This is a genomic window from Cupriavidus sp. 01L415 (assembly GCF_056400065.1).
This window is the reverse complement of record NZ_JBFTSP010000029.1, coordinates 1-57,671: the sequence shown is the minus strand read 5'-3', so window position 1 is coordinate 57,671 and position 57,671 is coordinate 1. Positions and strand designations below refer to the sequence as shown.

General features: G+C 63.9%; 47 protein-coding genes, 1 pseudogene and 1 riboswitch (1 of these 49 running past the window's edge). Of the genes and pseudogenes, 24 read left to right on the top strand and 24 right to left on the bottom strand.

What is annotated here, in order from left to right; genetic code table 11:
* The 3 genes from AC1DOX_RS26210 to AC1DOX_RS26200 form a co-directional block, all read left to right on the top strand.
* Nucleotides 1-74, top strand: the end of a protein-coding gene (locus AC1DOX_RS26210) for a nuclear transport factor 2 family protein (RefSeq protein ID WP_477101569.1). The gene continues 364 nt to the left of window position 1, outside the view; 74 of the gene's 438 nt are visible here — the last part of the coding sequence; the start codon falls outside the window, past its left edge; the stop codon is at nucleotides 72-74.
* A 280-nt stretch (nucleotides 75-354) separates the two neighbouring features.
* Nucleotides 355-1,242: a LysR family transcriptional regulator gene (locus tag AC1DOX_RS26205; RefSeq protein WP_441622598.1), complete on the top strand. Its 888-nt coding sequence runs from the start codon at nucleotides 355-357 to the stop codon at nucleotides 1,240-1,242.
* 74 nt (nucleotides 1,243-1,316) lie between these two features.
* A complete protein-coding gene (locus tag AC1DOX_RS26200; protein ID WP_441622596.1) occupies nucleotides 1,317-2,405 on the top strand; it encodes an NAD(P)H-dependent flavin oxidoreductase in 1,089 nt (362 codons plus the stop codon).
* Nucleotides 2,406-2,540: 135 nt separating this feature from the next.
* Here the strand turns inward: AC1DOX_RS26200 and AC1DOX_RS26195 are convergent, their stop codons facing one another.
* On the bottom strand, nucleotides 2,541-3,002 hold the full coding sequence (locus tag AC1DOX_RS26195) for a carboxymuconolactone decarboxylase family protein (RefSeq protein ID WP_441622594.1): 462 nt from the start codon (nucleotides 3,000-3,002) through the stop codon (nucleotides 2,541-2,543).
* 360 nt (nucleotides 3,003-3,362) lie between these two features.
* Between AC1DOX_RS26195 and AC1DOX_RS26190 the strand changes: the two genes are divergently transcribed.
* Together AC1DOX_RS26190 and AC1DOX_RS26185 are read left to right on the top strand one after the other, a co-directional pair.
* Nucleotides 3,363-4,229, top strand: a complete 867-nt coding sequence (locus AC1DOX_RS26190) for an RNA polymerase sigma-70 factor (RefSeq protein WP_441622592.1) — start codon at nucleotides 3,363-3,365, stop codon at nucleotides 4,227-4,229.
* 99 nt (nucleotides 4,230-4,328) lie between these two features.
* Entirely contained in the window at nucleotides 4,329-4,934 is a 606-nt protein-coding gene (locus AC1DOX_RS26185) for a flavodoxin family protein (RefSeq protein ID WP_441622590.1), read from the top strand.
* A gap of 105 nt (nucleotides 4,935-5,039) precedes the next feature.
* On the opposite strand, the gene AC1DOX_RS26180 is transcribed toward AC1DOX_RS26185, so the two are convergent.
* Nucleotides 5,040-5,720: an alternative oxidase gene (locus AC1DOX_RS26180; protein WP_441622588.1), complete on the bottom strand. Its 681-nt coding sequence runs from the start codon at nucleotides 5,718-5,720 to the stop codon at nucleotides 5,040-5,042.
* 268 nt (nucleotides 5,721-5,988) lie between these two features.
* On the opposite strand from AC1DOX_RS26180, the pseudogene AC1DOX_RS26175 reads away from it, so the two are divergent.
* A pseudogene (locus tag AC1DOX_RS26175) lies at nucleotides 5,989-6,782 on the top strand (DUF899 domain-containing protein).
* Nucleotides 6,783-6,856: 74 nt separating this feature from the next.
* Here AC1DOX_RS26175 and AC1DOX_RS26170 read toward each other — a convergent pair.
* Entirely contained in the window at nucleotides 6,857-7,780 is a 924-nt protein-coding gene (locus AC1DOX_RS26170) for a LysR family transcriptional regulator (RefSeq protein ID WP_441622586.1), read from the bottom strand.
* Between the two features lie 113 nt (nucleotides 7,781-7,893).
* Here AC1DOX_RS26170 and AC1DOX_RS26165 point away from each other — a divergent pair, with 113 nt between their 5' ends.
* From AC1DOX_RS26165 to AC1DOX_RS26140, 6 genes are all read left to right on the top strand, one after another.
* On the top strand, nucleotides 7,894-8,982 hold the full coding sequence (locus AC1DOX_RS26165) for a tartrate dehydrogenase (RefSeq protein ID WP_441622584.1): 1,089 nt from the start codon (nucleotides 7,894-7,896) through the stop codon (nucleotides 8,980-8,982).
* A 145-nt stretch (nucleotides 8,983-9,127) separates the two neighbouring features.
* Nucleotides 9,128-10,483 (top strand): dicarboxylate/amino acid:cation symporter, encoded by a 1,356-nt coding sequence (locus AC1DOX_RS26160; RefSeq protein ID WP_441622582.1) that lies wholly within the window; start codon nucleotides 9,128-9,130, stop codon nucleotides 10,481-10,483.
* A 17-nt stretch (nucleotides 10,484-10,500) separates the two neighbouring features.
* Nucleotides 10,501-11,769, top strand: a complete 1,269-nt coding sequence (locus AC1DOX_RS26155) for a glycerate kinase type-2 family protein (RefSeq protein WP_441622580.1) — start codon at nucleotides 10,501-10,503, stop codon at nucleotides 11,767-11,769.
* Nucleotides 11,770-11,783: 14 nt separating this feature from the next.
* Entirely contained in the window at nucleotides 11,784-13,202 is a 1,419-nt protein-coding gene (pyk, locus tag AC1DOX_RS26150; RefSeq protein WP_441622578.1) for a pyruvate kinase, read from the top strand.
* A 9-nt stretch (nucleotides 13,203-13,211) separates the two neighbouring features.
* A complete protein-coding gene (eno, locus tag AC1DOX_RS26145; RefSeq protein WP_441622576.1) occupies nucleotides 13,212-14,498 on the top strand; it encodes a phosphopyruvate hydratase in 1,287 nt (428 codons plus the stop codon).
* A 98-nt stretch (nucleotides 14,499-14,596) separates the two neighbouring features.
* Nucleotides 14,597-15,583: a Bug family tripartite tricarboxylate transporter substrate binding protein gene (locus AC1DOX_RS26140; RefSeq protein WP_441622574.1), complete on the top strand. Its 987-nt coding sequence runs from the start codon at nucleotides 14,597-14,599 to the stop codon at nucleotides 15,581-15,583.
* Between the two features lie 51 nt (nucleotides 15,584-15,634).
* On the opposite strand, the gene AC1DOX_RS26135 is transcribed toward AC1DOX_RS26140, so the two are convergent.
* The gene (locus AC1DOX_RS26135) at nucleotides 15,635-16,045 is read right to left on the bottom strand and encodes a VOC family protein (protein ID WP_092136752.1); all 411 of its coding nucleotides are present in this window, start codon (nucleotides 16,043-16,045) and stop codon (nucleotides 15,635-15,637) included.
* A 75-nt stretch (nucleotides 16,046-16,120) separates the two neighbouring features.
* The gene (locus AC1DOX_RS26130; protein WP_441622571.1) at nucleotides 16,121-16,561 is read right to left on the bottom strand and encodes a helix-turn-helix transcriptional regulator; all 441 of its coding nucleotides are present in this window, start codon (nucleotides 16,559-16,561) and stop codon (nucleotides 16,121-16,123) included.
* Nucleotides 16,562-16,792: 231 nt separating this feature from the next.
* On the opposite strand from AC1DOX_RS26130, the gene AC1DOX_RS26125 reads away from it, so the two are divergent.
* A complete protein-coding gene (locus tag AC1DOX_RS26125; RefSeq protein WP_441622569.1) occupies nucleotides 16,793-17,542 on the top strand; it encodes an oxygen-binding di-iron domain-containing protein in 750 nt (249 codons plus the stop codon).
* A 34-nt stretch (nucleotides 17,543-17,576) separates the two neighbouring features.
* Here AC1DOX_RS26125 and AC1DOX_RS26120 read toward each other — a convergent pair whose 3' ends face one another.
* Complete coding sequence (locus AC1DOX_RS26120; RefSeq protein ID WP_441622567.1) at nucleotides 17,577-18,467, bottom strand: LysR substrate-binding domain-containing protein; 891 nt, start codon at nucleotides 18,465-18,467, stop codon at nucleotides 17,577-17,579.
* Between the two features lie 164 nt (nucleotides 18,468-18,631).
* On the opposite strand from AC1DOX_RS26120, the gene argH reads away from it, so the two are divergent.
* From argH to AC1DOX_RS26105, 3 genes are all read left to right on the top strand, one after another.
* Nucleotides 18,632-20,152, top strand: a complete 1,521-nt coding sequence (gene argH, locus AC1DOX_RS26115; RefSeq protein WP_441622565.1) for an argininosuccinate lyase — start codon at nucleotides 18,632-18,634, stop codon at nucleotides 20,150-20,152.
* Nucleotides 20,153-20,171: 19 nt separating this feature from the next.
* The gene (locus tag AC1DOX_RS26110; protein ID WP_441622563.1) at nucleotides 20,172-21,134 is read left to right on the top strand and encodes a Bug family tripartite tricarboxylate transporter substrate binding protein; all 963 of its coding nucleotides are present in this window, start codon (nucleotides 20,172-20,174) and stop codon (nucleotides 21,132-21,134) included.
* A gap of 202 nt (nucleotides 21,135-21,336) precedes the next feature.
* Nucleotides 21,337-21,732: a hypothetical protein gene (locus AC1DOX_RS26105; protein WP_441622561.1), complete on the top strand. Its 396-nt coding sequence runs from the start codon at nucleotides 21,337-21,339 to the stop codon at nucleotides 21,730-21,732.
* A 20-nt stretch (nucleotides 21,733-21,752) separates the two neighbouring features.
* Here the strand turns inward: AC1DOX_RS26105 and AC1DOX_RS26100 are convergent, their stop codons facing one another.
* Nucleotides 21,753-27,293: a trifunctional serine/threonine-protein kinase/ATP-binding protein/sensor histidine kinase gene (locus AC1DOX_RS26100; RefSeq protein WP_441622559.1), complete on the bottom strand. Its 5,541-nt coding sequence runs from the start codon at nucleotides 27,291-27,293 to the stop codon at nucleotides 21,753-21,755.
* 225 nt (nucleotides 27,294-27,518) lie between these two features.
* Nucleotides 27,519-27,929, bottom strand: coding sequence for a winged helix-turn-helix transcriptional regulator (locus AC1DOX_RS26095; protein ID WP_441622557.1), 411 nt, complete (start codon nucleotides 27,927-27,929; stop codon nucleotides 27,519-27,521).
* Between the two features lie 194 nt (nucleotides 27,930-28,123).
* On the opposite strand from AC1DOX_RS26095, the gene AC1DOX_RS26090 reads away from it, so the two are divergent.
* The gene (locus AC1DOX_RS26090) at nucleotides 28,124-29,131 is read left to right on the top strand and encodes a zinc-dependent alcohol dehydrogenase family protein (RefSeq protein WP_441622555.1); all 1,008 of its coding nucleotides are present in this window, start codon (nucleotides 28,124-28,126) and stop codon (nucleotides 29,129-29,131) included.
* A 31-nt stretch (nucleotides 29,132-29,162) separates the two neighbouring features.
* Here AC1DOX_RS26090 and AC1DOX_RS26085 read toward each other — a convergent pair whose 3' ends face one another.
* On the bottom strand, nucleotides 29,163-29,387 hold the full coding sequence (locus AC1DOX_RS26085) for a hypothetical protein (RefSeq protein ID WP_441622553.1): 225 nt from the start codon (nucleotides 29,385-29,387) through the stop codon (nucleotides 29,163-29,165).
* Between the two features lie 511 nt (nucleotides 29,388-29,898).
* Between AC1DOX_RS26085 and AC1DOX_RS26080 the strand changes: the two genes are divergently transcribed.
* Entirely contained in the window at nucleotides 29,899-30,960 is a 1,062-nt protein-coding gene (locus tag AC1DOX_RS26080) for an HAD family hydrolase (protein WP_441622606.1), read from the top strand.
* A 119-nt stretch (nucleotides 30,961-31,079) separates the two neighbouring features.
* Here the strand turns inward: AC1DOX_RS26080 and AC1DOX_RS26075 are convergent, their stop codons facing one another.
* Together AC1DOX_RS26075 and AC1DOX_RS26070 are read right to left on the bottom strand one after the other, a co-directional pair.
* On the bottom strand, nucleotides 31,080-32,078 hold the full coding sequence (locus tag AC1DOX_RS26075; protein ID WP_441622551.1) for a Bug family tripartite tricarboxylate transporter substrate binding protein: 999 nt from the start codon (nucleotides 32,076-32,078) through the stop codon (nucleotides 31,080-31,082).
* Between the two features lie 89 nt (nucleotides 32,079-32,167).
* Complete coding sequence (locus AC1DOX_RS26070; protein ID WP_441622549.1) at nucleotides 32,168-33,220, bottom strand: lactonase family protein; 1,053 nt, start codon at nucleotides 33,218-33,220, stop codon at nucleotides 32,168-32,170.
* Nucleotides 33,221-33,471: 251 nt separating this feature from the next.
* Between AC1DOX_RS26070 and acnA the strand changes: the two genes are divergently transcribed.
* Genes acnA through AC1DOX_RS26055 form a run of 3 tightly spaced genes read left to right on the top strand, consistent with a single transcriptional unit; the run spans nucleotide 33,472 to nucleotide 37,789 of the window.
* Nucleotides 33,472-36,108, top strand: coding sequence for an aconitate hydratase AcnA (acnA, locus tag AC1DOX_RS26065; protein WP_441622547.1), 2,637 nt, complete (start codon nucleotides 33,472-33,474; stop codon nucleotides 36,106-36,108).
* A 28-nt stretch (nucleotides 36,109-36,136) separates the two neighbouring features.
* Entirely contained in the window at nucleotides 36,137-37,033 is an 897-nt protein-coding gene (locus tag AC1DOX_RS26060; protein WP_441622545.1) for a GntR family transcriptional regulator, read from the top strand.
* Between the two features lie 18 nt (nucleotides 37,034-37,051).
* Nucleotides 37,052-37,789 carry an ABC transporter substrate-binding protein gene (locus AC1DOX_RS26055; RefSeq protein ID WP_441622543.1) on the top strand — a complete coding sequence of 246 codons (738 nt, stop codon included), beginning with the start codon at nucleotides 37,052-37,054 and terminating at the stop codon, nucleotides 37,787-37,789.
* A 60-nt stretch (nucleotides 37,790-37,849) separates the two neighbouring features.
* Here the strand turns inward: AC1DOX_RS26055 and AC1DOX_RS26050 are convergent, their stop codons facing one another.
* Genes AC1DOX_RS26050 through AC1DOX_RS26035 form a run of 4 tightly spaced genes read right to left on the bottom strand, consistent with a single transcriptional unit; the run spans nucleotide 37,850 to nucleotide 41,794 of the window.
* Nucleotides 37,850-38,263, bottom strand: a complete 414-nt coding sequence (locus AC1DOX_RS26050) for a DUF1801 domain-containing protein (RefSeq protein WP_441622541.1) — start codon at nucleotides 38,261-38,263, stop codon at nucleotides 37,850-37,852.
* Nucleotides 38,264-38,314: 51 nt separating this feature from the next.
* Nucleotides 38,315-39,574 (bottom strand): MFS transporter, encoded by a 1,260-nt coding sequence (locus AC1DOX_RS26045; RefSeq protein ID WP_441622604.1) that lies wholly within the window; start codon nucleotides 39,572-39,574, stop codon nucleotides 38,315-38,317.
* Nucleotides 39,575-39,601: 27 nt separating this feature from the next.
* Nucleotides 39,602-40,807, bottom strand: coding sequence for a chromate transporter (locus AC1DOX_RS26040; protein WP_477101572.1), 1,206 nt, complete (start codon nucleotides 40,805-40,807; stop codon nucleotides 39,602-39,604).
* Nucleotides 40,808-40,831: 24 nt separating this feature from the next.
* On the bottom strand, nucleotides 40,832-41,794 hold the full coding sequence (locus tag AC1DOX_RS26035; RefSeq protein WP_441622537.1) for a chromate resistance protein ChrB domain-containing protein: 963 nt from the start codon (nucleotides 41,792-41,794) through the stop codon (nucleotides 40,832-40,834).
* Nucleotides 41,795-42,005: 211 nt separating this feature from the next.
* Between AC1DOX_RS26035 and AC1DOX_RS26030 the strand changes: the two genes are divergently transcribed.
* Together AC1DOX_RS26030 and AC1DOX_RS26025 are read left to right on the top strand one after the other, a co-directional pair.
* Complete coding sequence (locus tag AC1DOX_RS26030; RefSeq protein WP_441622535.1) at nucleotides 42,006-42,461, top strand: universal stress protein; 456 nt, start codon at nucleotides 42,006-42,008, stop codon at nucleotides 42,459-42,461.
* 255 nt (nucleotides 42,462-42,716) lie between these two features.
* Nucleotides 42,717-42,965, top strand: a complete 249-nt coding sequence (locus AC1DOX_RS26025; RefSeq protein ID WP_441622533.1) for a hypothetical protein — start codon at nucleotides 42,717-42,719, stop codon at nucleotides 42,963-42,965.
* On the opposite strand, the gene yddG is transcribed toward AC1DOX_RS26025, so the two are convergent.
* The 7 genes from yddG to AC1DOX_RS25990 form a co-directional block, all read right to left on the bottom strand.
* Nucleotides 42,962-43,885 (bottom strand): aromatic amino acid DMT transporter YddG, encoded by a 924-nt coding sequence (yddG, locus tag AC1DOX_RS26020; protein WP_441622531.1) that lies wholly within the window; start codon nucleotides 43,883-43,885, stop codon nucleotides 42,962-42,964. The genes AC1DOX_RS26025 and yddG overlap by 4 nt on opposite strands.
* 8 nt (nucleotides 43,886-43,893) lie before the next feature.
* Nucleotides 43,894-44,133, bottom strand: a complete 240-nt coding sequence (locus tag AC1DOX_RS26015; protein WP_441622529.1) for an aldehyde dehydrogenase family protein — start codon at nucleotides 44,131-44,133, stop codon at nucleotides 43,894-43,896.
* Nucleotides 44,134-44,250: 117 nt separating this feature from the next.
* A complete protein-coding gene (locus AC1DOX_RS26010) occupies nucleotides 44,251-46,380 on the bottom strand; it encodes a TonB-dependent receptor family protein (RefSeq protein ID WP_441622527.1) in 2,130 nt (709 codons plus the stop codon).
* A 132-nt stretch (nucleotides 46,381-46,512) separates the two neighbouring features.
* Entirely contained in the window at nucleotides 46,513-47,430 is a 918-nt protein-coding gene (mmsB, locus tag AC1DOX_RS26005) for a 3-hydroxyisobutyrate dehydrogenase (RefSeq protein ID WP_477101573.1), read from the bottom strand.
* Between the two features lie 14 nt (nucleotides 47,431-47,444).
* Nucleotides 47,445-48,584, bottom strand: a complete 1,140-nt coding sequence (locus AC1DOX_RS26000) for an enoyl-CoA hydratase/isomerase family protein (protein WP_441622523.1) — start codon at nucleotides 48,582-48,584, stop codon at nucleotides 47,445-47,447.
* Nucleotides 48,581-49,741 (bottom strand): acyl-CoA dehydrogenase family protein, encoded by a 1,161-nt coding sequence (locus AC1DOX_RS25995; RefSeq protein WP_477101574.1) that lies wholly within the window; start codon nucleotides 49,739-49,741, stop codon nucleotides 48,581-48,583. The genes AC1DOX_RS26000 and AC1DOX_RS25995 overlap by 4 nt, the downstream gene beginning before the upstream one ends.
* Before the next feature lie 14 nt (nucleotides 49,742-49,755).
* Nucleotides 49,756-51,261 (bottom strand): CoA-acylating methylmalonate-semialdehyde dehydrogenase, encoded by a 1,506-nt coding sequence (locus AC1DOX_RS25990; RefSeq protein WP_441622519.1) that lies wholly within the window; start codon nucleotides 51,259-51,261, stop codon nucleotides 49,756-49,758.
* A 145-nt stretch (nucleotides 51,262-51,406) separates the two neighbouring features.
* Here AC1DOX_RS25990 and AC1DOX_RS25985 point away from each other — a divergent pair, with 145 nt between their 5' ends.
* Nucleotides 51,407-52,858, top strand: coding sequence for a short-chain fatty acyl-CoA regulator family protein (locus tag AC1DOX_RS25985; RefSeq protein WP_441622517.1), 1,452 nt, complete (start codon nucleotides 51,407-51,409; stop codon nucleotides 52,856-52,858).
* Nucleotides 52,859-52,870: 12 nt separating this feature from the next.
* Here AC1DOX_RS25985 and AC1DOX_RS25980 read toward each other — a convergent pair whose 3' ends face one another.
* A complete protein-coding gene (locus AC1DOX_RS25980; RefSeq protein ID WP_441622515.1) occupies nucleotides 52,871-54,319 on the bottom strand; it encodes a PepSY domain-containing protein in 1,449 nt (482 codons plus the stop codon).
* A gap of 9 nt (nucleotides 54,320-54,328) precedes the next feature.
* Entirely contained in the window at nucleotides 54,329-56,476 is a 2,148-nt protein-coding gene (locus tag AC1DOX_RS25975) for a TonB-dependent receptor (RefSeq protein ID WP_441622513.1), read from the bottom strand.
* Nucleotides 56,477-56,572: 96 nt separating this feature from the next.
* A riboswitch (cobalamin riboswitch) is annotated at nucleotides 56,573-56,814 on the bottom strand.
* Nucleotides 56,815-57,671 lie beyond the last annotated feature (857 nt).

The window sequence follows — 57,671 nt, the reverse complement described above, 5'->3', positions numbered from 1 at the left end:
TGAAGGTGCTGCAGGTCTGGCAAAAGCAAGGCGGCAACTGGCGCCTGCTGGCCCGTCAGGCAGTGAAGGCCTGAAATCGGCACTGGCAGAAGTGCGACGTCCTATCACTTCCGTCATCTAAAGAATGCCTCCGCAACACGGAGGCATTTTTCTTTCCGGCGCCGTTCCGTGCGCCGACCACTCCCGACCCCGCCGCATCACTCACCTCCCCGGCGACTTGCCCTAGTCTTCGTGGTCCTCATTGCGCCGTCATTCCTTGTCGATATCCATCCTGAATTCAGATCAACCTTGACTTTACATTCTCCATAAAAGAATATAAAACCCACGTCGATCGCGGTATGGGAATGCAGGAATATGGACCTGGCAGAGCTGGAAATCTTTCGCGCCGTCGCCCAGGAGCAGAGTGTGACCCGGGCGGCGCGTACGCTGGACCGCGCCCAATCCAATGTGACCACACGCGTCAAGCAGCTGGAGGAAACGCTCGGCGTCTCACTGTTCATGCGCGACAGCAAGCGCATGATCCTGACACCGGAAGGCCAGCGCTTTCTCTCCTATGCCGACCGACTGCTGACACTGGCCGAGGAAGCCCGCCAATCGATGCAGCAAGCGGTGCCAACGGGGCGGCTGCGTATCGGATCGATGGAAGCCGCGGCCGCCAGCCGCCTGCCCATGCCGCTTGGACGCTTTCATGCGCGCTGGCCAGAAGTCGACATCGCGATCGAGACTGGCACCACGCAGGCGCTCATCGATGGCGTCACGGCACACCGCCTCGATTGCGCCATCGTCGCGCATGCCACCGCACCGTCAGCACAATCCGGCCTGGTCCCTGAATTCGGCGCCGGACTGGAAGGCGTGCCCCTGTTTGCCGAGCATCTCGTTCTCCTGGTTCCCAGCAGCCACAAGCCGGTGCGCCATCCCGCCGATCTCCAGGTCCGCAATCTGGCCGCCTTTGCGCGCGGATGCACCTACCGGCAATGCGCGCTGGATTGGCTGGCCTCCGGCCCCGACCACGAACCGCACGAAATGCGCGTGATGGAGATGTCTTCCTATCACGCGATCTTCGCCTGCGTGATGGCTGGCGCCGCCGTGGCGATCGTGCCGAAGTCCCTGCTGGAACATCATCGTTACGCGCTGGACGTACAGACCGTGCCCGTACGCGAAGTGCATTCCTACCTGATTCGACGCAGCGGTTTCTCGACGCTGGCCTACGAGGCCTTCTTCGAGGAAATGCAACGCGCCTGAGTCATCGTCCCCGACCATCGCCTCGCTGATCGTCGTCCTCCTGACCGCTGCCCAACACGGACCTCGCACCCATCATGACGAACTCCACATCCAATCCACTGCTCGCCCGCCTGGGCATTGCGCTGCCCATCATCCAGGCGCCGATGGCCGGCGTCAGCACGCCCGCCATGGCGGCGGCGGTCTCCAACGCCGGCGGGCTCGGATCGCTCGGCGTGGGCGCCACCAATGCGGCCGGCGCACGCAAGATGATCCAGGAAACCCGCGCGCTGACCAGCAAGCCGTTCAACATCAACGTGTTCTGCCATCCGCCCGCAACCGCGGACGCCGCACGCGAGCGGGCCTGGCTCGAATACCTGGCCGCCGATTTCGCCAAATGGGATGCCACGCCGCCCGCCACCTTGCGCGAGATCTACAAGAGCTTTGTCGTGGACGACGAGATGTTCGCGATGCTGCTGGAAGAGAAGCCCGCGGTCATCAGCTTCCACTTCGGCCTGCCGAAGCAGGACTGGATCGACCAATTGCATGCGGCGGGGATCGTGCTGCTCGCCACGGCGACCAGCATCGATGAAGCGCGGCGGATCGCTGACGCGGGCATTGACGCAATCGTTGCGCAGGGCGTCGAGGCCGGCGGCCATCGCGGCGTATTCGATACGCAGGCCGCCGATGAAGGTCTGGGGACGTTTGCGCTGGTGCGGCTGATCGCCACGCACAGCAAGCTGCCGGTCATCGCCTCAGGCGGCATCATGGATGGCGCCGGCATCGCCGCAGCCATGGCGCTCGGCGCGCAGGCGGCGCAACTGGGCACCGCGTTCGTGGCCTCGCCCGAGTCGTCGGCCGATGCAGCCTATCGCACGGCCCTGCTCGCCAGGCCGCCGAAGCGCACGGCCTTCACCAGTTCGATTTCGGGCCGCGCGGCACGCGGACTCCACAACCGGTTGATGGCACTCGGTGAAGCACCTGACCACGCGCCGCTGCCGGATTATCCGATCACGTACGACGCGGGCAAGGCCCTGCATGCGGCGGCAAAGGCCAAGGGCAATGCCGACTACGCGGCGCAGTGGGCCGGTCAGGCGGCGCCGCTGGCGCGTGCGGTGCCATCGGGCGAGCTGGTTGGGATACTGGCAAAGGAACTGACTGACGCCATCGCAGGACTGCGGCACTGAGTCGCTGCGAAGGCCACAAACGACGACGGCGCGCCCCAGGGCGCGCCGTACGCATGGTAGCCAGCCGGCTACCTGTTGAAACCCGGGAACGCGAACAGGTCTTGTATCACGGTCCCAGTCAGGAACCGCGCGCGATCAGAAGCCGGGGGCCGGATGCTCCGGAATCTGGTTGCGCAGGCTCAGGTTCATCACGTTCCAACCGCGGATGGCGGCGATCGTGTAGGACAGTTCGGCGATCTCGTTTTCACTGAATTGCTCGCGCAGCGCCGGATAAACGGCATCCGTATCGTCGCGCTGCGGCAGTGCGTTGACGGCTTCGGCCCAGGCCAGCGCCGCACGTTCGCGGGCGTTGAAGAACGGTGCCTCGCGCCAGCCGGCAATCGCGTTCAGGTGGCGCACATCGGCACCCTGCTTGACCAGGTCGCGCCAGTGCATGTCGATGCAGACCCCGCAACCGTTGATTTGCGAAACGCGCAGTTGCACCAGTTCCACCAGGCGATGGCCGAGCGAGCTCTCCTTGACGGAGCCGGAGAGTTGAATCATTGCCTTCAGATTGGCCGGGGCGAGTTGGAAGAAGTTGAGTCGTGCTGCGGTCATGGATTACTCCGTGTATCGGGTTTTGCCGGCGCCCTGTGCGCCTTGCATGATGACAAGACGGGGGGCCGGGCCGGCTTGTGACAGCCGCAGCGATTTTTTTTCGTTTTTTTCCGCGAACGCCAGATTTCACCCCCAAAAGGCGGCGTATAAGTAACTTTTATGTCTCGATCCGCTTTCCACCGCATGCCCCACGGCATCGGGCTTGCCCACTCATCCCCCCCAGCGCGCGGCGCGTCGGAATTTCTATAGCATCGCGATATGCGTGGCGGCGCTGCGGCACCGGTTGCGGACCGGGTGGCGGGCCGATGTCACAAAACACGCCATTGAAACGTCTGATGATCAGATTCAGGGTCATGGCTTATGGATACCGTACAAACCTTCACCGCACTGAAACCTCGCCTGTTCGGCATTGCGTATCGCATGCTGGGCACGCGTGCCGACGCAGAGGACGTGGTGCAGGACGCATGGCTGCGCTGGCACGACGCCGATCACACCGAGATGCGCTCTACGGATGCGTGGCTGGTCACGGTCACGACACGGCTGTCCATCGACCGCCTGCGCGCTCGCAAGAACGAACAGGAGAACTACGTCGGCTGGTGGCTCCCCGAACCGCTGGTCGAGTTGCACGAGGAAACCCCCGAGGCGGCGGCCGAGCTGGCCAGCGACCTGTCGATGGCATTTCTCTGGGTACTGGAGCGCCTCTCGCCCGACGAGCGTGCGGCCTTCCTGCTGCGGCAGGCCTTCGACGTGGACTACAAGGAAATCGCCGCGATCCTCGGCAAGTCGGAAGCGGCGTGCCGTCAGATCGTGCGCCGTGCCGGCGAGCGCGTGCGCGACGGGCAGCCGCGCTACGACGTGTCGCAACAGGAACACCGCAACCTGCTGACCCGCTTCATGCAGGCGGCCAGCACCGGAGATCGCGACACGATGAAGACGATGCTCAGCCCGGATGCCGAGCTGATCAGCGACGGCGGCGGCAAGGTGTCGTCGTACGGGCGCATCCTGCAGGGTGCCGCGCGTATTGCCGGCGTCTTCTGGTCGGTCGAGCACGCCGCGCCGGGCAAGGTGACCTATCGGCTCGTCCAGATCAACGGCGAGCCGGGCCTGCTGCGCTATGTGGACGGCAAGCTCGAGTCCGCGAATTCCTTCAGGATCGAGGCGGGCCGCATCGCCGCGGTCTACGTCATGCGTAACCCCGACAAACTCGGCGGGATACCGGCGCTCTAAGCTGTCACAAATCAGCTGTCACAACTCCCGTAGCTGGCACGTCTAGCCGTGTAGAGAGCGATGCATGGGCATCGCTCCGTCACGCAATGGGAAATTCGTATGTCCAGCACCAGAGTACTCGTCGCGGTGGTCTACCACAGCGGCTATGGCCACACGGCCAGGCAGGCCGAGGCGGTCGCCATCGGCGCCGCGAGCTTGCCGAATGCCAACAGCCTGCTGATCCGCGTCGAGGATATCGACAGGCACTGGGACACGCTGGAGGACTCGGACGCCATCATCTTCGGATGCCCGACCTACATGGGCAGCGCCTCAGGCGAGTTCAAGCTGTTCATGGACGCCAGTTCGCGCGCGGCGTTTGCGCAGCGCCGGTGGCAGGACAAGGTGGCGGCCGGCTTCACCAACGCCGCCTCGCGCTCGGGCGACAAACTCGGCACCCTCGTGCAGCTGGCCGTGTTTGCCGCGCAGCAAGGCATGCATTGGGTGAACCTAGGCCTGCCCGCGGGCCACAACGCCTCCACGACTAGCGAGGATTCGCAGAATCGTCACGGCTTCTTCCTTGGCGCGGGCGCCCAGTCGGATGCCGACCGCGATGCCGAGGCGGCCGCACATCCCGCGGACTTGCAGACGTCCCAATACCTCGGACGACGCGTCGCCGAGGTGGCGTACCAGCTTGCTGCCGGTCGCCTGGTCATCAGCGCGCAATGATGGGAAACCGCATCCGGCGATGCGGCGATGCGGCACTGCGGGACTACGAAGGGAAGGTGGTACTGATCATCACCGGGGATGGCGGACTCAGTACCAGTTGGCGCGTCACTCCGCCGGCCGGCCCGAAGCGGCGGAATGCTGGAGATCCGGTTGGGACAGGTGATTGGCGTATTGGTGATTGACATCCCGGTGCCCGGCTTCGTCGTCCCGAACCGCCAGCACCACGTCACGCAGCCGTGCGTTGGCCGGCAGGTTCCAGTAGGCAATCGCCAGGTCCGGTGCGGCGATGTTTGCCACGCGGCCCGCATCGATCTCGGCCAGATAGAGCGTGTAGCTGATCACCGCCTGTTCCTCGAAGTAGCCCACCATGCGATGCGCGGTGCGCGGCGACACCAGGTACAGCAGGAAGAAAAAGACGAAGAACGCGACCTGCGCCAGCAGTATGACGGCCCGTTCAAAGCGGCTCGGCTGCGCGATCTGGATAAAGGTCATGAGGTGCATCCGCTCGTTCTCGGCCTCATCGAGCAAGGTGCGAATCCAGCCCTCGTCCTCGATCATCCAGCGCAGGCACCTGAGATGCACCAGCATGCCGCCGACCATCCCGGGAACAGCCGCCACGGTTTCCAGCACGATCGCCCGGTTCCCATACCGCTTTGCAAAGAACGTGTCCGCAAAGAACCGGAGCGTCAGCGTGATCGCCAGCGCGATGCGGTCAGACATCCCCTCGGCGGCGTGATGCCGCTCGAGCGCTGGCTGGGTGGTTTGGGTCGTTGCCGGGGCATGCATGGTGAACTCCTGTGGGGACTCGATATGTCGATAACGGCTGCAATCGAATCAGCGCGCTAATCATGCATTTAAGATACATCTTTTGAGACGGCCGGTCAATTCGGCGGCGGCGTGAGAATGCCGCCACAGTTGTTACTCCCAGCGTTCGATTTCCGGTGCCACACTATCTCAGGCCATAGCAGGCCACGACGAGCGATGAACAGCGAATCGCATCGCGCTTCAACCACGCGGCGCGGGCTTTCGCCCAACCTGGGAGATTGCGGAAACCATGACGACATCAACCGAAGACGGACGGAACGGCGGACAGCCTGCGATGCACACACCACCGGTCGTGTCGCCGCAGGCATGGGAAGCGGCCCGCCAGCAGCTGCTTGTGAAGGAAAAGGCCCAGACCCGCGCCCGTGACGCGCTGGCCGCCGAGCGCCGGCGAATGCCCTGGATGGCCGTGGAGAAGGCGTATGCGTTCGAAGGGCCCGCGGGCAAGGCCAGCCTGACCGACCTGTTCGACGGCCGGCGTCAGCTGATCGTCTACCGCGCCTTCTTCGAGCCCGGCGTGTTCGGCTGGCCTGACCACGCTTGCCGGGCTGCTCGCTGGTGGCCGACCAGGTCGCCCACCTCTCCCACCTGAACGCCCGCGACACCACCCTCGTCTTCGTCTCGCGCGCATCTCAGGCCGACATCGCCCGGCTGAAGGCGCGGATGGGCTGGGAGATCCCGTGGTTCACCCTCACCGACAGCTTCGATGCCGACTTCGGCGTGAACGAATGGCACGGCACGAACGTGTTCTATCGTGACGGCGACAGCGTATTCCGCACCTACTTCCTCAACAATCGCGGCGACGAACAGATGGGGAACACCTGGAACTACCTCGACATCACGCCGCTGGGCCGGCAGGAAGTCTGGGAGGACTCGCCCGAGGGCTATCCGCAGACGCCGACCTACAAGTGGTGGAACTGGCACGACAGCTACGTCGCCGATGCCGCGCCCGACAAGAAGTGGGTCGAGGTGTCGGACGCCGGAGAGGCGGCGTTCCGGAACCAGCACAACGGCACCAAGCCATGAACAGGCCCGCTCCGGTGGATCGGACGGCCGGGGCGGCAAGGATCGACGGCCCGCGCTGCCCACGGGATCGCGGCCTACTTTCCGAACTCGCTGAACTTTGACGCCAGAAACTCTACGAAAAGCCTGATTCGCGACGACAGCTGGTGACGTTGCTGGTAGACCGCATAGATACTCGCTTCCGGCGTCGAGTAGTTCGGCAGCACGTGCACCAGGCGGCCGCTTCGCAGATAGCGCTCGATGTCCCATTCCGCGCGCATCACGATGCCGTGACCTTCCAGCGCCCAGTTGACGGCAATCTCGCCATCGTTCGTCGTGAGATTGCCGCGCACATGGACCGACTCTGTGCGCTGCTTTGACCCCTTGCCGGAACTCAATCGCCACACGCCATAGGCATCGCTGCCCTGGCGGATACCGATGCAATTGTGGCGAGCCAGATCCGAGGGGGTCATGGGCTCGCCACGGTCCCGCAGGTACTTCGGCGATGCACAAAGCAGCCGCCGATTGGGTGCCAGCAGCTTCGCAACAATCCGTGCGTCAGGCGGCTCGCCAAACCTGACGCACACATCAAAGGCGTCTTCCGTCAGGGGGGGCGGGTCGGCGGACAACTGCAACTGCACGTCGACGTCCGGATACGCCCTGCTGTACTCGGAGATCACCGGCGCCACGTGCATGCGGCCAAAGCCGAGCGTGGCGTTGACCCGCAGCAATCCGCTCGGCCGCCCCTTCGCGCTGGTGAGCAGCTGGTCCAGGTCGTCGATCTCGCCGAGGATCCGCCTAGCGTGCTCGAGGAAGACCTCGCCTTCCGGCGTCAGGCCCATCCGACGGGTGGTTCGCGTCAGCAACGGCATGCCGATCCGCGCCTCCATCTGGGCAAGGCGCTTGCTCACCGCCGCCGTGGAGATCCCCAGGTCACGCGCCGCCGCGCTCAGGCTGCCTGCCGTCGCCACGGAAGCGAAGAAACCCAGCTCCGCGGGCTGAATGCCACTGGTCGAGCCCATGATCTTTAATCTCAGGTTAAGAATGGTTTAACTTTAGCGCCGATCCAAAACCACGTCCACCGACCAGAATCCACTCACGCAATTCAGCGGTGATTCCGACAAGGAGATGAAAGATGAAGACCTACAAGATCGCAACGATTCCGGGTGACGGCATTGGCAAGGAAGTCGTGCCGGCAGGGCGTGAAGTGCTGGAGGCACTGGCCGCGGGCGGCGCAAACTTCAGTTTCGAGTTCGAGAACTTCGACTGGGGCGGCGACTACTACCGCCAGCACGGCGTGATGATGCCGGAGGACGGCCTCGATGCGCTCCGCGGCAAGGACGCGATCTTGTTCGGCTCGGCGGGCGACAACCAGATTCCGGATCACATCACGCTCTGGGGGCTGCGCCTGAAGATCTGTCAGGGTTTCGACCAGTACGCCAACGTGCGCCCCACCCGCATCCTCCCCGGCATTGACGGCCCGCTGAAGCGCTGCGCACCCGAAGACCTGAACTGGGTGATCGTGCGGGAAAACTCCGAAGGCGAATACTCCGGCGTGGGTGGCCGCGTGCACCAGGGGCACCCGATCGAAGCCGCGACTGATGTGTCGATGATGACGCGCGTCGGCGTCGAGCGCATTCTGCGCTACGCATTCAAGCTCGCCCAGTCGCGTCCGCGCAAGCTGCTGACGGTCATCACCAAGTCCAATGCGCAGCGCCATGCCATGGTGATGTGGGACGAAGTGGCCGTGCAGGTTGCGAAGGACTTCCCCGATGTCACGTGGGACAAGGAACTCGTGGATGCCGCCACGGCACGGATGGTGAATCGTCCGAAGTCGCTGGATACCATCGTCGCCACGAACCTCCATGCCGACATCCTGAGCGACCTCGCCGCGGCACTGGCAGGCAGCCTGGGCATTGCTCCGACTGGCAACATCGATCCGGAACGCCGCTACCCGTCGATGTTCGAGCCGATCCACGGCTCCGCCTTCGACATCATGGGCAAGGGCCTGGCCAACCCCGTTGGCACGTTCTGGTCCGTCGTGATGCTGCTTGAGCATCTGGGCGAGTTCGATTCCGCGAAGCGCGTGATGAGTGCCATCGAGGCCGTCACCGCCAATCCCGCCCTTCACACACGCGACCTCGGTGGCCAAGCCACCACGGTCGAAGTCACCAAGGCCGTCTGCGACTACCTGGCCTCCGGCCGGCAAGCGAAGGCCGCATAACCCTCACGCCTCGCAGTACCTGCCGCCCGGCACGCGCCGCGGCGGCACTGCGGGCCCCTCGCGGCCCGCCCCTGCCTTGCAGATACGGAAACAGCCGTCAGAGCTGGTCTGCAAGCGCATCTCATCGAGCAAGCAGGAGACAGCAATGATTCAAAGACTACTGGGAAAGCTGTATGTCCAAGTGCTGATTGGCGTCGCCGCTGGCGTTGCGCTGGGCGTCTGGGCCCCCAACATCGCCAGCGACTTCAAGCCATTCGGCGACGTGTTCATCAAGCTGATCAAGATGGTGTTCGCGCCGATCATCTTCGCGACGGTGGTCCTTGGCATTGCCCGGATGGAGAACATGAAGGAGCTTGGCCGCGTCGGCGTACGCGCGCTGCTCTACTTTGAACTGCTCTCCACCTTCGCGCTGGCGCTCGGCCTTATCGTCGTCAACGTGGTCCAGCCCGGCCACGGCATGAATGTCGACGCGGCACACCTCGACACCAAGGCGATTGCCAGCTACACCCATGCCGCAGAGAAGCCGCATTCGTTCATCGACTTCATGATGAACCTGGTGCCGACAAGCGTCATCGACGCGCTCGCCCGGAACGACATCCTGCAGATCCTCGTGTTTGCCACGCTGTTCGGCATCGCGCTCTCGCATATCGGCCCCCGCGCAAAACCGGTGGTCGATGTGCTGGACTCCTTCACGCACGGCGTGTTTACCGTCGTCGGCATGATCATGCGACTCGCCCCGCTTGCCGCGTTCGGCGCGATGGCATTCACGGTGGGCAAGTATGGCCTGGGCTCCGTGGTCTCGCTCGGCAAGCTCATGGGCACCATGTACATCACCTGCTTCCTGTTCGTGGTGATCGTCCTGGGTGGTGTGGCTCGAATTGCAGGGTTCAGTCTCTGGAAGTTCCTCCGGTACATCCGCGACGAACTGTTCACGGTGCTCGGCACGAGTTCGTCGGAATCTGTGGTGCCGCAACTCATGCGCAAGCTTGAGAATGCCGGGGTCTCCAAGTCGGTGGTCGGTCTGGTGGTGCCCTCTGGGCTGACCTTCAACCCGGACGGCCAGTGCATCTACTACACGATGGCGGCCATCTTCATCGCCCAGGCCACCAACACGCCGCTCACGCTCACCGACCAACTGGTCGTGCTCGGTGTACTGCTTCTCACGTCGAAGGGCTCCGCGGGGGTGACAGGCTCGGGCTTTATCACGCTGGCCGCCACGCTGGCGTCGCTCGGCAAGATCCCCGTCGCAGGCATGGTGCTGCTGCTCGGCGTGGATCGCTTCATGTCGGAGGCTCGCGCCATCACCAACACGATCGGCAATGCCGTCGGCACGCTGGCCATTGCCCGATGGGTGGGCGCCGTCGATCAGCGCCAGCTGCAAGACGCGCTCGATGGCAAGGTCATCGATGAACCGACATCGGTCGACGCAAAGCCCGAGGCGGAGACGATCGGGTCACGCCTGGCCCGTGCTGCCGATGCGCACGCGTCCGTTGTCCACTGAGCAAGGGAGTCAAGATCATGCAAGCTGAACATGCTCGCGCCCTGCTCCACGACATGTTCCGGGCCGCCATCGACGCCGCGCAGCCATCCGGCACGCTGGCGCAGCATTTGCCGCCACCGCCGAAAGGCCGCACGATTGTCATCGGTGCCGGCAAGGCGTCCGCAGCGATGGCCAACGCGTTCGAGGCCGCCTGGGAAGGTCCTGTCGAGGGACTTGTCGTGACGCGCTACGGCTATGCGGTGGAATGCTCACGCATCGAGATCGTGGAAGCCGCGCATCCGGTGCCTGACGCGGCCGGCCATCGCGCCGCACGCCGCATGATGGAGCTGGTGGCGAACCTCACCGCCGACGATCTCGTCATCTGCCTGATTTCGGGCGGCGGCTCGTCGCTGCTGCCGCTGCCACTCGCCGGCATCTCGCTGGAAGACAAGCAAACCATCAACCAGGCGCTGCTGAAGTCGGGGGCCACGATCTCGGAAATGAATTGCGTGCGCCGTCACCTCTCCGCCATCAAGGGCGGACGTCTTGCGGCCGCCTGCCATCCGGCACGTATATGCAATCTCCTACTGTCCGATGTGCCGGGCGACGACCCCATCGACATCGCCTCCGGCCCGACCGTGCCGGACCCGACAACCTGCGCCGACGCCGTCGCCATCATCCGCCGCTACGGCATCGACGTGCCGGCGCACGTGATGACGGTGCTGGCTTCCGATGCCGCCGAGACGATCAAGCCTGGCGACCCCCGCCTTCCCGATATCCATACCTCGCTGATCGCCACGCCCCGCATGGCACTGCAAGCCGCCTCGCGCGTCGCCGAACGTGCCGGGATTCCTGTGCACATCCTCGGCGATGCGATCGAAGGCGAGGCCCGCGACGTCGGCAAGGTGATGGGTGCCCTTGCCCTGGAGACAGCCAGACACGACCAGCTGTTTCAGGTGCCTTGTGTGCTGCTCTCCGGCGGAGAAACAACCGTGACGGTGCGAGGCAACGGACGCGGCGGGCGAAACGTGGAGTACCTGCTGTCTCTTGCGCTGACGCTGCGTGACGAGCCGGGGGTCTACGCGATCGCCGGCGACACCGACGGCGTGGATGGCCAGGAGGAGATTGCCGGCGCCATCGCCGGACCGGACACCCTGGAGCGGGCGTGGCGACTCGGCATTCGGCCGCAGGACGCGCTGTCCGCCAACGACGGCCACGGCTTCTTCGAAGCGCTTGGCGATGCCGTCATCACCGGCCCGACAAGGACCAATGTCAACGACTTCCGCGCGATCCTGATCGCGCGGTGACCTGGAGTAATACGATGAGACGCCTTCGCAATGCAAAGATCGTGGCAACACTCGGGCCGGCAAGCACGGCGCCCGAGATCATTGACGCGCTGTTTGAAGCCGGCGCCGATGTCTTCCGGCTCAACTTCAGCCACGGCAGCCACGAAGACCACAAGCAACGGCTCGATACCATTCGCGCGGTCGAGCGCGACCGGGGCCGCCCGATTGGCGTACTGCTGGATTTGCAGGGGCCCAAGCTTCGCATCGGCACCTTCGCCGAGGGCCCGGTTCAACTTGAAGCCGAGGCGTCGTTCCGACTGGATCTCGATAGCGCCGTGGCCGGGTCGCAAACCCGGGTGAGTCTTCCGCACCCCGAGATCTTCGCGGCGCTGCAGGAAGGCAGCGAACTGCTGCTCGACGACGGCAAGATCCGCTTGCGCGTCGAGCGGTGCGGCAACGATTTTGCCGAGACGACCGTGGTGAACGGCGGCACGCTTTCAGACCGCAAGGGCGTCAACGTACCTGGCGTGGTGCTGCCGTTGTCGGCGATGACCGAGAAAGACAGGCGGGACCTGGACTTCGGGCTGACGCTCGGCGTGGACTGGATCGCCTTGTCGTTCGTCCAACGGCCCGAGGACATCCTGGAGATCAAGGAGATCGTGAAGGGTCGCGCCGGCATCGTCGCCAAACTTGAGAAGCCCGCCGCCATCCAGAGCCTGGAAGCGATCGTCGCGGAGGCCGATGCCGTCATGGTGGCGCGCGGCGACCTCGGCGTGGAAATGCCTGCGGAGCTGGTGCCGTCGCTGCAAAAGCAGATCGTGCGTGCATGCCGCAAGGCCGGAAAGCCGGTGATCGTCGCCACGCAGATGCTCGAGTCGATGATTTCGGCGCCGGTGCCGACACGTGCCGAGGCCTCCGACGTCGCCACCGCCGTGTACGACGGCGCCGATGCGGTGATGCTGTCGGCCGAATCCGCCTCGGGCAAGTATCCCGTGGAAGCGGTCCGGATGATGGACAGCATCATCACCCGCACGGAGTCGGACCCGCTGTATCACGATGCCATCCAGGCCTCGCACACGCCGCCGCGCGCGGAAGCCGCGGATGCCATCGGCTACGCCGTGCGCCACGTTGCCGGCCTACTCAAGGTGCCCGCCACCGTGGCGTACACCAGCTCCGGCTACTCGGCATTGCGCATGGCGAGGGAGCGCCCGGAGGTGCCCATCCTCGGGATGACGCCGCGCGTCGCCACCGCGCGACGCCTGGCTTTGGCCTGGGGGGTGCATGCGGTGCTCTGCCATGAGGTGATCGACGTGCTGGAGATGACCGATCTTGCCAGCCGCACCGTTCTCAAGGAGCGCTTCGGCGTGGCCGGCGATTCCATCGTCATCTCGGCGGGCCTGCCCTTCACGGTGGCCGGCACGACCAATCTCCTGCGCATTGCGCAAGTCCAGTAAGGAAGCGACATGCCCTTCATCCAGAACATTCGCGGCTACGAGATCCTCGATTCCCGCGGCAATCCCACCGTCGCCGCCCAGGTAGTGCTCTCCGACGGCGCGCAAGGCTTTGCGGCAGCGCCGTCTGGCGCGTCGACGGGAATACGCGAAGCGCTGGAACTGCGCGACGGCGATCGTCAACGCTACTTCGGCAAAGGCGTACGCAAGGCCGTCGAGCACATTAACGTCGACATCGCCCGCACCCTGCAGGGCATGGCTGCCGGAAATCAGGCCGACATCGACCACTGCATGATCCGCCTCGATGGCACGGCGGAGAAGTCGCGCCTTGGCGCCAATGCGCTGCTGGCCGTGTCACTGGCCAACGCCAGGGCTGCCGCCACGTCGGCCGGCCTGCCGCTGTATCGCGCCATCGGCGGGCGGGACAGGGGCACGCGCCTGCCGCTGCCGATGATGAACATCATCAACGGCGGGGCGCACGCCGACAACAACGTCGACATGCAGGAGTTCATGATCCTGCCGATGGGAGCGCCCTCCTTCTCCGAGTCGCTCCGCTGGGGCGCGGAGGTCTTCCACACGCTGCGCGCCGTGCTGAAAAAACGCAGGATGTCCACCGCAGTGGGCGACGAGGGAGGATTCGCGCCCGACCTGAAATCGAACGAGCAGGCGCTGGAGATCATCATGATCGCCATCGAGGCGGCGGGTTTCAAGGCGGGGCGAGATATCGCGCTGGGGCTCGACGTGGCGAGCTCCGAGTTCTATCGCGATGGCTTCTACGAACTGAAATCGGAAGGCAGGGCCTACGATGCGGGCGACTTCGTCAACCTGCTCGTCAAATGGGTGAAGCAGTATCCCATCGTGACCATCGAGGATGGCATGGCGGAAGGCGACTGGCTCGGCTGGAAGCTGTTGACACAGCGGCTGGGCGCGCAGGTGCAGCTCGTCGGCGATGACCTGTTCGTCACCAATACGGCGATCCTGCAGGAAGGCATCGACCGGGGCGCCGCCAACGCGATCCTGATCAAGCCCAATCAGATCGGCACGCTCACCGAGACACTGAACGCCATCGACCTGGCCGAGTCGGCGGGGTACGCGTCCGTGATCTCCCACCGTTCCGGAGAGACCGAAGACACCACCATTGCCGATCTGAGCGTATGCACGGCCGCCACGCAGATCAAGACCGGCTCCCTCTCCCGTTCGGATCGCGTGGCCAAGTACAACCGGCTGCTTTTCATCGAGGCGGAACTCGGTTGCGCAGCGACGTTCGCGGGACGCGATGCCTTGGCGGTCCAGGCTTAGCGACACCCGCCTTGCCGCCTCGCCACGTTGGGCGGCGGGCATTCATGCATCGAAGATCCAGCAGAGATCGAACACTTATTGACGACAGGAGACAAGCCATGTGTACTTCCCATGCAGTGCAGCAGTTCATCCGTGTATCGCTTCTGGCGCTCGGCCTCGGCGCGTCGGCCCTGGGCAGCGCGCAAGACTGGCCCACGCGACCGATCAGCCTTGTGGTGCCCTTTCCATCCGGTGGCACCACGGATGTCCTGGCACGGGCCATCGGCGACCAGCTGTCAAAGCAGCTTGGCCAACCGGTCATTGTGGAGAACCGGCCCGGCGCCGGCGCCACGGTTGGCGCGGACTACGTCAGCAAGGCAAAGCCGGACGGCTACACGCTGCTGATGGGCGCGGTACACCACACCATCGCGACGAGCGTCTACAAAAAGCTGCCCTACAACTTCCAGAAGGACCTCGCGCCAGTCGCTACCGTGGCGATGGTGCCGAATGTGCTGGTGATCAACCCCGCGAGGACGCCGGCCAAGACGGTCGCGGAACTGGTATCGCTCGCGAAGACCGCGCCGACGGAGTTCGCCTATGGCTCGAACGGCAATGGAACCGCGCAACACCTGATCGGCACGCAGTTCCAGACGGCCACCGGCGCGCCGTTGCTGCACGTCCCATACAAGGGTAGCGGCCCGCTGACAACGGATCTGCTTGGCGGCCAGGTCACGATGTCGTTCGATACGCTGACGACGGTGCTTCCTCATATCAAGGCCGGCAAGCTTCGGCCACTCGCGGTCACCACCGCCAAGCGTTCCAGCGTGTTGCCCGACGTGCCGACGCTCGAGGAGGCAGGGCTCAAGGGTTTCGATATCGGAACGTGGTTTGGCGTGCTCGCCCCGGCGGCCACGCCGAAGCCCATCGTCACCAGGCTCAGCGCCGAGATCGTGAAGATCGTCAACTCTCCGGATTTCCGCCAACGCATGCTCGCAGCGGGTGCCGAGCCTATGGCAAGCACATCCGATGAGTTTGCAAAGCGCATCGACACGGAAACCGCGAAATTCGCGAAGCTGGTCAAGGAGGGCAAGGTGGCGATCGAGTAGGCTGGCGGCGGGCCTGCGAATGCCGGCGCGCGGGCGCCGGCCCATCCGATCTCATTTCAGTTGCTGGACTCGGATCATGTTGCCGGCCGGATCGCGTACGCCGAAGTCGCGCACGCCGTAGGGCTGGTCGGTCGGCTCCTGGACGATCTCGGCATCCCGTTCCTGCAGGCGCTGGAAGGCGGCGTCCAGGTCCTTCGCGCCAAGCAGCAGCATCGCGAAGGTGCCCTTGGCCATCATCTCGGCAATGGTGCGCTTTTCCTCGTCGGTGACGCCGGGCGTGGCGTTGGGCGGGTACAGGACGATGGAGGTTTCGGGCTTGCCCTTCGGGCCGATGGTGATCCAGCGGTTATCGCCGAAGGCGACGTCCTTGCGGACCTCGAAGTCGAGCGCGTCCCGGTAGAACGCCAGCGAGACGTCCGGATCGGTGTGGGGAAGGAAGGTCGAGTGAATGGTGATGTCCATGATCAGTCTCCGTGGTGGGTAGGGAAGCGGTGGCCGCGGCCGTCGCCGCGTTGGTCCGGAACCATGGAAGGCAGTCTACGTGGGCACCTTTTCGGGCGCTTCTCGATTCCTGATCGGTCGTGTCACCTGCTTCGCGACGCAGGACGGGATGCCCTCGGCCTCGCGCGCGCAATCACGTCGGTAAACGCTGGGCGAAACGCCGACAAGCTCGGTGAACCGGGTACTGAAGGTGCCCAGCGACGAGCACCCGACCTCGAAACAGACCTCGGTAACGCTCAGATCGCCGCGGCGCAGCAGCGCCATCGCACGCTCGATGCGCCGCGTCATCAGGTACGAATAGACGGACTCGCCGTACGCCAACCGGAACTGCCGGCTGAGGTGGCCCGCCGACATATGGATGCCCTGGGCGAGCGCCTCGACGTCCAGCGGCTGGGCGTAGTCGCGGTCAATGCGGTCGCGGACGCGGCGCAGGCGGGCGAGATCACGGAGGACGGTATCGGGGGCGGCGGCGGGCATCGGGGTATCCTGCCATGCCCGGCGGGCACGTTCAACCCGGCGCCAGTGGGTACCGGTGGGCGCCGGCTGGAGCACGGAGGGATCGGCAGGCCACGGGGCATTTCCGGGCCGCAAGGGGTCGATGGACAGCGGTATCCGGATGGCCGACAATCGCCGGACGTGCACCGCCGATCCGGCCGGGCACGGACCACGTCAGTTGCCCCAGTCGGTTCCCCAAGAAAGGAGCGCACCATGGCGACCCTGTCTCTTTCCCTTTCGAGCGGTACAACAATCGACGAGATTGCGGACCGCATCTATCGCATCTCCACGCCGGTCGAGATTCCTGGGGGTGGCGGATTCTCTTTCAATCAGTACCTGATCGACGACGACGAGCCGCTGCTATTTCATACCGGCCTGCGCAAGCTGTTTCCGGTCGTCAGGGAAGCGATCGAGCGGGTCATGCCGATCGATCGTTTGCGCTATGTCGGCTTCTCGCATTTCGAGGCCGACGAATGCGGCGCACTCAATGACTTTCTCGCGGCCGCGCCGCGTGCGGAGCCACTGTGCGGCCAGATCGCGGCCATGGTCTCGGTGGGTGACTATGCCGACCGGCCACCACGCGCGCTGGATGATGGCGAGACGATCTCGCTCGGGCAGCACAGCGTGCGCTGGCTCTATACCCCGCATCTGCCGCACGCGTGGGAATGCGGGTTCCTCATGGAGACCACCTCGGCAACGCTGCTCTGCGGCGACTTGTTTACCCAGAGTGGCTCGCATCACCCCCCGCTGACCGAGAGTGACATCCTCGAACCGAGCGAGGCGTTCCGCCGCGAGTTGGACTACTTCTCACACACCAAAAGCGCCCGCGCCATGCTGGAACGCCTTGCTGCGTTGCAACCGACAACGCTCGCCTGCATGCACGGCAGCGCCTGGCGCGGCGATGGCGCGGCCTTGCTGCGCGCGCTCGCCGACAGCGTCGAACGCGACCCGGCTCCACGCTGAAGGATCGCCCGGGAGCGGATGGCGAGGGCCGCCGTCAGGATTGCGCATTGAAGGCGTCAAAGGTGTTGCGCACGCATGCCGCCATGCGGCTTGCCAGGACGTTCAGGGGAAAGTGGTCGGACGTCACCGCGTAGCTTCGGAACAGCACGTCGCCCGAAAACGGTATTTCGCGCACGTCGGAGAGACCGAGCGCACGGCTCACGATCGGGCTGACGATCGACACCCCGAGCCCCTTGCTCACCATCTTGCAAATGGTCGTGGCGTAGGGCGTTTCGATGGCAAGCACTCGGGACCCCGCCGGAAAGTGGCTGTCGATCTCGCGCCGGTTCGAGCTTTCCATCGGCAATGAAATAAAGTGCTCCGCCTCGAAATCCGCAGGTTCCAGAACCGCCCTCGTCGCCAGGCGATGTGATGTGGAGACGATACATACCCCGCGCGCCAGGTTGATCTCTTCATAATCCAGGCTGGGTAATTCGGTGCGAACGGAGCAGAAACCAATATCGCAAAACCCGGTCGCCGTCCATTTTGCAACGACGTCCGACCTGCCCATATTGACGAGCACCGGAATATCGGGAAAGGCCTCCCTGAATACCCGGATTGCATCGGGCAATACGCTCTCGGCAATCGAGCCGACTGCGCCGATCCGGAGTAAGCCCGTGCCCCGCTGCCGGATGGAATTCGCGCTTTCATCGAGCGATTCCAGCCCGATGAACGCCCGCTCGACTTCGGCATAAAACGCTTCTGCCTCCGCAGTCGGGATGAGCTTGGTCCCGCTACGCTGGAACAACTGAAAGCCAACCTTGTGCTCCAGCAGCGCGATCCAACGACTGATATTGGGTTGCGAGGTATGCAGGAGGCCCGCAGCCGTTGTCATGGAGCGCGACATCATTACGGCGCGAAACGCCTCGATCTGCTTGAAGTTCATCCAGCGGCTCCAAAAAGGAACGGATTGTGGCACGCCGTGCCGTGCGCGCCGCATCACCGCGCGACCCATATCAGGATTGTATAAGAAGCTGCGAGGCGCTGATTTGACGTATGGGTTGCCGGGATCCAAACTCAATTCATGTTTTTCTTCGACAGGTTTTGATAATGGAATCCAAAGTTAGCCGCCGGCTCAAGCAACCTCCTGCAAGGGAAGTCATCCAGTACATTTTCCAGCCGCGCACCACACGAGAATTCTTCACCAAGAATTTCGAGGTGCTGACGCAGATAAATTTTGCCCATCTGATTATGTTGGATCAGCAAGGTATTATCGACAGGAAGACGACTTCGACGCTTGCCAATGCCCTCCTGAAAATGCGACAGGAAGGCCCCGAAGTGGTCGAGCTGGATGCGGCGCGAGAAGACGCCTATTTCAATTACGAAGCGCACCTGATCAAGCTGGTCGGCCGGAATCTCGGCGGTCGCCTGCACACGGCACGGAGCCGGAATGATATTGGCGCGACAAATGACCGGATGCGTGCGCGCGGCTTTGTCGTGCGGATCGGTGCGGCCTTAGTAGGGCTGTGCGATGCGGCGTTGGCCCAGGCGGCCGAATACGCCACCTGTGTGATGCCTGGATATACCCATATGCAGGCGGCGCAGCCGATCACGTATGGGTACTACTTCTCTGCTTTGGTCGAGGCGTGGTCCCGGGACATCGACCGGCTACTGCACGTACTGGAAACCATCGACGGCTGCCCACTCGGGGCGTGCGCGCTGGCCGGGACGTCATTCCCCATCGATCGCACCCTGACCAGCAATTTGCTGGGCTTCAGCCGGCCACTCGGGAATGCGCTGGACAGCGTCGCGTCACGCGACTTTGCACTGGAGCTAAGCACGACGCTCTCGATCATGATGATCACGTGCAGCCGGATGGTGCAGGACTTCTATATCTGGTCGACGCCCGAGTTCGGATATCTGAACTTTCCGGACAGCATCGCCGGGACGTCCAGCATCATGCCGCAAAAGAAAAACCCGGTTGTGCTGGAATACCTGCGCGGCAAGACCGCGCATCTGATCGGCCTGACCTCCGCCGCGCTCACGACGGTGAAGTCCACCCACTTCACGCATTCCGGCGACAGCAGTCGCGAAAGCACGCGGACCTGCTGGGAGAGCTGTGAGGAAGCGCTGAAATGCCTCGAACTGATGACGCTGCTGGTGCGGGACGTTCAACCGGATCGCGAGCGCATGGCGTCGCGGGCCGCAGGGGATTTCTCCACGGTGACCGATCTGGCCGACCTGCTGGTCCGGAAGGCCGACCTCTCGTTCCGGGACGCCCATCACATCATCGGCGCTGTCGTGCGGCGTGCGCTCGACGAGGGCCTCCCGGCTGCCGCGATCACGCCGGAGATGATCGATGCCGCCGCGGAACAGCAAATCGGACGACCAGTGGCGCTCTCCCGCGAGGACGTTGCAAAATGCCTGGACCCGATCTGCAATGTGGAGGCTCGCCAGTCATACGGCGCGCCCGCGCCGCAAGCCGTGATGGCGCGACTCGAAGAACAGAAGATCGCGCTTGAGGACCGGGCTGACGCCGTCGAGGCGACCGACCGGAGGATTCGCGAGGCATCGGCGTTGCTGGAGCGGCGTACCCAGGCGCTCGTCTCGTCCGACCCGCAAGCCCGCTGACGTTCGCAAGGAGATAACCATGTTCAAGTTCACTACGGTGCTCGTGGCTGCCTTGGGGTTCTGCTCTGGCGTCGGCGCACAAGGGTATCCCGACAAGCCGGTCGACCTCGTCGTACCGTTTGCACCTGGCGGGACCGTCAACCTGACCGCGCGGCTGCTGGCGACCCGCATGTCCCAGGTGCTGGGCCAACCGGTCATTGTGGATAACAAGCCCGGCGCAGGCGGGGCCATTGGCGCGGCATTCGTCGCCAGGGCGCGCGCCGATGGCTACACGTTGCTGTATGCGACGATGGGCAATCAGGTCATTGCCCCGCTGCTGTCCAGGAACCTGCCGTTTTCACCGTCCAAAGACTTTGCGCCCATTGCGCTCTTTGCCACGGTGCCAAACGTGCTGGCCGTCTCCGCCAACACGCCGGCAAAGAACATGGCGGAGCTGCTCCAGTACGCGAAAGCCAATCCGGGAAAGCTCAATATGGGCTCCGCGGGGCAAGGGTCCGTCAATCACATGATCGGCGAGCTCTTCATGCTCCGGTCGGGCGTCAAGTTCACGCACGTCCCGTACAAGGGCGCGGGTCCCGCGACGTCCGATCTGCTGAGCGGTCAGATACAGATCCTTTTCGCGAATCTTCCCGCCTTGCAACCCTTCGTGAAGTCAGGCCGCGTCCGGTTGCTCGGCGTGGCCAGCAAGCAGCGGAATGCCGCGATCCCCGATGTGCCGACCTTCGGAGAACTTGGCATCAAGGATGCGGAAACGGAGTCCTGGTCAGCACTGATGGCGCCGGCCGGCACCAGCGCACAGGTGATCAAGAAGCTCCAGGATACGGTCAGGTCCATCACCATCGACCCTGCGATGGTCAGGCAGTTGACGGCCCAGGGCGCGCAACCGTTCTATGGCACCGGGTCGGAAATGGACAAGTTGATTGCCGACGACAGCAAGCGTTGGAGCGAGGTAATCAGGCAGGCCAACATTCAACTGGAATGATCGTGCCGAGATCGCTGGCAATTTCCTGAAGGAAGCAAGTTCAGGCGGCGGCGGGAGCAGAGCGGCGGTTGCATGAGCCGCTGGCATCACAGCCACAACGCCGCCGTCATGTCGCCGGATTGGTCTTTGGGCCAATGGAGCGTGGGATGCGTCGGCGCTAGAGTGAATCGAATGTACGGCAGGCGCCGTGCAGGAGATGACAATGAATATGCCCATGCGCTTCGTGGTTCTGGCGAGTCTCGCGCCCGTGCTGCTCACCGCCTGCAATACCGCGCCGATCCCACCCGGAAAATCCGTCTCCATCCAGAGCGCGCTGGACGCCATCGTCAGTGACATGTGCGCGTTCCAGCAGAAGTTCGCGCAGACGCCGCAAGGGCAGCGCACGGGTGTCGATTCCTATACCGTCGAGCTCGCGCTCAGTGTGGATGGCACCAAACAGTCGCCGGTTGGTGTCGCACCCGATATCGCGTTCATGCCCACCGTCACGTATGGCAACACGCTTGCGATGGCCAAGGACAGCAAGCTGGTGGTGACGTTCAGGAACGCGGGGCAACCCGGCGCGGCTGGCGGCGCGGATTGCCCTCAGACGGCGCGCTGAATGGCCCACATGGCGTGGCATCACGATGAATCAGCCGGATGAGCGGGCACCGTGAATTGAAAGATCGCGCCGCGAGGCTCGTTCGCGCTTGCCCACAAGCGGCCCTCGTGCGCTTCGATGATCGAGCGGCAGATGGACAGCCCCATCCCCAGGCCGGTGGACTTGGTCGTGTAGAACGGGGCGAAAATGCGCTCGGCGTTGTTCGGTGCCAAGCCTGGCCCGGAATCGCTCACCGTCACCAGCACGCCGCCGGCGTCCGTTATTCCTGTACTGATCAGCAGTTCCCGCACGCCGTCGCTGACACCGCTCATGGCCTCCATCGCGTTGATGAGCAGGTTGAGGAGGACTTGCTGCAACTGGACCCGATCCCCTTGAATGAGCGGCAGTGGGTCTGCGAGATGCGTCCGCACCGAGGCGCCGTGCTTCGATGCTTCACCACGGGTGAGCTCGATCACCTCGCGGATGGCCTTGTTGATGTCGAACGGTTCTTTCCGCGGCGGCGCCTTCTTCACCAGTTCACGGATGCGGCCGATCACGGCACTCGCCCGATCGCCGTCGTTGACGATACGGCCGAGCGCCTGCCGAACCTCCTCCACGTCAGGCGGCTGGGCGCTCAGCCACCGCAGCGCAGCCTTCGCGTTGGTCACCGTCGCGGCAATCGGGCTTTTGACTTCGTGCGCAATCGAGGCCCCTAGCTGCCCCATCGTGGCGACGCGGTTCGCATGGGCTAACTCCGTCTGGACCTCGCGATAGCGGCGCTCACTCTCGCGGACGAGTTCCTCCGACTGCCTGCGCTCCGTCAGGTCGAGCATGAATGCAACACCTTCCATCCGGCTGGCTTCGAACGTGGCCGCACCGACCATGATGGGCACGCGGCTGCCGTCCTTCTTGAAAAACTCCTTCTCGTAGACCTGCGTGCGCCCCGCTTCCTCGATCTCTCGCAGCGCTCGTTCGTCGCTCTCGCGCCATTCCGGCGGGGTCAGATCCCGCCAGCGGATGCGACTCGCGACAAGATCGTCGCGCGCGTAACCCACCATGCGAAGAAATGCGTCATTGGCCTCGATGATGTCGCCCGCGACATTCCAGACGATGATCCCGATGATGTTGGCATCGACGAGGCGCCGGATCTTCGCTTCGCGCTTCACGAGCTCGTGGTACAGATGGGCATTCTCCAGCGCGATGGCGGCCTGCGAGGCCACCAGCCGCAGTACGGCGATGCGATCCGGCGTGAACACGCGGGTCGTGAGGTTGTTTTCGAGATAGAGCGCGCCGGTGAGCTTCGCCTGGTTCATCAGCGGCAGGCAGAGAATGGAACGGGCACCACGCTGGCCGATGTAGGGATCGGCGGCGAACGCCGGATCGGCCGCGGCATCGTCGAGGATGACGCTTTCCCGGGTCCGCAGGACGTAATAGAGGACGGACTCCGGCAGCAACGCCGCAGTCACGGGCTCGTCGTACAGATGTACGGCGACGGTTTCGCCGCCAGTCGTCGCTTCCGCGATGATCCGTTGGTCGCCACCGTTCGGAAGAATCAGCAGACCGCGTTCGGCGCCGGCCTGTTCAACCGCCGTACGCATCACCATCTCGATCAGCGTTTCCAGGACGATGCCACCGGATACCGCCTGCGATACCTTGATCACGGTTGCGAGGTCGAGGTGTTCGACCGGCGTGGCGATCGTGCCCGTCGGGCCGGGCGCGGGCGCTTCCGTCCTGAGGTGCGGATGCATTTGCTCGAGTTGCCGCACCTTCCCCTCGGCACGCCAGCGCAGGTAGCAGTAACGCGCGTTGCGCAAATAGGTTTCGGCGATGACGTCGAAATCACGCGCTGCGTAGAACTGCGCCGCGAGTTCGTTGGCAAGCGCCTCGACATGCAAGAAACCGTTGGCGCGCGCCGTGCGGATGGCATGTTGGTAGAGGCGCATCGCGTCCAGGTCGCGGCCTTCGATCCGGGCGACCTCCGCGCCCACTAGCGCGGCGCGGTTCTCGAAGTTTTGCGGGCAATTCTCCGCCCAGACCACTAATTGTCTGTGATGCGTAGCCAGCGCATCGAGGTGTTGCTGTCGCTCGCCGGCCAATGCGGAATCACAGCAGGCGGCATGGGACAGCGCGCCATAGAAGTGATATTCGGCTTCCTCGAAAAACGAGGCCGTGGTCCAGAGCAGCGCTTTCGCGTTCGCCGCGGCATCCATCGCCGCAGCGTGGTCGCCGGCGATACAGCGCGCCTGCAGTTTCCGGATCCAGTACCAGCACGCCGCAATCGCCAGTTCCGGATTTTCCGCAAAACGGCGCTCGATGCGAAGCTCGTCAAACTGCGCATCGTCAAGGCAACCGAATTTTGGCGTGAGGCCTCGGAGCGTCCGAATCAGTGCGACTTGCGTGGCGATGATGTCGATGGCAAGGCCGAACCGCGATTTCTCCGCGAACGCGAGGCCGTGTTCGGCTTCGTCTTGCGCCTCGGAGAGCGGCTCGCCGGAGAAAATCAGGTTCGAATTCAGATCGTTGCGCGTGTAGGCCGCGTACTGGAGATCGCCGCAGCGGTTTGCCGCGTCGAAAGCGCGGCGCTGCAGATCACGGCAAGCCCCGACGTGTTTCATCCAGGGCACGACAAAAAGGGCGAAGCAAACAAAGGTTCTCGCCTCGAGGCGTTTCAGCCCGCGCCGTTCGACGAGGTCATAGCCAAGTTGCCCGAATCGGAATCCCGCCGTGTAGTCGCCGAAATGCGGTCCCGCGATTCTGATGAGAATGACATACGCGAAGCAGGAAGCATCGCAGTTGCCGTGCTCAAGGCTCAGACTGACAGCCTTGCAGATGGTCAGGGAAGCCAGGTTCTCATCCGTATATAAGGCCGGCGTCCAGAGCTTCATCAGAACATCGACGGTTGCCAGGGGCGCCGGGTCCTCCATCAGCGGCATATCGATCAGATCTTCGATGGCCCGGTCCCCGAGCGTTGACCAGACGCGCTCGTATTCGCGTCGCACGTCTTCGTCTTTCGGATGCGGCGACCAATCGATACCGAAATGCCGGAGGCAACCGAGGCCGACCAGAATGGCGCGGCTGCTCTGATCGAGAACCAGGCAGACATCCATGTGCAAGCAGGCGACGATGGCCTGTTCGACCGTTGTCGTGGCGTGATTCGCCAGTGCCGCCAATCGCTCGTCTGCGACCGATAACTGGCCGGTCAGGAATTCGCATTCGGCCCGGTTCAGCTCCAGCGCGAAGATGATCTCGTGCTGACGCTCCCAGCTATCCTCCGCCAATAGTCCCACGCCGATATTCAGATAGGTGAGTGCCGAGGCATAGGCGGTGGACCCCTTGGCACGCTTTCCCGCCATCAGGTTGAGCTCGGCGAGTTGGTCCCGCTCCGCTGGCTGCGTGATCAGCGATGCGCCGCGGTTGAGCTGATTGACGATCTCGAAGATCGCCTCCTCCCGTTTCTCGGCGGGCGTGCGCGCGACAAGCAGGCGGCCGATCCGGAGATGGACCTCTGCGCGCATGGCTTTCGGGATGAGCGAATAGGCGGCTTCCTGAACGCGGTCATGAATGAACTTGTAGGCGCCCTCCAATCGCTCGACCAGCTCCTGGCGGACGGCCTCCCAAAGCACCGCATGGACCTGCTTCTCCGACATCGCGAGAACGGTCGACAACATCGCGATCTCGGCGACGTTGCCGAGGCAGGCGAGCTGCTGCAACGCCTGTTGTGTTTCTCCCGGCAAGCGGCTCAGTTTGCTGACCATCAGGTCCACGACGTTGTCGGTGTAGCCCTTGGCGTGAATGCGATCAAGATCCCAGGACCAGCACGCCGCATCATGGTCGAAGTGGAACAGGCCCTCTTCGGCGAGCGAATAGAGAAACTGAATCACGAAGAATGGATTGCCGCCGGTCTTCTCGTGCACCAGCTGCGCCAGCGGCGCGACGCGCATCGGTTCGCAGCAGACCGAATCGGCAATCAGCTGCGCGAGGTGTTCACGCGCAAGCCGTGCCAGCGCGATCTCCTCCACCTTGCCGCCAGCGTTCTTGATGGCTTGCAGCGTGCGCTTCAACGGATGAGCGGCATCGACTTCGTTATCCCGGTAGGCGCCGATCACCATCAGGTGCCGCAGGTCCGCCCGTGTCAGCAGATCCTCCAGCAAGTCAAGCGTCGCCGTGTCGAGCCATTGGAGATCATCAAGGAAGAGTGCCAGCGGATGTTCTGGCCGGGCGAAGACACCGATGAACCGGCGAAATACGAGCTGAAAGCGGCTCTGCGCCTGCTGCGGCTCAAGCTCCGGCACTGGCGGCTGGTCACCCGTGATGAGCTTCAGTTCGGGGATGAGGTCGGTCATGAGCCGCGCATTCGGCGCCAGGGCCTCCAGCAACGCGTTGCGCCAGCTCGCCAGTTCGGTATCCCGCTTGCCGAGCAGCGGCCGCACCAGGCTCTGGAACGCTTGCACCAGGGTCGAATAGGGGATGTCGCGCTTGTATTGGTCGAACTTGCCGGAGGCAAAGAGTCCCCGTCGTGGCACCAGCACCTTGTGCAATTCATTGACGACCGAGGTCTTGCCGATGCCGGAATATCCCGAGACCAGCACGAGTTCCGGTGTGCCGCTTGTGGCGACGCGATCGAAGGCCGCGAGCAAGGCACCGACCTCGCGCTCCCGGCCGTACAGCTTCTCGGGGATCACCAGCCGGTCGGGCGTGTCGTGCTCACCCAGCGGGAAGTCATCGATCCGGCGATCGCGCTCCCAGCTGGCGAGGCAGCGTCGCAGATCCTGCTCGGCGCCGGCCGCGGTCTGGTAGCGCTCCTCGGCGGTCTTGGCGAGCAGCTTCATGACGATGTGGGAGAGCGCCGCCGGTATCGGCGCCAACCGCTCGCTGGGCGGCACCGGCTTTCGGGCGATATGGCAGTGCACCCATTCCATCGGATCGGCCGCCGAATAAGGCAGCGCGCCAATGAGCATCTGGTAGAGCACGACGCCGAGCGAATAGAGGTCGCTGCGCGAATCGATGGAGCGATTCATCCGGCCGGTCTGTTCGGGAGCCATGTAGGCAAGCGTGCCGGCGATGGTCTCGGGCGGCTCGGGCGCCTGGTGCTCGCGCGGCAACCGCGAGGCGATGCCGAAGCCGGTGAGTCGCACCCGTCCGTCCGTGCAGTTCACGAGGATATGGGCGGGCTTGAGGTCCTTATGGACAAGGCCCCGCTCATGAAGCTGGCCCAGCGCCGCCGCAATGCCAACGGCGAAGCGCAAGACAATTCCCACCTCCATGGGCGCGCCGAGCTGCCACTCGAGCGGCTCGCCGCCCGGATCCTCGAGCACCAGGAAGGTCCGGCCGTCTTCACTCGGAAGGTCTAGCGGCCGCGCCGCCCACGCGCTATCGAGCAGATCTTTCAGTCTGAATTCGTGAGCGATGCGATCCAGGCTGGCGGACGATGGATGGTCGGCAGCGGGCCGCACAATCAGGACGTTGTCGGCGCCGCCATTGCCCGGGCGCCGGCCTCGGCAGAAGACGCGCTCGCCGTCCTCCCACAAGATTTGAAGGCTTAGGCTGTTCCCGTCGGCGCTGAAACCATGTGAAGGGTTCATCCTGCATTCTGCTGTAGGGTGCTGCCCTTCGTTTGGTGAAGAGGGCGCTACATGGGTCCGCCACAATCGGCCAGGATGCGCTCAGAAAGCCATCTGCATCAGGCGTTTCCGCAGCATTGGCGCTGCGGAAGCAGGCGTCTAATCAGAATACACCGCGACCACCGCAGCGCTATCGGGATTATGGCTGACACGGCGCTCGCCGACAGCGGGGGGTGAGCGTGCCTCTCAGGCGGCTTGCCCGGTTGCGTCCGTACGGCGCCGGCGCGTGCCCGCTGTCTTCGCCTCCTCGTCCGGCGCGACGTCGTTCGCCCGACGCGCCTGATAGGACTCGCCCCATTCCCTGAGGCTGATCAGCACCGGTGCGAGCGTCGCACCGAACGGCGTCAGCTCGTACTCCACCTTCGGCGGCACCTGCGGATAGACATGGCGCGCCACGATGCCATCTGCCTCCAGTTCGCGCAGTTGCAGCGTCAGCATGCGTTGCGTCGTGTTCGGCAACAGGCGCGTGAGCTCCATGAATCGCTTCTTCTCATGCATCAGATGAAACAGGATCACCGGCTTCCACAACCCTCCGATAACGGAGAGCGTGACTTCGACGGCGCAGCCGCTCCTGCTGTCCAGGCGTTTCGGTCGCATGGTTTTATACCTACATGATTGATAGTACCGGCGGTAATTGTACGTTCTTGCGATATTTGATGCGCGACCGGACAATCACGACGTGGTCGCGGTCCTCCGCGACCTTGCGCACGTGCCAACGCGCGATTGCTTCTTTCGGCGCCATGCCACGTCACGCATGGGCGCCCGTCCATCGACCATCAGGAGTTGCCTCGATGAAAGCCATTACCTTGCGCCAGCCTGCCGGACTGGAAAACCTCAAACGCGTGGATCTCGCCGATCCCGGTGCGCCGGCGCCGGGCGAAATCCGCGTGCGCATCCACGCGAGCTCGCTCAACTTCCATGACCTGGGTGTTGTCATGGGACGCCTGCGCACTGATGACGGTCGGATTCCGATGTCGGATGGCGCGGGCGTTGTCGAAGCGATTGGCGACGGGGTGACCGAATTCGCGGTCGGCGACGCGGTCGTGTCGACGTTCTTTCCCAACTGGCTCGACGGCGGCCCGACGCTCGCCGATTTTTCGACGACGCCGGGCGACGGTGTTGATGGATACGCGCGCGAGATCGCCGTGCGCCCCACCCAATGGTTCACGCACGCGCCACGAGGCTACAGCCACGCGGAGGCCGCGACGTTGACCACCGCAGGCCTGACCGCATGGCGCGCGCTGGTTGTTGACGACGCGCTGAAGGCTGGTGACACCGTTCTCGTTCAGGGCACGGGGGGCGTTTCGATCTTCGCGCTGCAGTTTGCGAAGCAGATGGGTGCGACGGTGATTGCGACGTCGTCGTCCGACGACAAACTGGAGAAAGCCCGCGCGCTTGGGGCCGATCACCTGATCAACTACAAGCGCGATACCGACTGGGCCGCGAAGGTGCTCGAATTCACGAACGGTCGCGGCGTCGACAATGTTGTCGAAGTTGGCGGTCCGGAGACGCTCGGCCAGTCGATCCGGGCTTGCCGGATCGGCGGCCATATCGCGCTGATCGGCGTACTAACCGGCATTGCCGGGCAAGTGCCGACCGGTGACCTGATGCGCCGGCAGCAGAAGCTGCAGGGGCTGATTGTCGGCAATCGCCGGCATCAGGTCGACATGATCCGCGCGATCGACGCAAACGGCATCAAGCCTGTGATCGACCGCACGTTTGCGCTCGACGAGATTGCCGATGCGTTCCGCCACCAGGCGGCAGGCAAGCATTTCGGCAAGGTCTGCCTGTCTGTTTGAAGGCGGACGGGGGTGCTTGAGCAACTACGTCTTATATATTGACGTTGTTGCCAGGCTGCGGGACAGGGGTGACATAGCCTTTCAGGCTTGGAGAATGAGGGGTCGTGCCACGCACGCCGCCGGCCGCTCCTGCAATCGCCCCGCCCATCATGGCGGCGCCAAGGGAGAAGTTGGTGCCGCCATGGATGGCGCTCAACCGTTCAGCGCTCAACGCCTGGCAAGCGACGAGATCTCGGATCAGTAGGGTGGAAAGCATGTTTGGCCTCATGGGTTCGTGTCACTGGATGCGAGCCATCAACTTTGCTCGTATCCCAATACCGCACGGACTGCGCCATGACCGGTTGTGCCGGGAATGATGCCCCTGCGGGCCGGGCGCCAACTGTTCGGCACTCAAACGTCGGGGTGAGGCATCCTTCTGTGAGAGGTGTGTTGGGGCCTGACCAACTGCTCGACGCATGAACGCTTATGCCAAACCAGCTTGCGCCAGCAAGTCATCCATCCTGACCCGAAACGAGCGTCTCTCAGGCTCGAAGTGCCCTAAATATCTAAGATCGGCCGGCTAAACATTTCACTTCCGCCACGCAACTGTTCTCGGAAGTATTGTCAGGCATCTCGCCCCTGGCGACAGGGTGCGTTGCCGAAGCCACTACGGGTGAAGCACTGCTGTATCGGGGACCTTGCCTTGAGCGGCACCATCGCGGGATCTGCATACGCGTCGAACCGGGAAGTGACTAGCGAGTAGACAGACAGGAGCCCACACAATGCGAATGCGCTGGATCACCCAATCCTGTCGACGACTCGCCGTGCTCTGCGCAGCAATGCTGCTCGCCGGTCCGAACCTGTCCGGATGCTCCACGCCGACCGCACCGGCGCAGCAGGCACCGGCGACGCAAGCCGTCCAGCCGTCGCCGCAGGCGCTGCCGTCATGGCGCGACGGCGCGGCGCGGCAGGCACTTCTGAAGTTCGTCGCCGACGTGACAACGCCTGGCACTCCGAATTTCGTACCGCCGGAAGGTCGTGTGGCCGTGTTCGACAACGACGGCACGCTATGGAGTGAGCAACCGATGTATTTCCAGGTTGCCTTCCTGCTCGACCAGATTCGCGCAGCCGCCCCCAGGCATCCCGAATGGCGCGACAACCCCACCTACATCGCGCTGATGGCCAATGACATGGCCGGCGTCATGCGCGACCAGAAGGCACTGCTGAACCTGATCGCCGTCGCCAACAGCGGCATGACGGTGGACGACTACGACCGCACTATCCGCGACTGGCTCGCCACGGCGCGCCATCCCAAATTCAACCGGCCCTATACCGAACTCGTCTTCCAGCCGCAGCTCGAATTGCTGTCCTACTTGCGCGCCAACGGCTTCAAGACCTACATCGTTTCGGGCGGCACGATCGACTTCATGCGTCCCTGGAGCCAGGCAGCGTACGGGATTCCACCCGAGCGGGTCATCGGTTCGTCGCAGGCCATTCGCTACACCGTGCAGGATGGCAAACCGGTGCTATTGCGTGAGCCGAAGCTCGATTTCATCGGTGACGGACCGGGCAAGCCAATCGGCATCTATCGCAATATCGGCCGGCAACCCATTCTCGCCGTCGGCAACTCCGACGGCGACTTCCAGATGCTCGAATACACCACGGGTGGCAGCGGAGCGCGCATGGGTGTGCTGATCCGCCATGACGATGCCGAACGGGAGTTCGCCTACGACCGCGCGTCCCACTTCGGCAAGCTGGATAAGGCGCTCGACGCCGCGCCCGCGAAGGGCTGGGTCGTCGTGAGCATGAAGCGGGACTGGCAGCAAATTTATCCACCGGCCGGTCGGTGAGCCGGCAATCTTATGTCGTGGGTCATCCGGAGGCCAATGGCTGGCTTGTATCGTGGACGACCACTCGCCAGCCCTCTCGCCGGCACCCGCCTTGCAGAGCAGCGGGCGGGTCGCCTTGCTTAGTTGTCAGGCGTGATCTTCGCCTCTTCCACGATGCGGCCAAACTTCGCCGACTCCTGCTTGATGAACTCCCTGAACTGCTCCGGCGACATCGGACTCGGGCTTCCGCCCAAATCCTTCAGCTTTGCGGCCAGCGTCGGATCCTTCAGTGACTCGAGCACCGCGGCGTTCAGGCGGGCGACGATCGGCGCGGGCGTTCCTTTGGGAGCAAAGAGTCCGAACCAGTTCTCCAGGCTATAGCCCTTGAGGCTTGCGGAGTCGAAAACTGCCGGAATATCCGGTGCCAGCGCGCTCTTTCCTGGAGAGGTGATGCCAATGGCCCGGACCTTGCCATCCTTGATGAACTGCCGAGCCCCCGCCAGGCTCACGAACGTCATCTCGATATTGCCGCCGATGACATCCAGCAACTGGTTCGATGCACCACGGTACGGCACGTGGGTAAGCTCGACATTCGCCTGCCGCGCCATCAGCTCGCCGGACAAATGCTGGGGATTGCCTACCCCACTCGTGCCATACCGTACCTTGCCCGGGTTCGCCTTCGCGTACGCGATGAGTTCATCCACCGTCTTGTACGGCAGCGTCGGATTCACCACCACGACATTGGGCACCTTGACCACCAGGCTGATTGGCACCAGGTCCGTCTGCGGCGCATATTGCATGCGACTCTTGAAGACGAACGGGTTGACCGCTGTCTCGCCAGCCGAACCCATCAGCAACGTGTAGCCATCGGCGGGGGCCTTGACCACGGCCTGTGCACCGATCATGCCGCTGCCGCCACCCTTGTTCTCGATCACCACGGATTGCCCGAGCACGGTCCTGAGCTTCTCCGCGAGCACGCGGGCCATGGCGTCGACGCCTCCGCCTGCGGAAAACGGCACGACAATCGTCACAGGCCTGGCCGGGTAAGTGCCCGCCTGGGCGAACGCGGCACCGGAGGCGGTAACGATGGATGCGGCGGCGAGCCACTTGAACAATGGCCGCTGAGCGATAGGTTGCATGATGGTGCCTCCTTCTGTCGGATTTAGAACTTGTGGCGCATGCCGGACAATGCGCCGGTCTGGTTTGCGCCCGGCTGCGCCGTGTGCGGTTACACCGAGAAGACCATGCAGACGGGGCTGCCGGATTGCACACTGAAGCCGGTTGGCTTGAGTCGCCCGTTGTTCTTGTCGATGTGCATGGCCACGATCGAATCGCTGTCCTCGTTCAGCACGTACATGAAGCGGCCGCCCGGGGCGGAGGCGAAGAAGCGCGGCGTGCGGCCCTGCGACGGATCGGCGCCGATGAAGCGCAGATGGCCCGTGGCGGCGTCGATCTGGAACACGGCGATGCTGTCATCGCCGCGATTGGAGGCGTACACAAAGCACCCGCTCGCATCAACTTCGATCTCCGACGCCCGGCTGTTGCCCGTAAACGTATTGGGCAGGCTGGAGACGATCTGCAGCGGCGTCAGCGCCCCGGTCTTCGCGTCATAGGCGTAAGTGGTGACCGTCGAGTCCAGTTCGTTGACGACGTAGCCGAAGCGGCCATTGGGGTGGAAGGCGATGTGGCGCGGGCCGGCCGTTTCGCGGGATTCCACGAAGCCCGGCGAAGCCGGCGAAAGCTTGCCGTCGGCAAAGCGGAACGTGAAGGTCCTGTCGAGCCCCTTGTCCGGCACCACGACGAACTGGCCGCTCGGATCGAACGGATTGAAGTGAGGCTTGGCCTGCTTCTGCTCCACGCGATGCGGGCCGATCGGTCCGTCGAGCTTGACCAGTTGCGTCATTTCTCCGAGCGCCCCATCGGCCTGCAGCGGCAGCACAGCCAGGCTTGCGCCAATGTGGTTGGACACCACCACGTGCCTGCCGGTCGGATCGATCGCCAGATGAACCGGATTCTTGCCGTGGGTGCTCTGGCGATTGATGAACTCGAGCTTGCCCGTGGCCTTGTCGACAGCAAAGGCGCTGATGTCGCTGAGGTCGCCGTGCACGGTGTAAAGGCGCTCGCCATTGCGGCTCAGCGCCAGGAACGACGGATTGACGAGATCCTTGACGAGCTGCGTCAGTTGCAGCGCGCCTGTTTCCGTGTCGACGCGGAACACGCTGATGCCGTCGCCGCGCGCGTTGCGTTCGCGGGTGGTTCTCGATCCTACGTATGCGTACATGTTCTTTCCTTTGGATGTGGTCTGGCTCCCCGGCGCGGCGGCGTTCGCTGCAGTCGCGGGCAGTGCGAATGCCGAGACGGCGGACATGGCAACCGCCCCGCCAAGCAGGCGGCGGCGCTGGAGGTTCGGCGCTGGTTCAGCAGCGGGGAGGGAGGGATGGGATGGATTCACGGGTTGTCTCCTTGTATTCCGTGGATCATTGGGGTTTCCACTTGATTGCATTTTTACGTAAACTTATGCAAACTTCAGTCATGGAAAACACCTACCTCCCCATCGAAGGTCAGTTTTGCGCTGACGGCGTCACTTATCGCTACGTGGATCTGCCGGCGATGCTGGGCAGCTCACTCGCGCAGCTACCCGTGGTCCTGCGTCTGCTGATCGAAAATGTGGCGCGGAACATGGATGGCGAGGAGCGCGCGGAGGCCATCGCCGCCATCGTTGCGTGGCTGGACGCGGGCACCAGCGAGGCGGAAATCGCATTCCAGCCGGGCCGGGTGCTGATGCACGACACCACGAGCACTCCCGCGCTGGTCGACATCGCCGCGATGCGCGACGCCCTTGCCGAAGCCGGGGCCGATGCCACGGCGCTCAATCCGGTGTTGCCGGTGGATTCGTCAGTCGATCACTCGCTCGCCGTGGAAGCGTTTGCCCGGCCGGACGCGGCAGGTGTGAACCTGGAGATCGAGAGCCAGCGCAATGCCGAGCGCTACAGCTTCCTGCGCTGGGCGTCGAAGGCTCTTCGCGGTGTGCGCATTCACCCACCGGGCACGGGCATCATGCATACGATCAACCTCGAGCAACTTGCCACGGTGGTCACCACGCAGCAGCGCGACGGCGAGCGCTGGGCCGTCCCAGACACGCTGATCGGCACGGACAGCCATACGCCGATGATCAACGGCATCGGCGTGCTCGGTTGGGGGGTGGGCGGACTCGAAGCGCAGACGGTGATGTTCGGCATGCCCGTCATGCAGCGGATTCCCGATGTCATCGGCGTCCGGCTCGTCAATGCGCTGGCGCCCGGCGTGCTGGCGACGGATCTCGCGCTGACGGTCACGCAGCGCCTACGCGCCATCGGCGTGTCTGGCGAGTTCGTGGAATTTTTCGGCCCCGGCGTTGCCACGCTCTCGGCCGGCGACCGGTCCGTGGTCGCCAACATGGCGCCCGAGTATGGCGCAACCACCGGCTTCTTCCCGATCGACGACCAGACGCTGGCCTACCTGCGGACCACGGGACGCAGCGCAGAGAACGTGACGCTTGCCGGCGAATACGCACGCCGCACCGGCCTGTGGTTCGACCCGCACGCCACGCCGCGCTACACGCGCGTGATCGACGTGGATCTCGCCCGCATCGGCATGCATGTGGCCGGCCCCCGGCGGCCGCAAGACCTGCTCTCCTATGCCGATACCGCCGCGGCGCTGGCGAAGTTTCCGTTCGCAGGCCAGCAGCGCGCCGATATGCCCCGCTACCCCGTGGCCATCGCCGCCATCACGAGCTGCACCAACACGTCGGATCCGGCCCTGTTGATGGCCGCCGGCCTCGTGGCCCGCAAGGCGCGGGCGCTGGGTCTGTCGGTGGCGCCGTGGATCAAGACCTCGCTGGCGCCAGGATCGCCCGCCGCAGCCAGCTATCTGGAACGGAGCGGCCTGATCGATGACCTGTCGGCGGTGGGATTCGACATCGTCGGCTTCGGCTGCACCACCTGTATCGGAAACTCGGGCCCGCTGACGCCGGAGATCCGCGACGCGCTGGCGGAGGGTTCGGCGTGGCCCGTGGCCATGCTGTCAGGCAACCGCAATTTCCCGGGCCGCATCCATCCCGACCTGAACCTCGGCTTCATCATGTCGCCGCCGCTCGTGGTGGCCTTTGCGCTGACTGGCGACGCCGAGCGCGACCTGAGCCGGGACCCAGTACAGATTGCCGCCGATGGCACCCCAGTATTCCTCAAGGACCTGTGGCCCTCGCGCGAAGAAGTGGCGGCAGCCGTGGCCGCCGGCTCGGACCCTGCCGACTACCGCCGCGCATTTGCGGTGGCTTCGCGCAACCCGGTGTGGGCCGCCCTGCCGTCGCCCGATGCAGCCCGCTATCCGTGGAACGAGCGATCGACCGCGTTGCGCCGCCCCCCGTTTGCCGCGCTCGACCAGGGCTCGCAGCTGGGTGACTACGACGCATGGCCGCTGCTGGTGCTCGGTGACGACATCACGACCGACCACATCTCCCCGGCCAGTGCCATCCCGAAAGACAGCTTCGTGGCTGACTTCCTGGTCAGCCGGGGCGACGACCGGAACGACCTGAATGTCTTCGCATCGCGCCGTGGCAACTGGGAAGTCATGATGCGCGCGGCGTTCTACAACAAGACGCTGGTCAACCTGCTGCGCCCGGATGTGCCGACCGCACATACCGTGCATGTGCCGAGCGGCGACGTCCAGCCGATCTTCGAAGTGGCGCAACGTTACCGCCAGGATGGCGAATCGGTCGTGCTGATCGCCGGCGAACGCTACGGCACCGGCTCGTCGCGCGACTGGGCCGCCAAGGGCCAGCGCCTTTTGGGGATCCGCGCAGTGATTGCGGTAAGCTTCGAGAGAATCCACCGCTCCAACCTGATCGGCATGGGCATCCTGCCGTTACGCATGCCGTCGGGCGTCAATCCGCAGGCACTGGCCATCCAGCCTGGGGACAAGGTCCATATCCGCGCGGATGCGCAAGACCTCTCGCCACGCTGCAAGGTGCCGGTCAGCGTTGTGCGCCGGGACGGCACGGTGGAGGAATTCGAGGCCACCGCCGCCGTGGAAACCCGGCTTGAAGTCGATCTGCTGCGGCGCGGTGGCGTCATCCCATCGATCTTGCAAAAGACGCTGGCACAACAAGGGGGCGCGATTGCCACGGCGTGATGGCCCCTCTGCCAGCGGGTCAGACATCATGAATCACGACAGGTCCATCGCGACGCAGATCGTCGAACTGATCCAGACAGAGCAGCTGCCGGTGGGCGCCCACCTTCCGGCGCAAATGCTTGCGGACAAGCTGCGCGTCTCGCGCTCCCCCGTCAACGAAGCACTTGCGCTTCTGCACGAGAAGGGCATCCTCACGCGCGAGAAGAATCGTGGATTCTTCCTGGCCCAGCCGGTCGCCACGCCGGCAGCGGAGCTGGCCTCGCAACTGGGCCTGGCGGAGCCGGATGTGGTCGGCGCCGCCTACTTCCAGATTGCGGAGGACCTCCTGAAAGGCACGCTGCCAACCGAGGTATCGGAGCAGGCCATCAAATCCCGCTACGGGCTGACCACCACGCAGCTCAACGCCGTATTCAAGCGCATTGCGCAGGAAGGCTGGGGAGAACGCAAACCCGGCTACGGCTGGGAATTCTCCACCATGCTGACCACGCCCGACTCGCTGCTCCAGTCATACCGGATGCGGATGGCGCTGGAACCGGCTGCCCTGCTCGAACCTGGCTATCGACTCGAACCACGCACCATCGAAAGACTGCGCGCCGCGGAACTCCACCTGCTCAACGGTGGCATCGAGACGGATACCGCGGACCAGTTGCACGATCGTGGCGTCCGGTTTCATGAATCGCTGGTCGAGGCCTCCGGCAATCCGTTCTTCATCGACACCATCCGGCGAGTCAATCGCGTGCGCCGGCTGCTGTCTTACCGCTCCATGCGCGACCGGGTTCGGTATGAGGAACATGCGAAGCAGCATTTGCACATCCTGGAACTGCTGGAGCGGGAGCACAACGAAGAGGCGTCCCGCGCCATGCGCGAACACCTTGACCACACGCTGACCGCGCTGGCCCGGATCAGCGAAATTCTCGAACCCTAGTTTTTCGAATCGAACGACATGACTGTAGACAAGCAACTGCTCGACGCCTTCGCGCCCACCGGGGTATTGCGCGCTTCGATCAATCTCGGCAATCCAATCCTCGCGCACCGTGCCAGCGATGGGAGTGCGGGCGGTGTATCCGTGGACCTGGCGCACGCGCTCGCGGAACGCCTTGACGTGGCGCTGGAGCTTGTCGTCGTCGACGCCGCGGGGAAGTCGGTCGATGTCGTGTCGAATGAACAGGCCGACGTGGGCTTCTTTGCCATCGATCCGAAACGCGGGGCGAGCATTGCGTTCACCGCACCCTATGTGCTGATCGAGGGCTATTACCTCGTGCGCGACGACTCCGAGGTGCGAACCAATGCCGACGTCGACCGCGCCGGCACGCGCGTGGTGGTCGGCAAGGGCAGCGCGTACGACCTGTACCTGACACGTGAGCTGCAGCACGCGGAGATTGTGCGCGCGCCAACCTCGCCTACCGTCGTCCAGACCTTCCTTGAGCAAGACCTCGACGTGGCCGCGGGCGTCAGGCAGCAGCTTGAATCGGACATCGACGGCCTGTCCGGCTTGCGTCTTCTGGACGAGCGATTCATGGTAATCCGCCAGGCGATGGGGGTGCCGAAGTCACGCGGCGAACGGGCCGCCACCTTCCTGGCGGATTTCGTCGAAGAGATGAAGGCTTCGGGGACGGTGGCGTCCGCGTTGCAGCACCACGGCATCCAGGGGGCCACCGTCGCGCCGGTATCGCCGCGCTGAAACGCGCACCGCGAGCGCTCGTTTTGCCGCCCCCGCCGGCGCACGCGGGAACCCCCCAGCCTACTTTGATCGCTTCGGGCTTGCCTTGCCACCGGATGCGTTGAGGGCGACGGCGGCAAGGATGAGCGCCTTGAATGCGTCCGCGTCGACCTCCTCCCCCTCGAGGATGTCGATTGCGCGCCTTGTGTTCCCGTCGAGGCTCGCGTTGAAGAGCTTGGCCGGGTCCCGCAACGACGCCCCCTTCGCGAAGGTCAGCTTCACTTTCTCCTTGTAGGACTCGCCGGTGCAGAGGATCCCGTCGTGTGACCATGTGGGGGTGCCCATCCACTTCCACTCCTCCACCACGTCCGGGTCTGCTTCCCTGATGAGCTTGCGCATCCTGCTCAAGGTCTTCCCGCGCCAGTCCCCGAGCTCGGCAATTCTTTCGTCAATCAGCCCGGATGCCGACTGATCCCCGGTCGAAGCCTTCTTCATGCTCTCCTCCTGAAAATGTCGTGGCTATCATGGCCTTGGGTCGGCATCCGGTCAACCGGATGGCTCGATGTGGCGAAACGCGCGGAACAGCGCGAGGTCGTAAGCAATCTTGAGCACCCCACAGGCCACCAGTGGTGCGGCGGGCCAGCCCACCACGAGCAGCGCGCCGGCAATCGTCGGCCCGAGCGCGGCGGCAAGGCTTCTGGGCACCGCTGTGAGGCTCGCTGCCGCCGGACGCTCCGCTGGCGTGACAATCGCCATCACATAGGCCGTGCGCGTCGGTACGTCCATTTGAGATAGCGCGCTGCGCACGAGCAGTAACGCCAGCGCGGGTATCAGCGCCGGCGAGAATGCGGCGGCGATCAGGCAGAGGCTGGATGGGATATGCGTGAACACCATGGTGTTCAGCAAGCCGAAGCGCTGCGCCAGCGGCACGGCGACCAGCTGCGACGCGGCGCTCAGCAGGCCGGCCCAGAAAAAGAACTGCCCCGCCGATCCCGGGGAAAGACCAAAGCGCTGCATCAGCCAAAGCGATAGCAGCGCGTTCACCACCAGGCCGCCGGCAAAGGCATCCACGCTGAAAAGCAGCGCGAGGCGAATCACAATCCCGCGCGATGGGCCGAGGGGCGTCGTCGCAGGCGTTGCGTGCTGATCAGGAGCTGGCAGCCGGAGATAGAGAAACCAGAGCGCGGCGCCGGTCAGCGCGTAGACGACGAACATCGCCCGCATGGCGGTGAGGGATGACAGGCCTGCACGGAGCACCAGCAGATCGGGCAACGCCGCCGCCAGCGCTCCCAATGCAGCGGATAGTCCGCCGACCAGGCTGTAGCGCGCGAACAATGCCGTCCGGGATGCAGGGGTGGCAGAGTCCGCCAGCCGTGCCAGCTCCAGCGGCAGGAACAGGCTGACATCGCCGGAGCCAGGATTGAGCGTGCCGACAAAGGCGACAAGCAAGAGCGGCCACAGCGATGAGAGTCCGGCAAAGCCCATGCCGGTTGCTGCCATCATGCACGCCGCAAGCATCAGCATGCGGCGCTGCGGGTAGCGATGGCCGGCAACGCCGACCAGGATCGTCGCCAGCGCCGAACCCACAAGCGTGGCACTGCTGATGATGCCGACGGCCAACGGGCCGAAGCCAAGCGCGAGCAGGTACGCTGGCAACAGCACCGCAGTAAAGCCGTCGCAGACACCGCGTAGCGCACGCCCGACGAGCAGCAGCAAGGCGTCCGGGCGAACGCCGGCGGGCAAGACGAGCCGCGCGAACCAGTCGTGGCCCGGGGCGGCAATCGGATCCGTGTGGGGGCGTCGCATCATGATGTCGCGCCGGCGCTTGCCAGCCTAGTGATGCAGCAACGGATATACAGCCAGTCCGATCAGCGCCGCCCCGGCGACGATGACGGGCTCCGGCAACTTTCTGAACCTGAGCAGCAGTGCCGCGGTGCCGAGGGCAAGCAATATCGTCGGCACATCGACAATGGAACGCTTGGCCAGCACGATCACCGCACCGGTGATGGCGCCGACCGCGGCCGCGGTGACGCCATCGACAAAGGCAAGGATGGCGGGCAGCTTGCCGTACTTCTTGAAGTACGGCGCAGGCAGGATGGTGAACAGGTAGCACGGCAGGAATGTCGCCAGCGCCGCAACACAAGCGCCCGGCAGACCGGCGACCAGGTAGCCGATGAAGCCAACGGTGATCACCACAGGCCCGGGCGTGATCATCGCCACGGCTACCGCATCGACAAACTGCTTGTCGTTCAGCCAGTGGAAATCCGTGACAACGCCGCCGTAGAGGAAGGGCACGATGGCCAGGCCCGACCCGAACACGAACGCCCCCGCCTTGGCAAAGAACACGCCGATCTGCGTCAGCAGCGGCCAGTCCATCGTGCTGAACATGCCGCCGGCCGCTGGCAACTGAACGGCGGCCAGCGCGTTGACCCCGCCGCCCTGTTGCAGCCACCTGGGCGGCGCGCGCCAGAACCAGTTCACGAAGCCGGCCGCAAGGAACAGCCACGCTACCTCCGATTCGGTGATAACCGTCACGGCGACAAGGATCAGGTAAATCGCCCAAAGCAGCTTGTCTTTGCCCACGCTCTTCATGGTGAGCTTCCAGGCGCTGATCGCGATGATGCCGATGACAGCCGCGCCCACGCCATAGAACACCGCCTGCATCCACGACAATCCACCGAGGCGGACATAGGCCCAGCCCAGTGCGATGACCATCAGGAACGATGGCAGCACAAAGCCGATTCCGACAAGGGTGGCGCCACGAATGCGGTAATGCACGTAGCCCAGATAGATCGCGAGCTGGGCAGCCAGAGGTCCGGGCGCCAGTTGCGCGAGGGCCAGCCCTTCCTTGTAGTCGGCATCCGTGATCCATTGGCGCCGGTCCACCAGGTCGCGGTGCATGTAGCCCGTCAGCGCCACCGGGCCGCCGAAGCCGAACGTCCCAAGACGAATGAAATAGAGCACGAGGTGCCAGAGCGTGTAGCCAGGCTGCTCGGCGGTCGGCACCTGGGGAAGACCGGCTTGCTGCGTGTCGGACATAGATGTTCCTTGAAAACGGTCGAATCAGGGTCTTCCGCTTGCGGAGAAATGGGTATACAGGGAGTCGAGCACCTGTCCCGTCTCGGCCAGCAGCGCGTCATCGTGGGCCAGCCGTTCGCGAGCCCCCGCCAGCATGGCTTCAAAGCCGCTGGCTTCCGGCACCGCCACGCCGCCGACATCGAGCGAATGCACCATCGCGCCCAGGCGGCGCAGGCCGCGGTCTGTTTCCAGGCCGAAGCTCGCCAGCAACACCTCGAAGGAAACACGGTCGCCGACGTGTGTGAACGTGGCGCCGTCGAAGTCAAAGCCGAGCGCGTCGGCCGGGCAATCGGCCGGCGTGTCGAGCCACACGAAACGGGCATGCGGGTCGATAAATCGCTGGATCAGCCAGGCACTGGCCACGCGGTCCACCCACAGGCGGCGGCGTGTTGCCCACAATCGGCCCTGATACTGCATCGGATCCCGTCGGGCGATGCCGTCCGCCAGCGGATGCGGTTCCCCGGGGGATTGAAGGGTCTCGATGGCGCCGGCGAAGTCCTGCCACTGCGCCTCGGCACGGGCCGATGCCTCATTGGGAAAAAAGTCGATATGCCGAATGGATTCATACACCCGCCCGTGCCGGCGCAGCAGGCGGCTCAGTTCGGTCCCGTTCAGCCGGGCCAGGGTGGCGCGGGATTCCGAGAGTGCCGCCAGCAGTTCACCGTAGTCGGCCCCCCGGTCAAACAGGTCACGGTAGGCAGCGGCCTCGTCCGGATCATGGGCGCTCACATGCAACAGCCAGGCTTGACCGCCTTCCTGCAGCGTTTCGTCGGCCAGCTTGCGTAGCTGTGCCACGTGCTCCTGACCTGCCGGCAACAGGTAGGCGCCGTCGCGCAGCGCGGCGCAGCCGAGGTTTCTGAGGGCGCGCCAGATCCGCATGCGCGCGGTGGCGCCGGAGGTCGGCAGGCTGACGATCAGCAGGTTCCAGGCATCGGAGGCGGGGGTCATGGGCACATCATAGGAACCCATAGACTAATCTTCAATGCTGTAGCGATCTCTACATATATGCCTCATACATCATTTGTTGTTCTGACCCGGACGGCTATGCCCGTTTGACGTAACGCAAACGCGGCGCGCCCGAACGGCCTACCCTGAGATCAAGGATGCCTCTCAGGTTTTCGACCGCATCCGCCCCCCGATCCAGACAGAGGACACTCTCATGTACCAGCGCATCCTTCTCGCCGTTGACGGCGGCCCCTCTTCGGAACTCGCCCTCTCGCAGGCGCAGTACATGGCCAGGGCCACGAATGCCGAGGTGAAGGCCATCTTTGTCGTGGACGACAGCGATCTGTTCTTCGAAACGAGCTATATCGACCCCAACGACGTGCTGCGCGGCTTGATCAGCGTCGGGCAGCAGGCGCTGGCCTCGGCGGCGCGGAAACTGAACGAGGCCGGAATCCGCTGCATCACCGAACTGATCGAGAGGCCCGTTGCGCCCGGGCAGATCTCCTCGACGATCGTCGCCCAGGCGGACGAATGGAGCGCCGATCTCATCGTCATGGGTACGCATGGCCGGCGCGGCATGAAGCGGCTGATCATGGGCAGCGTCTCGGAAGGGGTGATCGCGAAGACCAACAAGCCCGTATTACTGGTGCGCTCCGAACGCGCGGATTAGGCTGCGCGGCCAATCCTGCCTCGCGCGGGTCTCTTTGTTCCTGACGTGCCGGTGCCTGATCGCATCGGCGCGTCTTCTTGCGTCTCCCTCCTGCGAATTCTCCCAACGCAGACGAGTTGACCAGCGACGGCCGCCACATCACAAATTGACCCTGCTCAACCCGGCCTGTCTCGGCCCCCGCAGCCGCCGGCGGCGTGACTATAGTCGTTTAACGAACTAGAAGATTCGGAGACGAGCGGCCACCGCGGCATGCACATGCCCGCGCCGCAAGCCACGCCAGGCAACGCAACACAAGGGGCAATCGAGATGCTAAGTCCTCATGAATTCGCAGCCTTGCTGATTCTCAGCAACTCGGAGCGGCACGGGGAACTGGACCCTGCCGATATCGGCACCCTGGTCGAACGCCAATTGGTCCGTCTTGAATCCCGGAGCGCCGAGCGCAACGCGATACGGATCACCACGGACGGCGAGCGCTTGCTCCGTTCGATCGGCCGGGGCCGCTAACTCTGGCGAGAACGTGCTGACGGCGCTGGCTTCGTACTCTGCCCTCGTGTCGCAAACCAGCAAAGAATGGAGCCGGCGCAAACCATGGCGGCGCCCTTCCAGAATGCGAGCGAAAGCGGTGCTTGCAATAGCGCGGCCGCCAGGGCCGCGGACAGCACGGGGATGAAATACGACGCGCCGGCAAGAATGGTCACGTTCCCATGCAGAATGCCCACATTCCATGCGGCATAGCCGAACCCCATGGCTGACGCTGCCATCGCGAGATAGATGATCCCGTGGTAGCTCATTCCCATCGCGCCGTCTTCCGTCGTGAAGTACTTCAGCCACAATGCCAGCGCCGTCAATGTGAAGAACAGCGTGATGCCATTTTTGCCGCCAGCCATCCTGCTGGTGACGGTGCAATAGGCTGCCCAGATCAACGCACCAAAGAAGGCTAGTCCATAGCTGAGCGGATTCGTTTTGATATTCCCGACCATGCCTGCGATGTCCAGGCCCTGATCTCCGCCGAGTACAAGGCAGATTCCGACAACGGCTACCGCGAAGCCCGGCACGATCAGCAGATTGGACTTCTGCTGGTTGAACACAATGGCGGCCAGCATCGTAAAGCTCGGCCACAGATAGTTAACCATCCCAACCTCAATGGCTTGCCTGCCGCTGTTCGCATAGCCGATAGACAGGGACAGACAAAGCTCGTAGACAACGAACAGGATGCTGCCCCAGAACAGATATCGCCCGGAGAATTGCCGAACCTTCGTGAGCCCGACGGTGAAAGACAGCAATATGGCGCCGACTGTATAAATCAGGGCAGCGCCGCCGGTGGCGCCGAAGCTCTCACTCACACCACGAATCAGGCCGACGATCGAGCTCCATAGCAGAACTGCGGTCAGCCCAATCAGCGTTGCTTTTCTCTTGCCTTGCATGTCAGCACTTACAGTTGTTCATCGACCGGGAACGCGACACCTGCTTCCGCGATGAGGGTAGTTGACGACGGATGACGAAGTTGCGACCGGTATTCCGCCCTGCCGAATCCCGACGCCTTGTCGCCACCCAACGGCATGGTGATGTCGCCTTCGTCGCAACAGTTTACCGTCACAACCCCGGCGCGGATTTCCTCGATGCGGTGAAACGGCGGCAGCGAGCCCCGTGAACACTCGCACCAGAAACACAAAACCCGCGCCCATACAGGGGCGCGGGTTGGTATGCCTTCCCGGAAATGACCAGGCAGTTGTCGGCTGTCGGCGCCGAGGGACGGCAGATGGACGTCCCTCAGCGCCTCACACGGTCATTAGAACGCAGCACGCGCCTGGATGTAGACCATGCGCGGCGCGCCAACCAGTCGGCCGGCGTTACTGTCGGTGGTACGCGTGTAATAGCGCTTGTCGAACAGGTTATTGATGCCGATCGCGATATCGGTGTTCTTGCGCTGCGGCACCTTGAACATCGCCTGGATGTTCCATGTCCGGAAGCCCGGGATCAGCCCATTGCTGCCGTCCGCGGACTCCGCCACCGTGTTCGCCAGATCCGCGTACTGCTTGCTCTGGTGCGTGGTCGAGACGTTGAACGTCCAGCTGCGCCAGTCGTAGCGTGCGCCGATGGTATCGGTGGTGCGCGAGTAGAACGGCACATCCAGGCCCGCCGTGGTGCCCGACTTCTGGATCGCGCGCGTGTACGTGTAGTTGGCGTACAGGTTCAGGCCGCCCAGCAGGCTGCCACGGTCGAACGCGTAGTCGATCGCCGCTTCCACGCCATCATGATCGGTGGCGCCGATGTTCTGGAACGTGGCCGGGAACAGGCCCGGCACCTGCAGAATCTGGTTGTCGAACTTGATCTTGAAGGCCGTCAGTTCCGCCTTGATGTTGTTGTCGGTCCAGCGCGTACCCACTTCGAACGTCTTCGCCACTTCCGGCTGCAGTGGATTGTTCGGCGTCTGGGAATTCAGCTGGGTATTCTGCACCGGGCCAAACGACGTGCTGTAGTCGGCAAACACGGTCCACGCATTGTTCACCAGGTACGACACGTTGACCGACGGCAGCGCCTTGTTGTTCAGGCTATCCCACTGCGTCGTGGTGCCGCGCTGCTGGCGTGTGGTGTCGATATGCTCGAAGCGCACGCCCGGCACGATGCGCCAGTTGCCATACGCGATGCGGTCGTCGATGTAGACGGCGTGGGCGTCCGTGGCATTGTCGAACGTCGTGGTCGTGGCCTTCACGCCCGTGATGAGGTTCTGGTTGTACGTGTTGTCGTCGCCGCGCTCGCGGATGTAGCGGTAGCCGACCGTGATGTCGTGCGTGGTMGGGCCCAGCGCCACGCGTTGCGTGAAGCGCGGTTCGATGCCGAACGTGGTGTAGTTGCGCGGCTGGTGCGCGATCACGGTGGCGCTCTGCTGCAGCGTGCTCTGGCGATAGCTGTCGTTGAAGAACGTGCGGATCTCGAATTCCTGATTCGCGGAAATCGTGTTCACGTAGCCGAGGTCGAAGCCGTAGCGGTTGCCGCTCCAGTAGTCGTTCGGCCGCGTGTTCTGAAACGGATCGGCGTTGAATTGTGCGACGGTCAGGCCGCCCGGCGTGCGCGACTTGACGTCGTAGTAGCTCACCTTGCCGTAGACCTGCTGGGTCGGGGTGATGTCGTAGGCGAACTTCACGGCCAGGTCGTGGACGTCGTCGTCGCTGCCCTTGCGCCATTCGCGGCCGGTCATGCCCGAGTACAACAGCGCCAGGCCCAGGCCGCTATCAAGTGTGGTGCCCACGAACGCGTTGTACTGAGTGTTGCTGCCGCCGCCCTCGGTGTAGATGTTCTCGCGGACCGAGGCCTCGCCGGTGATGCCGGGGCCGGTCGGGATTGGCTTGGTGTTGAAGTTGATGATGCCGCCAACGTTCTGCGGGCCGTAGCGCACCGCGCCGCCGCTGCGGACCACGTCGATCGATTCGATATTGCCCAGACTCACCGGCGCGAACGACAGCTGCGGCTGGCCGTAAGGCGCCACGGCCATCGGAATGCCGTCGAGAAGCACCGTGGAGCGCGGCGTGTAGCGACCACTCAGCCCGCGCACACCGATATTGAGCGAAACGGCGCTGCCGGCGGTGCCGGAGTTGTCGGTCGATTGCACGCCCGGGATGCGGCGCATGACGTCGCCGATACTCTGCGCGCCGCTCTGCTCGATCTGCTGCTCACTGACCACCGTGCGTGCGCCGGGGAAGGTCTTCACGCTGTTCTGCAGCCCGGTCCCGAGCCAGTTTCCCGACACCTGGACCGTTTCCAGAACACGCTCGGCGTTACCGCTTTGCCCCGATGACTCGTCGCTCTGCTGCGCGCCGGCCCGAGGCGGCGTCATGCAAAGTGCGGTAACAGCAACAGCTGTTGCGCAAAGCGCGATCCTGGGGGCAGGGCGAGAAACGCCGCAGCGGCTCGATTTCATGACTGACCTTCCTTGTAGCAAAAACTTGCGAAGGCCAAGAATGTAAATGATAACGCTTATCGTTTGCGTACGGCGTGAAAGAAAAAGTAACTGAGGGGGTCGAAGTGTTGCCAGTTTGCGACGAATGCTGCGTCAGGCGCGCCGGTCGTCGTCCGCCTCTTCCGTGTAGAGCCTGATCACACTGGAAAAATCCAGTCCGCCCCGCCCCGAGCGATGGTTCAACGAGTACAGGTTACGCGCGAGCTCGCCCAGCGGAACCGTGGCGCCCACTGACATCGCCGCCTCCACCGCCAGGCCCAGATCCTTGAGCATGAGGTCGTTGCCAAAGCCGCCTGTGTAGCCACGCGAGGACGGCGCGTTCTCGAGCACGCCAGGCCATGGGTTGCAGACTTCCGTCGCCCAGCTTCGTCCCGTGCTGACAGCGATCATCCGCGACAGCGTGCCCGGATCGAGTCCATGCGAGGCGCCCAATGCCAGGGCCTCGCCAGTCACGGCCATGATCACGCCGAGCGCCATGTTGTTGCAGAGCTTTGCCACCTGACCGGCGCCCGATGCGCCCATATGGAAGATGTTCTTGCCCATCGCGTCAAGCGCCGGCCTGGCCCTTGCCAATGCGCCTTCGGTGCCGCCGACGATGAACGTCAAGGTTCCCGCAGCCGCGCCGGCCGTTCCCCCGGATACCGGTGCGTCTATCATTTCAAGTCGACTTTCCGCCGCGGCCATGGCGACCTTCTTCGCGGATGCGGGTGCGATCGTGCTGCAATCGACAATCAGTGTGCCGGCCTCGAGCACCGGCAGCAGTCCATCGCTCCCGAGGTAAAGCGATTCCACATGCCGGCTGTTTGGCAGCATCGAGATCACGATCGAAGCGCCATCCACGGCGGCTCGCGCCGAACTTGCCGTGTTCAGGCCCTCAGAGCGAACACGGGCCAGCGCGTCGGCACCGAGGTCGAATGCCGTGACGTCGAATCCCGCGCGATGCAGGTTCACCGCCATGGGCGCGCCCATGTTTCCGAGTCCGATAAAGGCAATACGCGTGCTGCTGGACATCGATGTCTCCTCGTTCAGGCCAGATCGGCCAGGGGATGCGCGCCGCCATGCAGCGGCGCGAGATGGCTTGCAATGTGTTCTGGTGTCACCGCTTCAAGCGCGGCAGGCTTCCACCGCGGTCGTTTGTCCTTGTCGATCAGCAAGGCCCGAATCCCTTCCGGAAAATCCTGATGCGTACAGCAACCGAGCGATGCTTGCCATTCCAGTCTGAAGACATCCGCCAGCGACATTTCGCGGGCGCGTTGTTGCATCGCATACGTGAGTGCCAGAGACGTTGGCGAAGCACCGGCAACGGCGCCTGCAGCCTTCGCCAGCCATGGATCCGCGTCGTCGTTCAGGGCCTTCAGCCGCTTGACGATCTGATGGAGATCGTCGCGGTCGCCGATCAATTCGTCGATCCGGGCAGCATGCGTCTTCAGCGCGGACTCGGGTAGCTCCAGGCCGTTCTGCAATGCCGCGAGCAAGCGATCCAACCGGGCTGCATCGGCATCGGCATCGCCGTGCCATGACGCGGCTGCAATCGTTTCGAGCAGCATGCCGCGCTGGCCGGAATGTGCCGCGTGCGTTGCCAGTCCCGCATACAGCGCGTCATTGACGTTCAGCGACATCCCGGTCAGCCCAAGGAACATGCCCGCCTTGCCGGGCATGCGCGACAACACCCAGCTCCCGCCCACGTCCGGATACAGCCCGATCGCGACTTCGGGCATCGCCATGCGCGTGGCTTGCGTCGCAACACGGTGCGATGCGCCGGCGAGCAGGCCAATCCCACCGCCCATCACAATGCCCGTTCCCCAACAGAGAACAGGCTTTGGAAACCGATGGATGCGGTAATCCAGGCGATATTCGCGCGCGAAGAATGCGGCTGCCTCGCGCGGCACCTCACCGGGCGCCACGGCCTTGATCGAGCGATATAGCCCGACAATGTCGCCGCCAGCGCAGAATGCCTTTTCGCCCACGCCGTCCAGCAGGACGCCGACAACGCGCGAGTCAACCGCCCACCGCGCCATCTGGGGATCGATCCGCTCGACCATCGCCATGGTCAACGCATTGAGACTGTCGGGGGCGTTGAGTGTCACGCGGCCGAACAAATGCCCGCTGGCCGTCTCAATTGTCGAGATCAGTACGGGCGTGTCGCGTTCCATGGCGTCGCTCATCGGATCACCTCCGTAGCGTTGTCCTGCAACAGCCTGCGGGCGACGATCACGCGCATGATTTCATTCGTGCCTTCAAGGATCTGATGCACGCGTGCATCACGCAGCAACCGCTCCAGCGGATAGTCGCGGAGGTAACCGTAGCCGCCATGGATCTGCAGGGCCTCGTTGCAGACGTTGAAGCCCACGTCGGTGGCCAGGCGCTTGGCCATGGCGCAGTAGACCGAAGCCTCCGCATCGCAGGCGTCGAGCTTCGACGCTGCAAGCCGCACGATCTGCCTGGCCGCCACCAGTTCGGTAGCCATATCGGCCAGCTTGAATTGCAGCGCCTGGAAATCCGCCAGAGGTTTGCCGAACTGCTCCCGCTCATGCATGTATCGATGTGCCACACGCAATGCGCCTTGCGCGGCGCCGATCGAGCAGGTGGCGATATTGATGCGCCCGCCATCGAGCCCCTTCATCGCTATCCTGAAGCCGCTGCCCGCCTCCCCAAGCAGATTGCCCGCCGGCACGCGCACGTTGTCAAAACTGATGGTGCGCGTTGGCTGGCTGTTCCAGCCCATCTTGGTTTCCTTCTTTCCATACTGGATACCCGGGCTGTCCGCCGGAACCAGCAGCGCGGAAATGCCCGGCGCGCCGGGTCCGCCCGTGCGCGCCATGAGAACCAGCACGTCCGTCTCCCCTGCGCCCGAAATGAACGCCTTGCTGCCATTCACCACAAAGCCATCGCGTTCCATGCGCGCCGTGGTGCGCAGCGATGCCGCATCGGACCCGGACCCGGGCTCCGTCAGGCAATACGATGCCAGTGCGCTGCCGCTGGCAAGACGCGGCCCCCAGTACGTCGCAAGCTCCTGCGAGCCGAACGTGGTCACCATCCAGGTCGCCATGTTGTGGATCGTGATGAATCCCGTTGTGGATGGGCAGATGCTCGCCAGCTCCTCGAAAACAATGGTCGCGTCAAGCCTCGACAATCCCACGCCGCCAAATTCCGCCGGCACATAGAGCCCGCAGAAGCCCAGTTCACCGGACTTGCGGATCGCATCGCGCGGAAAATGCCGAGCCTCGTCCCACTCGGCCGCAAAGGGCGCGAATTCGTGTTCGGCGAATTCGCGCGCCGTGTGCTGGAAGGCGAGCTGATCCTCGTTCAGGTCGAAGTCCATCGCCGGCTTCCCTGCTACTGCAGCCGGATGGTTGTGTTGACGCCGGTGGAAACGTCGTCCTCGAACCAGCGCGATGTGATGGTCTTCGTCTGCGTATAGAACAGCACCGCCTGCTTGCCGTAGGGCCCAAGATCGCCCAGCTTGGACGCACGCGAGCCGGTGAACGAAAACATCGGCACGGGCACTGGGATCGGCACGTTGATGCCGACCTGTCCGACGTCGATCTCTTCCTCGAACTTGCGCGCCGCCGCGCCGGACTGCGTGAACACCGCGACGCCGTTGCCGTTCGGATTGGCGTTGACGAGTGCGATCGCTTCGTCCAGCGTATCGGCGCCAACCACCGCAAGCACGGGACCGAACACCTCCTGATCGTAGATCGCCATTCCCGGGCGCACTCCCGAGAAGATCGTCGGCGCGATGAAATTGCCTTCTGCCAGGCCACCGGGCAGTTCCGGCATGCGCCCATCGAGTTCCAGTGTCGCGCCCTCCTCGACGCCTTGCGCGATCAGGCCTTCGATCCGTGTCCTGGCATGGCGCGAGATCACGGGCCCCACATCCGGATTGTTCTGTCCCGGCCCGATCTTCAGCGTCCTGGTCTTCGCCACGAGATCCGGTACCCAGCGATTGGCGTCGCCGACGAGCACCACCACCGAGACGGCCATGCATCGTTGGCCGGCCGCGCCGAATGCGGCGCCCGCCAGCGCATTGAGCGTCTGCTCCTTGTGCGCGTCGGGCAGCACGATGGCGTGATTCTTTGCGCCCATCATGCACTGCACGCGCTTGCCCGCAAGCGAAGCGCGCTCATACACATGTGTCCCGACCTTCGTCGAACCGACGAACGAAATGGCCTTGATATCCGGGTGGTCGCAGATCATGTTCACCACGTCGGCCGCGCCGTGCACAACGTTGAGAACACCCTTTGGAATCCCCGCTTGTAATGCCAACTCCACCAGCTGCATGGTCACCATCGGGTCCTGCTCCGACGGCTTGAGCACGAATGTATTGCCGCAGGCAATGGCCATCGGGAACATCCACAGCGGAATCATGGCCGGAAAATTGAACGGCGTGATGCCGGCACAGACACCGAGCGGCTGCAGCCGCGTATAGGTGTCCACGCCGGACGCCACGTTGTGCGCCAGCTCTCCGAGCTGCAGATTGCCAATGGCCGCGGCATGCTCAACGACTTCGAGTCCGCGGAATACATCGCCTTCGGCATCGGCCAGTGTCTTGCCTTGCTCGGCGGTCAGCGTCGCGGCAAGCGACTTCATATTGGCGCGAATGAGCTCCTGGTACTTGAGGAAGATCCGTGCGCGCGTGCCGATCGGCGTCCTCTTCCAGGACGCAAATGCCGTCTGCGCGGCTGCCACGGCGGCGGCAACTTCGTCAGCGGTCGCCAGCGGCACGCGGGCCAGCACCTGCTGGTTCGCAGGGTTTACAACATCACGCCACTCCGACGTGCGTGACTGGACGAACTCACCATTGATGAGCAGCGGAATGCTGGGAATTTCGGCGGAATGCATGGGGTCTCCGGTTGGCTCGACATCGACATCAAACTCGGAGAAAATCTACTCGCAATCTTCACAAACCCACACAACTTACCGAAGTAAAAGAGAATACCTGTGAAGATCTTCGCAATCCCTCCCGCAATTTTGTGAAGGTTGTGAAATGACGAAGTCGAGAAAGATATTTGTCGGCGCGCGCGTACGGAGACTGCGCGAGCAGCGGGAATGGAGTCAGGTGACGCTGGCAAGCCGCTTGTCCCTTTCGCTGAGCTACATCAGTCAGATCGAAAACAACCAGCGCCCGGTCACGGCTGCGGTGTTGCTGAAACTTGCCGAGGTGTTTGGCGGCGATGTCGGGCAGTTTTCGGAGGAGCAGGACCAACGCCAGCTTGCCGAGCTTGATGTCGCATTGCGGGATCGCACGGTTTGGTCGAGCACGATTGCACCGGCTGCGCTGCAAAGGATGACCGAGCAGGCACCCGATCTGGTCGAGGCTTTCCTGAGTCTCTATGCGCGGCACGGGCGGCTGCGGGACGAGTACGCGCAGGCCGTCGACCGCTTCTATGGCGAACTTGGCCCGGACGCCCGATCGGACATGCTGCGTGAGGTTGCGGCGCCACTCCCCCACGAAGAAGTGCGGGATCATTTCAATCGCGAAAACAACTACCTGGATGCGCTCGATGTCCTCGCGGAAGAGTTGGCGGCGTCGGCGAACCTGACGCCCGGTGGCCGAAGCGCGCCGCTACAGAAATTGCTACGCGATGGCTTCGGCGTCACAGTCACCGAGGCGGAGGACAGCGGCGGATGGCTGCGCCGCTTCGATCCCGCCCGCAGACAGATCGCGCTGCGTGCCGGACTCAGCGACGCGCAACAGGCATTCCAGCTTGCGACACAGTACGCGCTACTGATGCATGGGGACGTCATCGAGGGCGAAATCGGGCGGGCCGGGTTCTCCGACGCATCCACTCGGGAACTCGCGCGACAGGGGCTCTCGCACTACTTTTCCGGCGCCATGCTGCTACCGTATGGCGGCTTTCTCGATGCCGCCCGGCGCGTGAGATATGACATCGAATTGCTACAGCAGCACTTTCAGGTGAGCATCGAGACGATATGCCATCGCCTGTCGACGATGCAGCGCCCCAACGCCCGAGGCGTGCCGTTCTACTTCATACGCCTGGATCAGGCAGGGAACATTTCGAAGCGGCAGAGCGCGACGTCATTCCACTTTGCCCGGCACGGCGGCGCATGCCCGCTCTGGCACGTACATGAGGCGTTCGCGCAGCCAGGCCGGATTCTCACGCAGATTGCGGAGATGCCCGACGGCATCCGCTACTTCGGCATTGCCAGAACGATCGAACGCGGCGGCGGCGGCTACCGCACGCGACGCAAGCTGTTCGCCATCGGTCTTGGCTGCGAACTGGCACACGCGCGCGAACTCGTCTACGCGGACCACATTGACATCGAACACCCGTCCGACGTTGTGCCAATCGGGCCCGGCTGCCGTGTGTGCCCACGGGAAAACTGTGTGCAGCGGGCGTTTCCGCCGGCCGGCAAGACGATCCTTGTGGACAGCAACGCGGAGTCGCTGGTGTCTTACCGATTTGCCGACGATTGATCAACCAGCCAGTCAGCGACGCAACCGCCGCCAGCCGACCACGACGCCGCTGACCGACATCACCAGACCTACGATCGACAACGCCCACATCACCGCATCCCACCATGGACGATGTTGCGTCAGTGTCACGAAGTCATAGCTGTGGACTGCGTTGAACAGCCAGCGGTACGCGCGGCGGCTATCGTCACTTCGGCCAATCACCTGGCCGGTCGTTGGGTGGATATAGGCCCACGTATGGTCCGTATCGTCGAAACGGACGCGCAGCACAGGTAGTTGGCGCGTGTTGTGGTGGCTGTACCAGTAGGCGTCCGGTTCCGTCTGCACCTCACTGGATGCGATGCTGGCGGTGGGTAGCAACGTGGCCGCAGAGCGAATCAGTGCGCCACGATCCCATTGCAAGGGAAGACCACTGCGCGGATCAAGCGCCTGGATGCTGCCCTCGCCTGATGCCACCAGCAGTACAGGGGCGCCTCCGACCCAGTTCATGCGAATCTCGCGTGCTCCATCGCCCTGTCGAATGGCTTGCCACGCCGGAGCGGGGAAGGATGCCGCGTTGTGCCCGGCATAGCGCTGCAATGCCGCACCATCGAATCCGCGCCCGTTGAACCACTGGTTCGGATTGACGGACAACCATCCCGAGATCAGCCAGAACAGCAAGAACAGCGAGCCGATGAGTCCGGCCACGTGATGCCACGCCATCCAGCCGTGATACGGCGACGCGCCCGCCATGCTGCCGTGGGCGAAGCGGCGCCGCACACGCAGCCGCAGCCAGCCAATCCAGATGCCGGTGATAGCCACCACGGCACACGGGCCGGACGTCCACAACACCACCTGCCGCCACAGCGGCGGATCCTTGCGGATCGGCGTGAAGTAGAGCCAGTGAGGGACCGAGCCCAGCCAGTTCCAGAGCCGTTCGGCGCGGTGCGTGTCGCGCATGACCTCGCCCGTTTTCGCGGAGACATACAGCTCGGTGCCTGCGTCGTCGTCGATGGCGATGCGATGGAGGGGCCGCCAGGCGTTGAGCCCGTTCGGCACCGTCCACTGGTCGCGTTCCGCCGTCTCCAGCCATCGCGCGGGCTTGCCGGCAAACCGCTGCGCGGTGGCCCGGGCCGTATCTGCATCGACGTGGTCGATCACGCGGCCATCGACTGCCGACACCGTGTGAGGCTGACCCTTGCCATCGATCATGCGATAGACCGGCAGGTCGCCCGCCATCTCAAGCCGCAGGCTGCGGGGATACTGGTCGAGACCCGCAGCCTGCATGGCTGCATCGGGCCCTACGACGACGCGGCTGGCATCGATCGTTGGCAACGCCGCAAGCCGTTCGGCATCGGTCAGCGCGGGAAAGCCCACGTACATCATGACCAGTCCCGAACCGAACCACATCGCAATCAGCAGGCAACCCGCGATCCCCATCCAGCGATGGATCAGATACAGCCAGCGCTTGGTCTTGCGCCACACGATTCCACCTCAGAAGTAGAAGTTGGCCGACAGCTCCGCCGCGCGCGGACGCCCGAGCAGCCATTGCTGGCCGCCGTTGGAAACCGATTCGGCGTAGTCCTTGTTGAACAGGTTGTAGACGCGCAGTGTCAGTGCCGTTTGCCTGGTCACGCGCCACGACAGTACGGTATCGACTGTTGTATAGCTGGGCACGCGCACCCGGTTCGCCGTGTCGGCATAGCGGCCGCCCACATAGCGCAGGCCCGCGCCGACCGTCCATTGCGGCAGGAAGGTCCACGTCAGCCATGCATTGGCCGCCTGCTGCGGCACGCTGGCAGGCACATTGCCGGCACGCGACACCAGCACGCCACCCACGGACTCGTTGAAGTCCTCGTAGCGCGCCCGCAGCACGGTACCGTTGATATCCAGACGCAAGCCGCGCAGCAGTTCCACGCTGGCCGATGCCTCCAGACCGCGCGACGACTGTTCGCCGACCTGTTGCGTGATGGTCGGGTTCACGGGATCGCGCGACAGCAGGTCGTTCTTGCGGATCTCGTAGGCCGCGAAGGTCCATTCGCCACGATTGCCCCAGAACGCCTGCTTGACGCCCACTTCTACCTGCTTGCCCGTGGCGAGATTGAAGTTGCGTTGCGCGTCCGACGTGGTGATCAGCGCGCCCAGCGGATCCGTGGCCGTGGCGTACTGCGCATAGACCGCCAGACTCGGTGTGAACTGATAGACCGTGCCCACACGCCACGTGGTGTTGGCAAACGTCTTTTCCCAGGCGGAGCCGGCCAGCAGATCCGTGCGTGTCAGTTCGGCGTGGTCGAAGCGCACGCCGCCGATGACCGACCACTGCGGCGTAAAGGCGATGCGGTGTTCGCCGAACAGCGCGTACTGCGTGGTGTTGGTACGGAAACGCGGCGAGGTGACGATGCCCGGCGGGCTGAAGAACAGCCCCGGATCGAAATCGCGCGCATTCACGGTCGACGTCCCGCCGTAAGGCGAATTGTTCGAATGCGTGAAGTTGATCTTGTTGATGTCAAAGCCAACCGTCGTCGTGTTGTCGAGCCCGAGCAGCTTGCTGTGCACGGTCACGTCGGCGCGGTCACCCACCTGCTCCTGATCGTGCAGGATTTCCAGGTAGTCGGTGCGGCGCACCTGCGACGTCGCCGGCAGATAGGTGTAAGTCTCGCTGTCGCGCCAGTGGCGATGGCTGGTCAGGTAATAGAACTGGTTGCGCACCTTCAGGCGGTCGTTGGGCGTCCATTCGGCATTCAGGCGCGTCCAGCGGTCGCGATAGCTGATTTCGGCATCGCCAACGTTGTAGTTCTTCTTGCGCAGCGAGGTGTCCAGGCTGCCGTTGACCAGCGGCGTACCCAGGTATTGCTGCGGATGCTGGGTGCCGTCGTCATAGGACAACGTCAGGTTGAATTCCGGATTCACGTCCAGCCGCACCGACGCCGACACCATCAGATTGTTGGAATCGCCACGGTCCACCCATCCCGCCGAGCGGTTGGCCGCGGTGGCGAAGCGGTATGACAGGTTGTCGTTGATCTTGCCACCGCTGTCGAAGGCCACGCGCGCGGTCTTCTCGGTGCCGCCCGTGATTTGCAGTTCGTTCTCGATCGGCCCTCGGATTGGCTTCTTCTGCACGACGTTGACCACGCCGCCAATCGCCCCCTCGCCGTACATCACGGAGGCCGGGCCGCGCAGCACCTCGATGCGGTCGACTGACCAGGTATCGAACGGGAACGTCACCGTGCCCGACGCCACGTACATGCGCGTGCCGTCCAGCAGTTGCATGACCGAGCCCTGGCCCGCGAACCCGCGCGCGGTCAGCGACGTGCCGCCATTGCCGGGGGCCGGGTTACCGGTGATACCGGTGGCGCGGGTGACGGCTTCGCGCACGGTCTGGTCGCCACGCGCACGAATCGTCTCGCCGCTGAGGACTTCCACGCTCGCCGGCGTTTCCAACGGCGTCAGGCCCATGCGGCTGCCGGTGAATTCGGGCCTGGACAACGCCATGCCGGGCTGGGCGTTCTCACTGACTACCACTGGCGGCAGCGACGCATCCTTCTTGTCGGATGCTTCCTGGGCGAAAGCGTAGGGAAGATTCAGGCTGGCAATGGTGCCAAGAGATACGGCCAGAACACGAGGCCGACTACCACGTGCCACACGTGACGAAGTTTCAGCCGAGCGCGGGCGGCTAGCGGAATGCGCAGACAGGTTGTATTTCATCGTGAAGCCGGACGACCCCGCCCGGACGGAGAATGTCGATGTTGACGACAGGCCGGTATCCGGGCTGGCAGGCGGGAGCGCGCTCCCGGAAATCCGTCGCCTTCCCACGCCAATAAATCCTGCGCAGTGGCCGCCGATCCGATGGATCGGCATGACAGTTCCCTAACCTGCTTACCGTTGCGGGGGCAGCACAGGCATTGCCGCTTCAGGGCGGCGCACCTGTTTCCCGTTTAACCAATGAAAGAATCGTTGGCACCTGCAATCACGGGCGGCCCGCCTTGGGGGGCGCGCCGCGGTGCGCATTCTACTCGTAACTGCCAGTTACAAACCGTACACGGCGAAAGAAACAACACGACATGGCGCTGAAACTACGCGTGCCACGGCCGGCGCCTCGCGCCTGTTGCGACTGCTTTGACAGTGACCTCGAACAAGACCGGGAGCTTGCGGAAGGCAGCTGTTCGCTGCCGTTGATGGGAGGGTCACTGGGTTAGAACAGGCTAAGCTGGCCCGGATGCGAACCGTGGTGCTGACAAACCGATTCCCAACGACCGAACCGGAATCGTCCGTAGGCACGCTCGTCCCGTGTGTGTCAGAGCAATTCAACCGGCTGGGCACTGTGGACAGCCCAATGCGTCCTCCTTTGATCATTGTCAAATGGATCGCCTTGAAGCCATTCCCTGTCATGGAACGCAATGCCTTTGACACGAACTGCAAAGTCGGGCTCGCGCACGGCTTTTAGCCTTATACCAACGCGAAGCGCGTTAGATGATCTCGCAAAGACGATAGGAGACACGAAATTGGCTACATCCCGCAGACACGCACTGGCGTACCAGTCGCTGGTGTCGATCAGGCGCTTCCAGTGCTGAGGTCGCCATGTTAATCACCATCCATCGCCATGGGCATCGTGCGCTTTTCGTCCGCGCCGGCACGCCCTTCACACAAGTTCCACTCGAAGCACTCCAATGGCTCGGTGAACCGCCCCGGGTTTAGTGGAGGCTCCAATTCTTGAGAGAATGGAGCCCATGAGCAAGCAAACCAAGTTTTCCCCCGAGGTCCGAGAGAGAGCCGTACGCCTGGTTCAAGAGCAACGCAGCGAGCATCCGTCGCTGTGGGCGGCCGCTGTGGGCGGCAG

Coding starts and splice junctions, on each gene's coding strand:
- AC1DOX_RS26040 (WP_477101572.1), bottom strand. CDS start 40,807: ATGTCCGACACGCAGCAAGCCGGTCTTCCCCAGGTGCCGACCGCCGAG.
- AC1DOX_RS26140 (WP_441622574.1), top strand. CDS start 14,597: ATGTGTACTTCCCATGCAGTGCAGCAGTTCATCCGTGTATCGCTTCTG.
- AC1DOX_RS26205 (WP_441622598.1), top strand. CDS start 355: ATGGACCTGGCAGAGCTGGAAATCTTTCGCGCCGTCGCCCAGGAGCAG.
- acnA (WP_441622547.1), top strand. CDS start 33,472: ATGGAAAACACCTACCTCCCCATCGAAGGTCAGTTTTGCGCTGACGGC.
- AC1DOX_RS26030 (WP_441622535.1), top strand. CDS start 42,006: ATGTACCAGCGCATCCTTCTCGCCGTTGACGGCGGCCCCTCTTCGGAA.
- argH (WP_441622565.1), top strand. CDS start 18,632: ATGGAATCCAAAGTTAGCCGCCGGCTCAAGCAACCTCCTGCAAGGGAA.
- AC1DOX_RS26200 (WP_441622596.1), top strand. CDS start 1,317: ATGACGAACTCCACATCCAATCCACTGCTCGCCCGCCTGGGCATTGCG.
- AC1DOX_RS25985 (WP_441622517.1), top strand. CDS start 51,407: ATGACGAAGTCGAGAAAGATATTTGTCGGCGCGCGCGTACGGAGACTG.
- AC1DOX_RS26050 (WP_441622541.1), bottom strand. CDS start 38,263: ATGAAGAAGGCTTCGACCGGGGATCAGTCGGCATCCGGGCTGATTGAC.
- pyk (WP_441622578.1), top strand. CDS start 11,784: ATGAGACGCCTTCGCAATGCAAAGATCGTGGCAACACTCGGGCCGGCA.
- AC1DOX_RS26095 (WP_441622557.1), bottom strand. CDS start 27,929: ATGCGACCGAAACGCCTGGACAGCAGGAGCGGCTGCGCCGTCGAAGTC.
- AC1DOX_RS26135 (WP_092136752.1), bottom strand. CDS start 16,045: ATGGACATCACCATTCACTCGACCTTCCTTCCCCACACCGATCCGGAC.
- AC1DOX_RS26000 (WP_441622523.1), bottom strand. CDS start 48,584: ATGAGCGACGCCATGGAACGCGACACGCCCGTACTGATCTCGACAATT.
- mmsB (WP_477101573.1), bottom strand. CDS start 47,430: ATGTCCAGCAGCACGCGTATTGCCTTTATCGGACTCGGAAACATGGGC.
- AC1DOX_RS26075 (WP_441622551.1), bottom strand. CDS start 32,078: ATGCAACCTATCGCTCAGCGGCCATTGTTCAAGTGGCTCGCCGCCGCA.
- AC1DOX_RS26070 (WP_441622549.1), bottom strand. CDS start 33,220: ATGTACGCATACGTAGGATCGAGAACCACCCGCGAACGCAACGCGCGC.
- AC1DOX_RS26160 (WP_441622582.1), top strand. CDS start 9,128: ATGATTCAAAGACTACTGGGAAAGCTGTATGTCCAAGTGCTGATTGGC.
- AC1DOX_RS26185 (WP_441622590.1), top strand. CDS start 4,329: ATGTCCAGCACCAGAGTACTCGTCGCGGTGGTCTACCACAGCGGCTAT.
- AC1DOX_RS26195 (WP_441622594.1), bottom strand. CDS start 3,002: ATGACCGCAGCACGACTCAACTTCTTCCAACTCGCCCCGGCCAATCTG.
- AC1DOX_RS26130 (WP_441622571.1), bottom strand. CDS start 16,561: ATGCCCGCCGCCGCCCCCGATACCGTCCTCCGTGATCTCGCCCGCCTG.
- AC1DOX_RS26055 (WP_441622543.1), top strand. CDS start 37,052: ATGACTGTAGACAAGCAACTGCTCGACGCCTTCGCGCCCACCGGGGTA.
- AC1DOX_RS26085 (WP_441622553.1), bottom strand. CDS start 29,387: ATGCTTTCCACCCTACTGATCCGAGATCTCGTCGCTTGCCAGGCGTTG.
- AC1DOX_RS25990 (WP_441622519.1), bottom strand. CDS start 51,261: ATGCATTCCGCCGAAATTCCCAGCATTCCGCTGCTCATCAATGGTGAG.
- AC1DOX_RS26035 (WP_441622537.1), bottom strand. CDS start 41,794: ATGACCCCCGCCTCCGATGCCTGGAACCTGCTGATCGTCAGCCTGCCG.
- AC1DOX_RS26155 (WP_441622580.1), top strand. CDS start 10,501: ATGCAAGCTGAACATGCTCGCGCCCTGCTCCACGACATGTTCCGGGCC.
- AC1DOX_RS26090 (WP_441622555.1), top strand. CDS start 28,124: ATGAAAGCCATTACCTTGCGCCAGCCTGCCGGACTGGAAAACCTCAAA.
- AC1DOX_RS26060 (WP_441622545.1), top strand. CDS start 36,137: ATGAATCACGACAGGTCCATCGCGACGCAGATCGTCGAACTGATCCAG.
- AC1DOX_RS26190 (WP_441622592.1), top strand. CDS start 3,363: ATGGATACCGTACAAACCTTCACCGCACTGAAACCTCGCCTGTTCGGC.
- yddG (WP_441622531.1), bottom strand. CDS start 43,885: ATGCAAGGCAAGAGAAAAGCAACGCTGATTGGGCTGACCGCAGTTCTG.
- AC1DOX_RS26045 (WP_441622604.1), bottom strand. CDS start 39,574: ATGCGACGCCCCCACACGGATCCGATTGCCGCCCCGGGCCACGACTGG.
- AC1DOX_RS26105 (WP_441622561.1), top strand. CDS start 21,337: ATGAATATGCCCATGCGCTTCGTGGTTCTGGCGAGTCTCGCGCCCGTG.
- AC1DOX_RS26120 (WP_441622567.1), bottom strand. CDS start 18,467: ATGAACTTCAAGCAGATCGAGGCGTTTCGCGCCGTAATGATGTCGCGC.
- AC1DOX_RS26100 (WP_441622559.1), bottom strand. CDS start 27,293: ATGAACCCTTCACATGGTTTCAGCGCCGACGGGAACAGCCTAAGCCTT.
- AC1DOX_RS26080 (WP_441622606.1), top strand. CDS start 29,899: ATGCGCTGGATCACCCAATCCTGTCGACGACTCGCCGTGCTCTGCGCA.
- AC1DOX_RS26180 (WP_441622588.1), bottom strand. CDS start 5,720: ATGCATGCCCCGGCAACGACCCAAACCACCCAGCCAGCGCTCGAGCGG.
- AC1DOX_RS26125 (WP_441622569.1), top strand. CDS start 16,793: ATGGCGACCCTGTCTCTTTCCCTTTCGAGCGGTACAACAATCGACGAG.
- eno (WP_441622576.1), top strand. CDS start 13,212: ATGCCCTTCATCCAGAACATTCGCGGCTACGAGATCCTCGATTCCCGC.
- AC1DOX_RS26170 (WP_441622586.1), bottom strand. CDS start 7,780: ATGGGCTCGACCAGTGGCATTCAGCCCGCGGAGCTGGGTTTCTTCGCT.
- AC1DOX_RS25995 (WP_477101574.1), bottom strand. CDS start 49,741: ATGGACTTCGACCTGAACGAGGATCAGCTCGCCTTCCAGCACACGGCG.
- AC1DOX_RS26165 (WP_441622584.1), top strand. CDS start 7,894: ATGAAGACCTACAAGATCGCAACGATTCCGGGTGACGGCATTGGCAAG.
- AC1DOX_RS26110 (WP_441622563.1), top strand. CDS start 20,172: ATGTTCAAGTTCACTACGGTGCTCGTGGCTGCCTTGGGGTTCTGCTCT.
- AC1DOX_RS26025 (WP_441622533.1), top strand. CDS start 42,717: ATGCCCGCGCCGCAAGCCACGCCAGGCAACGCAACACAAGGGGCAATC.